Origin of the sequence: Streptococcus sp. HMSC072D03 (assembly GCF_001812855.1) — a bacterium.
GTDB lineage: Bacteria > Bacillota > Bacilli > Lactobacillales > Streptococcaceae > Streptococcus > Streptococcus salivarius_D.
Window position 1 is genome coordinate 1 of record NZ_KV810674.1, and the last position, 46,792, is coordinate 46,792.

Genomic DNA, 46,792 nt, shown 5'->3' on the forward strand with positions numbered 1-46,792 from the left:
ATCAACTTTAAGAAACGTGTCTTCATCACTCTAAACATAAAAAAAGAGAAGACCTATCAGGTCCTCTCTAGATGTTAGCTTTTCGTCACCCACTACAGTTGACAAAGAGCCATTAATTCAAACAGTTTCTCATAATCGTTTATCGCAATAAAAAACCAGAGCTGATGCCCTGGTTTTCTTTATTAAGCGACTTGAGTCGTTACCTTATTATTTAAGAGTAACTGAAGCTCCAGCTTCTTCAAGTTTAGCTTTAAGTTCTTCAGCTTCAGCTGCAGCAACACCTTCTTTAAGAACTGATGGTGCACCGTCAACGATAGCTTTAGCTTCTTTAAGACCTTCGCCTGTGATTTCACGAACAACTTTGATAACAGCAACTTTCTTGTCGCCTGCAGATGTCAATTCAACGTCGAATGAATCTTTAGCAGCACCAGCGTCAGCAGCACCAGCTGCAGCAGCAGCTACAGGAGCAGCAGCAGTTACGCCAAACTCTTCTTCGATAGCTTTTACAAGGTCGTTCAATTCAAGGATTGAAGCTTCTTTAATTTCAGCAATAATGTTTTCAATGTTCAATGCCATTGTGATTTCCTCCAAATGTGTTTTTTTAATATAATTTTTTAAACGTAGCTTAGGCTACGAGTTGTGAAGATGAGCTTACGCAGCACCGTCTTCTTTGCTTTCTGCAACCGCTTTGACAGCGTATGCAACGTTGCGCACTGGCGCTTGAAGTACAGAAAGGAGCATAGAAAGCATACCTTCTTTGTTTGGAAGTGATGCAAGAGCGTTGATTTCTTCGACTGAAGTGAACGCGCCGTCAACAACACCACCTTTGATTTCAAGAGCTTCTGCGTCTTTAGCAAATTCGCTAATAACTTTCGCTGGTGCGATAACATCTTCGTTTGAGAATGCTACTGCAGATGGACCAACGAAGAGTCCTTTAAGGTCTTCAAGACCTGCTTCTTCAGCTGCACGAGTCAAGATTGAGTTTTTGATAACTTTAAATTCAACGCCTGATTCACGAAGATTACGACGAAGAACTGTATCTTGGTCAACTGTAAGTCCACGAGAGTCAACAACAACGATAGATGCTGCAGCTTTCATTTTCTCAGCGACAATCGCAACCTGTTCAGCTTTCTTAGCAATAATAGCTTCACTCATTAGTAGTTTTACCTCCGTTTTTATTTTTGGGCTAGGCACAAAAAAATCGTACCTAAACCTAGACACGAAAGTACAATACGTTACAAAAAAATAGTTACGTTTTGTGCCTCGGTTGGATGTTTATGAGTTTAACTCCCCAACTGTCTTAGGTCAGTTTTTTCAAACCTCATTTATAATATCACGACCTAAATCAGACGTCAAGAAAAAAATGCAATTTTTTTTGTTTTTTTCTCTATCTTTTTTGAAAAGCATAAAACCTCTCAAAATCCAAAGATTTCAAGAGGTCATGTCTAATCATATCTAAGAGCTTCGATAGGATCGAGTTTCGAAGCTTTATTAGCCGGTAGGAGACCAAAGAGAATCCCTACAGCTGCTGAGAAAGCTATGCTTCCCATGGCTACACCAAGAGAAACCGTCGCTTTAAGATCCATAGCACTTCCAATCGGCCCAACAACTAGGGCAGCAAAACCTAGACCAATCAGACCACCCAAGATGGTCAGAACCATCGATTCAATCAAAAACTGAGTCAAGATTTTACAGCGTGTGGCTCCTAAAGCCTTACGAAGACCAATCTCTCGTGTCCGCTCAGTTACCGAAACTAGCATGATATTCATAACACCGATTCCACCAACTAAGAGTGAAATCCCAGCAATAGCTCCGACAACGGTGGTAATGGTTCCAAAGATTGTGTTCACCTGATCTAAGGTCGAGCTCATATCTGCTGCCTTGTACTCCCCGTTATCATCTTGGGCCAACTGGGTCAAGCGTTTAGCAGCATCCTTAGCAACACTACTACTATTTTTCACATCGGTCACATGGAAAAAAATCTGGCCAATAGCATCAGTGTTATTTTCAGCTGCTAACTGGGTATTGGCCACAAGAGCTGTTCCAATTTCACCATAGGCACCGATTGCTGTGTCTTTATTCTTATAAACACCAATCACACGATAATCATTTTTCCCAATAGTAACCACTTGGTTAAGGGCATCCTCATTCGTCTCAAAGAGTTTTTTAGCCACCATCTGATCAATGACAATGACTCGTGAAAAGTTTTTATAATCATTGTCTTGCAAGGAACGTCCTGTCAACATCTCTAACTTTTTAGCTTTAAAGTAGCCCTGGCTGGCACCTGTGATATTAACATTCTTCACAGTCTTTTTCTGGAGGGAGATAGAGGAAGTTAGGCTGTTGGTCACAAAATAACTATCGATACCAGGCGTCTGCCTAGCCACTTGCTCCAACCAAACTTCTTTAACCGGTTTGGTCGGATGTGACAGGTCCGCATAGGCAGGATCTAGCTCCTCACCCTTGGCTTCATAGTAGACTTGAACGGTATCCTTATCACCTGTCACACTATCGGTAACACTCTGACGCATCCCATTTCCTAGACCCATGATAAGTACTACCGCAGCAACACCAATGATAATCCCCAACATGGTCAGGAAGGACCGCATCTTGTGAGAACGAATAGAACTAAGAGCAAATTTCCAATTTTCCATTCTTACCTCCTAGTCTATCCGAACGCTGTCCGTTGTGTCTTGGGTGATTTCCCCATCACGTATGACAATCTTACGTCGGGCATAATCCGCAATCTCTGGTTCATGGGTAACCATGACAATGGTCTTCCCTTCTCGGTTTAGCTGGGTTAAGAGATCCATAATCTGGGTTCCTGTCTTGGTATCAAGCGCACCCGTAGGTTCATCCGCCAAAATGATTGCCGGATCGTTAGACAGTGCACGCGCAATAGCCACCCTTTGCTTCTGTCCACCAGACAGCTCTGACGGCAAATGATGTCTGCGGTCTGACAAGCCGACTTTTTCCAAGAATTGTTGTGCCCTTTGCTTACGTTCACGTGGAGATTTCCCCGCATAAATCAAGGGAAGCTCTACATTCTTTTGGGCACTTAACTTTGGCAAGAGAAAAAACTGCTGAAAGATAAAGCCAATCTGGTCATTTCTTACCTTGGCCAGGCGGTTTTCAGAGAGATCAGCCACATCCTCGCCCTCGAGTTGATAGGAACCTGTAGTTGGTTGATCAAGAAGTCCAATAATATTCATGAGGGTTGATTTACCTGAACCAGAAGGGCCCATGATTGCCACGAAGTCACCTTCATCAACTGATAAGTCAATCCCCTTAAGGACCTGCAAGGACTCTTGGCCATTTTTGAAAGACTTAGTGATGCCTTTTAAGACCATAAGTGCTGGCTTAGTCACTAGACTTCACCTCTTCTCCACTAGTGTCTTTTGATTTTTTGCTATCGGCATCTGTCACATCCTTTAGGGTCTCACCATTCTTAAAGGATTTTTCAGCCTTAGTAATAACCTTTTGACCTTCTTTAAGTCCTGAGGCAATTTCTTGTTGCTTAGCATCTGCATTGCCAAGTTTGACCTTGACCTGCTTGATTTTTTGACTCTCGTCATCGTAAACCCAGACGTAGTTGTCAGAGCCTTTCTTGGTCACAGCAGTTACTGGAACTAACAGGGCATCGTCATCTTTGGTCACTTCAAGAGATACATTGAAGCCTTGCTTGAGCTTACCAATTGGACTGGTTAATTGAACCTTGTATTCATACTGAGAACCTGACTGACCTGAGTTGCCAGATGTCCCCGTTGACTGGTTGGCATTTTGCTTAGGATAATTGGAAACGTAGCTGACTTTACCTGTCCAAGTTTGGTCTGGGTATACTTTGGAAGTAATTTTGACCTTTTGACCTACTGAAATATTTGGAATGTCATATTCTGTTAAGGTTCCTTGAATCTCAAATTGGCCTTCACTGGTCACATGAACTAGAGTCTGGCTCTCTTTTGAAGCAGGGTCCACAGAGTCCGCAACCTCTACGACTGTTCCATTAGCATCTGAAACAATGACTGTTTGGTTTAGGACGTCTTGTGCCTTTTCTAGCTCTGATGCTGCGTTGGCAACGGCATCATTATAATCTTGCAAGGTTTGGTAATTACTTGCCTCGGTTTGCTGACGCTGTTGAGGGCTAACGGTAGTCGTCGAATCATCCTCATCCGAATCACTATTTGTTTGTGTCGAAGCCGCAGGAGCTGTCCCATACTGTTGGAAATAATTACGGTCACGAACTGCCTTATTATAGGCACGGCTAGCCGTATCATAAGCCGCTTGGGCTGAGGTGCTGTCATATTGGACCAGTTGCTGACCAACGCTAACTTCCTCACCAACAGAGACTGTCACAGTGGCATTGCGTCCAATGGTATTGTCAAAATAAACGTACTGTTCCGACTGAGCCTTCACCATGCCAGTCAGAAGGGTGGACGAGGCCAACTGCCCCTTGGTTACCATACTTGCTGTAGGGGACTCGGAAGCCTTATCATCTTTGCCACCACCTGCAAAAAGGTTAAATCCTAGGACCAAAAGGACAAGGAAGCCAATTCCTCCAATGATCCAAACTCTTTTTTTATTTTTAAATAACTTTGGACTGATTTTCTTTCGCATAAGTCTCTCTTTTCTTTTGTATCATATAAATAAAACAATTGTAATACTTTTAACTTTCAGTGTCAATGGCCTTTGCTTAAATCCATGACACCATAGTGTAGCTTTTGATTGGGACGAATCTGACGTTCAAACCCAAGTTCTTCAAAAACGGTATCTCGAAAATGTGCCTTGATGATAATTTTTTCTCGTGCGACACGCTTAGCCTCATTTAACCATTCTTCTGTCAGACGGCTGCCATTAGCTAGAGGTTTGATAGCTTGTAGATTTTCCGATTCCTTGATAGTCTCTGAAAACATAGGATCTACATAGACGATATCAAAAGAGTGATCAGCCTGAGACTTCAAAAAGGATAAGCTATCGCTCTTAATGGTCTTAATAGACCGCATCGCTTTTTCAAGTTGCTTGTCATCTGTCTGATAAGTGGCCAGACCACGAGAAACCACCTGAAAAATCACTTCTTGACTCTCAAGGGCAGTCACCTTATTTCCCGCTGCCGCCATAACTAGACTATCGGAAGCCAGACCCATAGTCGTGTCTAGAATAGACTTGGTAGACGAACCTAAAAGACTGACTAGAGCATCGTGTGGCGCCTTAATCCGAAGAACTGCCGTATCTGGATGAAAGGACAGCTCACTGCCATCCGCATTGACAAAAGACAGTCTATCCTTATATAGAAGATAAAAAGCTCCAAATCGCTCTAAACATTTTGCCAAGGATAACTTGCGACGAGGCTGGTAGTCAGCTCCTAGCTCGTGAGCTAATTCTTGGGCACGTGCAATCAAGACCTCATTTTCACGTAAAGATGTGGTAATAATCATGTTTCTAGTATAGCAGAATCTTTGGAAACAAAACCATAGTCTTAGCTTTCATTTGCATTTGTTAGCTTACATTTGTGTAAGAAAAAAGCCCCAGCAAAGCTGAGACTCAGAACATAATTAAACTATTTTTAAATATGAAATAGATTTTGCGAACCTAGTAAGCTTATACCGAGACTTTTCGCAGTGATAAAAACGTCTGAAACGATTAGTTTCAGGCGTTCGGAAGTTTTGAGACTTTCGGCTCAAAACTTAGTCATGGAACTTTGCAGAAGGTCGCTGACGTCCGTCATCACTTAAGAAAAGTCTCAAAAGAAAACTTTGTCTTCAATAAAAAAGCCCCAGCAAAGCTGAGACTCTATTTCATGATTAAATAGCTTCTGTTGTAAAGCTACGGCTTTCAAGCACACGCACCATAGCATCTGCTGTATCAAGCGCTGTGAAGAGTGGAATTCCTGCTTCAATAGCTGAGCTACGGATAGCTGCTCCGTCTTCGTCATAAGTACGTTTGTTACCAACCGTATTGATGATAGCTTGCGCTTTACCTGTACGAACGAGGGCTGGAATGTCGTTATCGTCATTTTCCCCCAATTTGTTAACAAGCGTTGCGTGAACCCCGTGTTCATTCAAGAACTTAGCTGTTCCCTCAGTTGCGTAGATACCATAACCGATAGCATCGAAGCGACGTGCCAAATCAAGGGCTTCTTCTTTAGTATCATCATGAATAGTAAAGATAACATTACCAAAGGTTGGCAAGTGAAGATAAGATGCTTCAAAAGCTTTGTAGAGCGCTTTTTCAAGAGTCGCATCTGTCCCCATAACTTCACCAGTTGATTTCATTTCAGGTCCAAGGAGGCTATCTACCTTAGCCAATTTTGTGAATGAGAAGACTGGTGCTTTGACATGGACATGGTTACTTTCTGGGTAAAGACCATCTTTGTAACCTTGCTCAGCCAATGATTTACCTAGAATCAAGTTTGTAGCAACTTGAGCCATTGGGATATCAGTCACCTTAGACAAGAATGGTACGGTACGGCTGGCACGTGGGTTAACCTCGATAACATAGACCGTTTCATCCTTAATAACGAACTGAATGTTCATCATACCGATACAGTTAAGACCAATAGCCAAGCGTTTAGTGTAGTCAGCGATAGTCTCTTGGATTTTCTTAGAAAGGGTTTGTGGTGGGTAAACTGCCATTGAGTCCCCTGAGTGAACCCCTGCACGCTCGATGTGTTCCATAATACCTGGAATCAAGACATCCTTACCATCAGAGATGGCATCCACTTCACACTCACGTCCGATGATATAGCTATCAACAAGGACTGGGTGGTCTGGACTTGCCTTAACGGCTGTACGCATGTAAGAACGAAGGTCATCTTCATTTTCAACGATTTCCATGGCACGTCCACCCAAAACGTATGACGGACGAACAAGAACTGGGAAGCCAATCTTACGAGCTGCTTCAACCGCTTCTTCTTCATTTGTCGCTGTTTGTCCTGGTGGTTGTGGGATATCTAGATCTTTAAGGGCTTGTTCAAAGAGGTCACGGTCTTCGGCACGGTCAAGGTCAGCAACCTGTGTACCCAAGATTTTCACACCAGCTTTAGACAATGGCTCTGCCAAGTTGATGGCTGTTTGTCCACCAAACTGAACCACAACACCCTTAGGTTGTTCCAATTCGATAACGTTCATCACGTCTTCGAAAGTCAATGGTTCGAAGTAAAGTTTATCTGAAACTGAGAAGTCTGTTGAAACTGTCTCAGGGTTAGAGTTCATGATGATAGCTTCGTAACCTGCAGCCTGAATAGCTTTTACAGAGTGAACTGTCGCATAGTCAAACTCAACCCCTTGTCCGATACGGATAGGACCTGAACCAAGAACGATGACAGATTCTTTATCAGATTTGATTGATTCATTTTCCCACTCGTAAGTTGAGTAGAAATATGGTGTTGATGACTCGAACTCAGCCGCACAGGTATCAACCATCTTGTAAACAGGAACAATGTTATTTTCCAAACGTGTCGCACGAACTTGGTCGGCTGTTTGATTCCAAAGATCAGCAATCTTACGATCAGAGAAACCGTTACGTTTAGCTTCTTTCAAAACTTCAACATCGCCTACGTGAGTAGCCAATTCTTGTTCTAATTCAAAGATATGGAGCAATTTGTCAAGGAAGAAGATATCAATCTTAGTCAACTCTGACAATTCTTCAATAGTATATCCACGACGGATGGCTTCAGAAAGGTAGAAGAGACGGTCGTCTTGAGCTTTGACAATCTTTTCAACCAAGGCGTCGTCTGTGACGTCCGCAAGCTCAGACATTTCATTGTGGTAAACACCGATTTCAAGTGAACGGCAGGCTTTAAGAAGTGACTCTTCGATGTTACGACCGATAGCCATAACTTCACCTGTTGCTTTCATCTGAGTACCAAGGCGACGTTCACCGTGTTCAAATTTATCAAATGGGAAACGTGGAATCTTAGCAACCACATAGTCAAGAGCTGGTTCAAACATGGCATAAGTTGTACCAGTGACTGGGTTAATCATTTCATCAAGTGTCAAACCAACAGCGATCTTGGCTGCCAATTTGGCGATTGGGTAACCAGTTGCTTTTGAGGCAAGGGCTGATGAACGTGATACACGAGGGTTTACTTCGATAACATAGTACTTGAAGCTATTAGGGTCAAGAGCCAACTGTACGTTACAGCCACCCTCAATTTTAAGGGCACGGATAATCTTCAAGCTGGCATCACGAAGCATTTGGTTTTCAATATCTGACAAGGTTTGTGTTGGGGCAAATACGATTGAGTCCCCTGTGTGGATACCAACTGGGTCAAAGTTTTCCATGTTACATACCACAAGAGCATTGTCTGCGGCATCACGCATAACTTCATATTCGATTTCCTTGAAACCAGCGATAGAACGCTCAATCAAACATTGTGTTACTGGTGACAATTTCAAGCCATTTTCAGCGATTTCACGAAGTTCTTCTTCGTTGGCACACATACCACCACCAGTACCACCAAGGGTAAAGGCAGGACGCACGATAACTGGGTAACCAATTTCTGACGCAAAGGCAACTGCTTCTTCAACTGTATTGACGATTTCAGATTCTGGAATTGGTTGTTCCAAATCTTCCATCAATTGTTTGAAGAGGTCACGGTCTTCGGCTTGGTCAATGGCAGACAATTTTGTTCCCAAAAGCTCTACTCCAAGCTCTTCAAGAATACCAGCTTTTGACAATTCCATTGCCATGTTCAAACCAGTTTGTCCACCAAGTGTTGGCAAGAGAGCATCAGGACGCTCTTTACGAAGAATACGTGTGACAAATTCAAGCGTAATTGGTTCAATGTAAACCTTGTCTGCGATTTCTTTATCAGTCATGATTGTCGCAGGGTTAGAGTTGACAAGGACAACACTGTAACCTTCTTCTTTCAAGGCCAAGCAGGCTTGCGTACCAGCATAGTCGAACTCAGCAGCCTGACCGATGATGATAGGACCAGACCCGATAACCATAATTTTTTTAATATCAGAACGTTTAGGCATAATTTATGATACAAAGCCCGTTAAGGACCCAGTGAAAATAGGAAACGTGACGACGACGCCCAAGCGTCTAGTCACCGTTTATCTTTTTCACATAGTCCTTAGGGCGTGTTCACTTCCGTGAACCTGTATCTTCTCCTTTCTATTTGACAACTCTCTGGTTGTCATTAAATAAGGTAGTAGACTGGGGCGAACAAGAGTCATCCCCACTATAGTCACTAGACAGTTGCAATTAACGACGTGCTTTTTCAGCTTGGAAAGCATCAATCAATTCCAAAAACTCATCAAAGAGATAGCTAGCATCGTGTGGACCAGGAGCTGCATCTGGGTGGAATTGCACTGAAAATGCTGGGAAGTCACGGTGACGAACACCTTCAACTGACTTATCGTTAATTTCTTCGTGTGTTACCATGAGGCAATCTGGAAGTGACTCACGGTCAATAGCATAACCATGGTTTTGGCTGGTAAAGTCAACACGACCAGTCGCAATTTCACGAACCGCGTGGTTAAATCCACGGTGACCGAACTTCATCTTGTAGGCCTTGGCACCATTAGCCAAACTAAACAACTGGTGACCCATACAAATACCAAAGATTGGAATTTTACCTTGGATGCCACGAATCATATCAAGTGCATACGGTACATCTTCAGGGTTACCTGGACCATTTGACAACATCACACCATCTGGATTAAGGTGGAGAATTTCTTCAGCAGTGATATCATGTGGCACAACAGTCACGTTACAATCACGTTTTGAAAACTCACGCAAGATAGAGTGCTTGAGACCAAAGTCAACCAAAACGATATTTTTACCAACACCTGGTGCTGGGTAGGCTGTCTTAGTTGATACCTGCTCAATATTATTCGTTGGCAAAACAGTCGCACGCAATTGATCTTGCAAGTGCTCGATACTGTCACCAGGGCTGGCCAAAGTGGCTTTCATGGTACCGTGTTGACGGATAATCTTAGTCAAGGCACGTGTATCAATACCAGAGATACCAGGGATGTTTTTCGCCTTCAAAAACTCATCCAAGGTCATTTGGTTACGCCAGTTGCTGGCACGACGGCTAGCCTCTGACACAACGACACCCTTAGTCGTTGGCTTAATTGACTCATAGTCGTCACGGTTAACACCGTAGTTACCAACAAGTGGATAAGTAAAAGTCAAAATTTGACCATTGTAAGACTGGTCTGTGATAGATTCTTGATAACCTGTCATACCAGTATTAAAGACGATTTCACCCGTCACATCCACATCAGCACCGAAGGCCTGACCTTCAAAAATAGTGCCGTCTTCCAAAATAAGTAAACGTTTTGCCATTATAGTAAATTGTTCCTTTCACTAAGATACAAAGGGCGTTAAACATCTGAATGAAAAGCAAATCCAACAGAGAAGCTCCAGCCTCTAGGAAGATTTGTCTCTTTTCAAAGATTTAGCCCATGTTCTTTTTCGTCTGATTCTCTCAGGAATCGGTTAACGTTGTTTACGCTTTGCCATTTAAAATAGCTTCAATAATTGCCATACGGACAAAGACCCCGTTTTGCATCTGAGCAACGATACGAGCCTTAGGTGCTTCAACCAGACTATCAGCAATCTCCACATCACGATTAACCGGAGCAGGGTGCATGATAATCGCCTGATCAGCTAACTTGGCATAACGTTCTTCAGTCAAACCATAGAGAGCATGGTAGTCTTCTTTTGAAAATCCTTTGTCATCCCCATGACGCTCGTGCTGAACACGAAGCAACATGAGAACATCCAAGTCCTCAATGACGTCGTCAATGGCCACATGCTGACCATAAACATCAAACTCATTCGAGTACCACTCTGCAGGACCAGCAAAATAAAGCTGAGCTCCCAAACGCTTGAGAATCTGCATATTTGACTTAGCGACACGCGAATGCGTAATATCACCTGCAATACAAATCTTAAGATTTTCAAAGGTTCCAAACTCTTCGTAAATGGTCATCAAGTCAAGCAAACACTGACTTGGGTGTTGCCCTGAACCATCACCACCATTGACAATAGAGGTCTGAATAGTTCTACTATCAATCAACTGCTTGTAGTAATCGACTTCCGAGTGGCGGACCACACAGATGTCCACGCCCAAAGCAGACATGGTTAAGATCGTATCATAGAGGGTCTCACCCTTGTTCACCGAGCTAGTTCCAGCATCGAACTCAATCACATCTAGGCCAAGTTTTTTCTCAGCCACTTCGAAGGACTTGTGCGTTCGTGTTGAATTTTCAAAAAAGAGATTGGCAGCGAAATACTGTCGATCCAGCTGGAAATCAGCTCTGCCATTTTTAAAATCTCCACCTCGACGAATCAGGCCCAAGACCTCTTCATTCGTGAGGGTTTCCATTGTCACCAAATGTTTCAGTGACACTTTTCCATCTGCAATCGCCATAGTTTTTCCTTTTAAATTGATTGACTAATCTTTGCTACCTTTTTTAGGATCTGGCAAAATTTGGTAGAGCAAGATACCAAGAATGGTTGAGCTTGCCACACCCGTAATTTGAAGACCACCAAGGTCAATCATCAAACCACCGATACCAGAAACCAAGATAACACTAGCAATCAAGAGATTCTTTTTATTATCAAAATCAATCTTATGTTCAACTAAAATTTTCAAACCGCTAGCAGCGATAACCCCAAAGAGGGCAATAGACAAACCGCCCAATACAGGAGTTGGAATAGAATGCAAGAGTGCTGATAGCTTCCCAATAAAGCTCATCAAGACCGCAATCACTGCTGCGCCCGCAATAACGTAAACTGAGTAGACCTTACTGAGGGCCATAACCCCAATATTTTCACCATAAGAAGTTACCGGAGGAGCTCCAAAGAACCCAGCGATAATCTGTGCCAAACCATCACCAGTAAGGGTGCGGTCAAGTCCTGGATCTTTGAAGTAATCACGCTCAGTCAAACTGTTTAGAACCATGACGTGACCAAAGTGTTCAGTCATCGTCACAAAGGCAATCGGAGCCATGGTCAAAATCGCACTTGGGTAGAGCTTAAAGCTATAATCCACAAATGGAATATCAAAGTTTGGAACTTGAATCCAATGTGCCGCCGCTACCTCTGAGAAATTGATAAAACTATGTCCTGTCAGCAAACCAAGAACTGCTGAGAAAATATAGCCCACAACTAAACCAAGCAAAATTGGGATAACACCGACAATCTTCTTGCCATACATGTTAAAGAGGATAACCGCAAAGAGGGTGACCATCGAAATCAATAGAGCATAGATACTATAGCTTTTATTTAAAGTTGTCGCATCATTGACTGCATTGGCTGCAAGGTTCAAACCAATCACCATGATAATGGGACCAACCACGATTGGAGGAAGGACCTTATCAATCCAGTCTTTACCCGCATACTTAACAATCAGAGCCACAAGCAAGTAAACCAAACCACCAGCCATAGCACCTTGAGCCACCGCTGCAATCCCATCCGTCTTCATAAGTGTCTGCATAGCCGCAATATAGGCAAAGCTAGAACCCATGTAAGCTGGAATTTTGTACTTGGTCACCGTCAAGTGAGCCAAAGTTCCCAAACCAGATGAGAAAAGAGCAATAGCGGGATCAATCCCAACCAAAATCGGCACAAGCACCGTCGCACCAAACATGGCAAACAAGTGCTGGAATGACAAACCAACCAATAAACCAGGTTTTGGCATATCATTCACATCATATTTTACGTTATTCACGATATCAAAGGACTCCTTAAAATTAAGATACAAAGCCCGTCTAAAGCCTAAAGCAAAAATAGGAAATATGATGACGGAGCGCCAGCTCCTAAGAATATTTATCTTTTTTGCACAAGGCTTAGGGCGTGTTCAATTAATAAGATACAAAGGGACGCTTTGGCTTAGCCAAACATTTCTGTAGAAAAATAGGAAGTTGACAACGCACTCCAAAGAGTGCTAGGAGACTTATCTTTTTTCCTAAGAAATGAGTCCCGTGTTCAATTAACAAGATACAAAGGGCGTTTCACCCTATCCGTCAGTCAACTTAGCTTGGATCGATAATGTTGACGCTATCTTTACCATCAACTTCTGCGACCAAAACTTCGATTTCTTCTGACTCACTAGTTGGGATATTTTTACCAACATAGTCCGCACGGATTGGCAATTCACGGTGACCACGGTCAACCAAGACAGCCAAACCAACACGCGCCGGACGTCCATGGCTAACGATATTATCAATAGCTGCACGAATCGTACGACCTGTGTAAAGCACATCATCCACAAGGATAACATCTGTACCATCAATTTCAATAGGGAAAACAGATGTGTCTTGCTCAGCCTTAACATCATCACGGAAAGCCTTAGTGTCAAGCTCAATCAATGGCACATCAAGGTTTTCCAACTGTTTCAAGCGCTCTTGGATACGCTGTGCAATATAAACACCACGTGTCTTAATACCAGCCAAGACAATCTTGTCGAGATTTTTGTTACGCTCAATAATCTCATAAGTGATACGTGTAATGGCACGTTTCATGGTTACGTCATCGACGATCTCTTTTTTCTTCATAAAAAGAACCTTTCTAAATACAAAAAAATCCCCTCGAAAACAAGGAGATACACAAAAATATGAGTACAGTTCACCCGTACACTTCTCATGGCTCCTTGCCTGCCTCTCTGGACAGTGATTAAAGGACTTATTTAATTAGGTAAATTATAGCAAATTTCAGACTCTTTTACAAGAAAAAAACGGACGCCCCTCCCAAGAAAGACTATCCGTTTAATAACTGTTACGCTTCTCTCAACTTCTCCAAGGTTTCCTTGAAAATAGCAGGTTCTTCCGCTGTAAATTCGACCAATTCTCCAGTCGTAGGATGCGTGAACCCAAGGGTCTTAGCATGTAGAAATTGGCCATGGCCCTTGAGTGTCTTGCGTGGCCCATAAAGAGGGTCTCCTGCCACAGGGTGACCAATATAAGCCATGTGCACACGAATCTGGTGCGTACGACCTGTTTCCAGCTGCAACTCTACCAAAGTATAGTTGCCAAAACGTTCAAGAACGGTAAATCGTGTTACTGCAGGTTTTCCTTTAGCTGTGACTGCCTGCTTCTTGCGGTCCTTATCTGAACGCCCAATCGGAGCCTCAATCACGCCTCGATCGTTAGGTAGATTGCCATGCACAATAGCCACATACTTGCGAAGGGACTTCTTATCCTTAAGCTCCGCCGCCAAAGCATTGTGAGCCTTATCATTCTTAGCAATCATAAGGAGACCAGACGTGTCCTTGTCGATACGGTGGACAATCCCTGGACGCACCACACCATTGATAGACGAGAGGTCCTTGACATGATACATTAGGGCATTGACCAAGGTACCAGACGTGTGACCAGCTGATGGATGGACAACCATGCCTTGAGGCTTGTTGACCACTGCCACATCCGCATCTTCGTAGATAATATCCAAAGGAATATCTTCAGCCTTGTATTCCAAGACCTCTTCTTCTGGCAATTCATAGGTGATGACATCACCCTCTTTAACCGCATACTTGGCCTTTGCCGACTTACCATTAACCAAGACCGTTCCAGCCTTAATCGCTTCATTGGCCTGACTACGTGACAATTCTGTCAAATCTGCCAAAGCCTTGTCCAGACGGTTTCCCGCCTCTTTAATGATGACTTCCATTTTCCTCTTTCCATAAGATTAAAATCAAGAGCAGTACGCCCACCGTTAGATAGGAGTCTGCCACGTTAAATATTGCAAAATCAATAAAATCAAGCTGAACCATATCAACCACGTAACCCAAGTGCACACGGTCAATAAAGTTACCAATACCACCTGAGATAATCAAAACCAAAGATAGCACCAACCAAAGACTCTTCTGGTAATTTTTAACCAGATAAACCAGAGTCGCACCAATCACTAGAACCGTCAAAATCACAAAGAAATATTTCTGATCCTGTAAAATCGAAAAGGCAGCACCACGGTTCTGTAGATAGGTCAAGCTGAAAAGTCCAGGGATCGCCTTGATAACTTGGTTAAGGGCAATATTTGCCACAACCCAATGTTTAACCCACTGATCCAAACCAATCAAAGCCAAGATAGTCAAAGGAATCGCAACCTTACGCATAAGTCCTCCTATGGTTTGTATGTATCAAAGTAGTCAAACATAACATTGACAAACTTGAGAGCACAAGATGATAAGTTAATCCCCTTACGACGAACATAAACCATCTTGTTATCCAAATTATCCTCAAGCGGAATAACCGTAATCCCGTTCACACTTTGTGCATCCAAGAAACCAGATCCCGTCGCATAGGCATCTGTACGCTCCAAGATACCGTTCAAAGTTGCACGGTCTGTCACGTTAAACATCAGAGACGAATCTGACGTATCCACAAAGTTTTCAGAATAGTAAAGATACTCGTCCTTCTCCTGAGTGAAACGCACTGTAGGTAAGGCTGCCAAGTCCTCCATAACTAGACTTTCTTTTTTAGCCAGAGGATGCCCCTTACGAAGATAAATATGCGTTTTAAACGGAATCAAATCAATGGCCTCAAGCCCAAGCTTATCCATATTTTGATGGATCCCCTTGCTATTTTGACGGTTCAAATAGATAATTCCAATCTCACTGTGCCCCTTGGCTACCTCATCCAAAATCTGAATAGTCGTAGACTCAAAGATACGGAAATCCTTGTAATCAGGGTAACGCTCTGAAAAAGTCGTAATCAAAGGTGGCAAAAAATCATAGTGCTGACTGGCAATCGAAAACTGATTGCCCTTCTCAGAAGCATTGAGATAGCGATTTTCAAAACTATCAAAACTGCGTACCACCTCAAGTGCACGCTCGTAAAAAGTCATGCCCTGACTGGTCAAGACAGCCCCCGTCGTTGTACGGGTGAAAATTTGGAAATTCAGCTCCTGCTCCAAATCCTTGATAGCCACCGAAAGGCTAGGCTGACTCACAAAGAGCTTGCTGGCTGCCTCACGGAAGGTTCCGCTGTTGGCAATGGCTACGACATAACGTAGTTGTTGTATGTTCATGTGTGACACTTCTTTCTTGAAAAATCAATCACTCCTATTATACCAGATTTTATCCTCTTTTGTTGATACTAAAAAGCTCAGGCACCCCTGAGCTTGAATTAATTAAAAAGTAGTCTTATTCGTCTGATTTGTCTGTCAAGAAGTACTCGTTTTCACGTTTGTCATAGTCGAAGGTCAAACGAACAGTACCTACCTTACCACTTTCTGGATTATAATCACGGTAGCTAAGACTGACTGACTGAGTGAGATCGCCTTGTTCAGTTTGTGTCATTTCATGATAAGTGAAACTAGCCTCTGGGTGTTTTTCAACAACCTCAGAAAGTCGTGTCCCCTTGAGCAAATCAGCTTGTGTACCTACAGACAACTTTTCATAGTCATCTTTTGTCCAGTTGCTATGATAGTCATCGACTTCTTTGACCTTATCATAGTCGAAGGTTGCTGAGGCAGATTTCAAAACATAGACACCGTCTTTTTGCTCGAAAGTCAAACGAACATAGTTGTTTCCATCTGTGTTTTCTTTTCTATAGGTAAGATCTAACAAATCTGGTTTATCTTCCTCGTAAGCATCACTATACTCGGCATCAGTCGCCTTACCGTGAGCATCCAAGACCTCGTCCAATGTCAAAGTACCAACCTTCAACTCCTTAAACTGATCCTCAGTCCAGTCAAACTTATAATTCTCATCGATGTACAGATAAGCTCTATCGTGACCGTCACTTTGGAACTGCTCAGCATGGTTCATGACAAATTTCACTGCTTGATAGCCTGCTCCAGCAAGCGAAGTCATGAAGAAGATGATTGACATGACTAGGGCAATAATAGAAAGTGCCTTGCGTGTCGACTTCAGACTCAAAACCAAAGTCACAATAGCTAGAATGATAAGGAAGAAAGCAAGGAAAGTAAAGACAAAACCGAAAGGAAGCGTCCAAGACAAAATGACGAATAGAATCCCCAAAACTAGGATAATAATCGGCAAAGCAATATTAACAAAAGCATTGTTCTTGGTTACTTTAGGTTTGTAATAAGGATTTTCCAAAGGTATCTGATTTGTCTTTGGAGTTTCTTTTTCTTGCTCTTTCTCCATATTCAACTCAGGCATTGGCTTAGGTGCTTCCTCCTCTAATGCCACCTGAGCCTCGTCTGGTTGCGTATCTGCTACTGAGTCAGCTGTCACCTCTTCAGTAGTTTCAGAGCTATCCACCTGCTGAGCCTCAACCTGCTCAGACACTTGGACACTTGGTTCCTCCGAAGCAATGACAAAGCTCTCTTTCTTAGCTTCCATAAACTCCTCAGGACTTGGTTTACGTCCATTGACGTCCTCAAAGTGACGCACCCATTCTTCTCTAGTTGCCATAGCCGACTCCTTTATCTCTTTTTCTTTATTTTATCATACTTTAATCTGGTCTTATGAAAATAAGGTCGGATATAATAGAGATTTTTTTGAGATTGCCTTAGATGCTTAAGTGACAAGATATCTTATGAAAATGAATGAACGAAGAAAAGAACTGCACCCAAAAGTAAGATTTTTTCGATCACACTTTTTGGGGCAGTTCAATATTAGTAAGACTAGTTTTTTATATTTAAATGTATAGCTAGGGATCTAGTCCTTTTTAATCTCCAAACTAAGCTTATAAAAACTATATAGGCTATAATAAATTGCAATGATTCCCAAGAAACCAAAGTATATATTATCCTTTAAACTCTTCATATAAATTCCAATGATTATAAAGAGAAAGGTGTTTATCAAAATGACTAATTTTTTATTTTCTATCTTGCCTATTTTAAGTACCAATAGTCTAATAATAAGTATCGATGGAGAGAATAAAACGGCAATTATTGTAAGTAAAATTTTTTTCTGCTAATTAAATTAGCTTTAATGTCTTTTTGAGATTCTTTTTCAATATTCATCTCTTTAAATAATAGTTCCAGTGAAACATTATCAGGTTCACTTTTTCCTAATTCCCATTTAGAAATCGTCTGACGAGTAACAAATACTTTATCTGCAAGTTCTTGCTGAGTCATACCTGTTTTAATTCTATATTCTTTAATCAACGTAGCAATGTCCATTTTAATACCCCTAGCTTATTTCTATTCTTTGATAAAAGGCTCTGCTAACAAAATTGCTATTACTATTATATAGAGAGGATGTTTATAAATAAAGTAAGTAGCAACGAGTAATAGAAACAATAACATTCTCGTAACCCACGGATATCTGTTTGATAAACTGACCAATAAATTAACTAAAGGTTTCAGTATCAACCCCATTAATCCAAAAGTAAGCACTTATATAAAATTAGTTTTGTTTTTCTTAATAAATTGTAACATTAAGAATACCTCCTCAGATTTGTTACTTTAAATTTATCAAGACCCATGACTAAAAGCACGCAACGAATAGTAAAATATGCGCAACGTCCTTAGAAACTAGGATGCAACGCTCCAAGTCATTACGCAACGAGGAGAATAGTACCTCTTAAAAGTACGAAATGGTAGTACATTAGAACCTAAAGGCAGTAAAATTTTACAATACTACAAAAGACATGGCAATAGAGAAGAAATAAATAACAATTGAAGTGATAAACAAGCCAATAAATCGTTTCCAGCTCCCTTTTTGATTGAGCTTGTCTACAGTTTCCTTAGTGACAAGAGACTGGCTTTGCTCGAATGTATAATTTAAGAATTTCAATAGCTTTCTCCTTCTATCAAGAAAAAACAGGAAGGTTTCCCCTCCTGTCCCTTAATTAATCCTCATCTGGACCTGATTTATAAGTAAGGTAGAATGTATCTTCACCTTCTTTGGTATCAAATGACAAGTAAACACTCTTGAGTTTGCCATCTTCAGCCTTATAATCACTATAAGAAATAGTCATTTCTTTTGTGAATTCACCTTGACGAGATGTTGAAATCGTGTATTCTGCACTTGAAGCTTTAGGGTGATCCTTAACGACATCTTCAAGTTTCGTACCATTTGATGGATCAGTGTAATCACCCTTATTGAGAGCATCAAACTGTTCTTTTGTCCAATCAGATTTATAAGATTTATCAACTTCTACCTTATCTTGAGGGAATCTACCTGAAGCATATGACAAGATAAATGTACCGTCATATTGTTTCTTAAAGTTTAGGTAGACACTCTCGCCATAGTCTTTACCAGAGTATGTCAACTTCAACTCATCACCTGACACCTCAGCATCTGACGCCTTGCCGTATGTTTTAACGATTGATTTAACAGTGTCTTTACCTGCTTTCAACTTCTTGAACTTAGATTCATTCCAATCAAATTTAGCATTTTTGTCAATGTAGTCGTTGACATCAGTACTATCACCTTTTGAGTCTGATCTTGAATCGCTGTCGTCATCTTTCTTGTCAGCGTCATCGTCGTCTTTATCAGCAACTTTTGATGTCTTGCTTGAGCTTGTGTTGTTGTTGCTAGCATTTTGAGAGATTTGGAAAATCAAACCACCAATAGACACAAAGAGCATGAGACCAGCAACGCCTGTTGCAATGATTGAAAGCAATTTCTTGCTTGATTTAAGGCTAAAAACAAGCGAAACAACTGCTACTGCAACTGCGAGGACTGTCAAGATGATGAAGACCCAAGCAGGACTTACAAACCACGCCAAAATTGCAAAGATTACTGAAAGTGCAATCGCAACGATTGGCAAGATAAGATTGAAAAGAGGGTTATCTGCTGAGCCAGCTTCTGCTGGATTAGGAACTGTTCCAAATCCTTGAGCTGAAGAGATAGGTGCCTTTTCAAACATGCTTGAATCAAATTGTGGTGTTGGTTGTTGCACAGGTGCTTCTGAGAAAGATTCTGCACCAAATGGTGATTCACTACTTGCTTGTTCTGCGACAGCATCTTCAGCTGTTTCAGCCACATCTGCGATATCATCTTGTTCTGTGACTTCTTCAGTAGCAACTGGTTCTGGAGCTACTTCTTCAGCGACAGGTTCATTAGCTGGTGCTTCTACAGATGCTGCTTGAGCAGCCAAAGCACTTGTATCAAAGTCAGCTGCTTTAGCATCCAAAAATTCTTGGGGGCTAGGCTTACGCCCGTGTACCGACTCAAAGAGTTCAGCCCATTCTGCTTTAGTTGACATAAAAATCTCCTTTTTTCAAGAAATCCAAACAAGAGGTCACTTCAGCTTAGCGAAGTTTTCTATAGTTAGGATTTAGACACCTATCTCTGATAAGAGCAAGTAGCATGCGTCCCTTCAAAAGCCAGGCATAGCCTAAGGCAACCTTTTCCCTCTATCTAGTCCCATTGTTCATTTTCTTGTTGATAATCCCATTCTACCATATTTAAAGACCCCTGTTAACCGTTTCCCAAAAGGTTTTTTTCTGCTACAATAGTAGGTATAATGCACCAAAGGAGTTATATATGAAAAACATTAAAAAGTACATTCCATTAATTATTGTACTTGTTATCGCAGGCCTAGGTTTTGCCTTTCGTGAGAACATCGCACGCGCCGTTCGTGGAGATGCTTATGTTGATAATAAGATATTCACTAAACAATTAGAAAAAGCCCAAAAATCTGGAAAAGATGCCTTCCCACAGTTGTCAGATAAGGTCGGTAAGGACGAAGCTGAAGTTATCCTCCATACTTCAAAGGGTGATATCACAGTCAAACTCTTCCCTACACTTGCTCCTAAGGCTTCTGAAAACTTCTTGAAACATGCCAAGGACAAATACTATGATGGACTTACCTTCCACCGTGTCATCAAGGACTTCATGATTCAAAGTGGTGACCCTAAGGGTGACGGTACTGGCGGAGAATCTATCTGGAAGAAAGGTTTCGCTGTTGAGCCTACACCATTCCTCTACAACATCCGTGGCGCACTTGCCATGGCCAATACTGGTGCTAAAAATTCAAACGGCAGCCAATTCTACATTGTTCAAAACAAGGACGATCAAAGCAAGCAATTAGGAAATGCTGGCTATCCAAAACCTATCATTGACGCCTACAAAAAAGGTGGTTACCCAGCTGGTGATACCAAATATACTGTCTTTGGACAAGTCATCAAAGGTATGGATGTTGTTGATACCATTGCTAACCTTGAAGTCGATGACAACAGCAAACCAAAAGAGAATGTAACGGTTAATTCCGTTGAAGTCGTTAAAGACTACAAATTCAAATAAACAAAAATCCGAGAAGTTGATTCTCGGATTTCTTTTTTATTTAACAGCTGTGAGGAGATAGTCACCGGTGTTAACACGAGCTTCTTTAGTCGTTAAGACATCATTAAAGTCAGCTGTATTGGTCACAATGACTGGCGTGATAACTGGTAATTTAGCCTCTCGGATAGTTGCTAGGTCAAATTCTATAAGTTTTTGTCCTGCTTCTACAACTTGACCTGCTTCCACATAGGTCTTGAAGCCTTTACCAGCAAGAGAAACAGTGTCCATACCAATATGGATGAGAAGCTCTGCACCATTTTCAGTTGTCAAACCAATCGCATGACCAGTAGGGAAGACTAAATTAACCGTTGCCTTAGCTGGTGCGACCACTACCCCATCGGTAGGGTCAATAGCGATACCCTTACCCATAGCTCCTGAGGCAAAGACTTGGTCAGGAACTTGGTCAAGTGGGACAATATTCCCGATAAGTGGGCTCGCAATAATTTCTTGTTGAATTTCTTTAGGAACAGGTGCGACTTCTTCAGCTTTTTCCTCAACCTTAGCTGCTCCACCACCGTATAGATTTGGCACTCGTACAAAGAGTTGGATGAGGAAGGCAAGAACACCACCCACAATGGCAATAATAATGGCAAAGATAACTTTAGAAAGGTTACCGTCAGGCCCAATAAGGCTTGGGAAGACAAATACACCCAGACCACCTATTGAATACGTCTTAATATCTAGGGCCATCATGGCAGCCCCCATAAGTCCTGAAACACCACATGAAATGTAGAATGGCGTTTTCATTGGAAGGGTTACCCCATAGATAGCAGGTTCTGTAACCCCAAAAATAGATGAAATGAAGGCTGGCATAGAGATGGTACGGACTTTTTCTTCTTTCGTTTTAAGCATGATAGCTCCCAACACACCTGTTTGCGTGAAACATGGAAGAATAGCCGCCGAAAGAATAATAGAACTTCCGTTTGTTGCCACATCTAGGATAGCAAGGGGAACAAGCGCCCAGTGCATTCCGAACATAACCAAGACTTGCCACGAGATACCGAGTATAAGACCAAAGACAATCGGACTAAAGTTCATGATCGCTTGGAAAAGATTTGTCAATCCATCAGAGAAAGTATTAGCAACTGGTCCTACCACCAAGAATGTTAATGGTACCGTAATGAGCAATGTAAAGAAAGGTACTACAAAGACTTTAATGACATCAGGAGTAATCTTGGTAAAGAATTTTTGAATGTATGAAGCCACCCAAACGGCCAAGATAGAAGGCATTACAGTTGAGAGGTAGCCCCCTGCAGGAAGCGCAAAGGGAATAACTCCTAGAACATGACCCTGACCAGTTTTCTGAAGAGCAGTCACCATCGTAGCAATATCAGGATAAACAAGTGCTCCTGCAATCGCAATAGCTGTAAACTCATTAACCTTGAAACGACGAGCAGATGTCAAGGCAATCAAGATTGGCAAGAACTGGAAGAAACCATCTCCTGCTGCATTCAAGATTACATACATAGGGCTTGTTGCAGCTGACAGGCCACATGCTGCCATGACAGCGACTATTCCTTTGATAATCCCGGCTGCAGCCAAAGGCCCAAGGAAAGGTTGGAAAATACTTGAAACCAAAGATACAAAGCGGTCAAAGAGATTCCCTTTAGGCGCATCACCTTCATCAATATCAAGACTACCACCCGCTGGAAGACTGCCAACCTGGAGAACCTCCGCATAAACATCAGGGACATGGTTACCTATAACCACCTGATATTGACCACCTGCCTTAACAACAGTAACAACACCGTCACGGTTCTTAAGGTAGTCATCATCTGCTTTAGACTCATCTTTCAAATCAAAGCGCAAACGTGTCACACAGTGTTTCAAGCTATTGACATTTTCCTTGCCACCAACGTGTTTGAGAATGTCTTCAGCTAATTCAGTATATTTAGCCATAAGGGCTCCTTTCTTGTCTAGGATCCTAGTTTTCTTTGAGGCTTTTTCAACGAAAAAAACCTAAATAAATACCAAGAACCAATTGGGATGAGCATACACTACTCCCATTAGTTTTTCGTATTTATCTAGGTTTTGCCTGCTGACCAGTAACAATCCTTTTGCTATGGTTCTATCTTATCAGAGTTCAAATATTTTTGCAAGCCCTTACAAAAATATTTTTTTGTTTTTGAAGGTAAAATCTTGACCAAGATTATAAGTCATGATAAACTATTGTTAGTTTATAAACTAACAGAAAGAGAGTTACACGATGAAAACAAGAGCAATTATTGAATTTAAAGACACATACGCTAGTATGGAATGTCACGAGCTTGGTTACCAAACCAAGGAAACTGCCTTGGCTATTATTTCTCCCACTGGACATATTCTATCAAGTACACCGCTTTTCAGAAAGGCATATGGTTCAAACACTGCTCACATCAACCAGCTTCCTTTCAATATAGATGATCTCAGTATCACAGCAAAAGGTCTCAGTAAAAAAGCTAAAGCCAACTTGGAAGATTGGATTGCCCATACTATCATTCTTCCAATGGACTATGATAAGTACTTTACTAAGCATCAAGAACTTTTGCACCTCTTAGCAGAGTCACCAATCGTCGAGTCTGTCCAAGCTTTAACTTATAAGACAGTTAAGATTCATTTTTCCGAAGCCCTCAATGATGAGCATATTCGCCAACTGCAAGGGTTTATTCTTGCTCAGGCAGGTATCTATAGCTATATTGGGACATCTACAGTTTCAGATCGAAATGCCTACCAGGCTCTTGAATGGGCTAAACTTGATGTTAATGGTCGTTCACACAACGATCATAAGCCTGCTATTTTCCATCGTAGCAAGGGCCTCTTAGGTGGCTTCTTTCACCATGGAAACCAAGAAAGTATTGCATAAATAGTTACCGGGACACCTTGTCTCCTTTTTTTGCAACAAAAAACTCACCATAAAGGTGAGCTAAATTGATTTATTTACTGTGTTTCCAGTTACTATAGATACTAAATACGACAATCCAGATGGCTGCCCCAATAGCTCCGACAACTGTTGACTTTTGCAAGAAGAGACAAACAAAGACGAAGATGAAGAAAAGGATTGTCAATGGATTAAGAATCTTATAAGCTGGCATAAGGAATCCATCTGCCATAAACTCTTGAGATTTACGGTACTTGAGATGAGCAAGCATGGTCAAGATATAGATGGCAATATAGACCCCTGATGATGATGCAGTAATCAAAGCGAAGGCATCAGATACACCAGGCAAGACATTGATGAAGGCTGAAACACATACTACAATAGCTGAAACAATGATAGCACATGAAGGAATACCATTACGTGACAAAGTATCTAGCTTCAAAGCTTTCATGACTTTACTATTTGGTGTTTCCTTAGCAATTTGGAAGAGGTGACGACCTGTAGAGTAAAGTGTTGAGTTCAATGATGAAGCCGCTGCTGTCAAGACAACAAAGTTAATGAAGGCTGCTGCCCACTTGATACCAGCCATTTGGAAGACCGTTACGAACGGTGATTCATTAACTGGAAGTTTTTGCCATGGGAAGATAGCCATGATGGCAATGAGGGCACCCACATAGAAGATGACAATACGAATCGGAATCTCCTTGATTGCCTTTGGTAAAACCTTACGTGGATTTGCTGTCTCAGAAGTTGTAATCCCTACAAATTCGATGGCTTGGTAAGCAAAGAAGACCATTTGGAAGGTCATAACAAAGCTTACCCAACCTTTAGGGAACATCTGGAAGCCGTGTGTAATATTGGCAAGGCTAGCATGTCCAGCAGGGGTTTCAAAGTTGGTTGCTACCATAAAGATGCCTGTTGCGATAAGAGCAAGAATGGTGATAATCTTGATCATCCCAAACCAAAACTCAACTTCCCCGAAAATCTTAACCGCAATCAGGTTAACCGAACTCAGGATAATCAGGAAGATAATCTGAATCTGCCAAGCAGGCCAACTTGGGAACCAATATTGCACATAGGTCGAGACGGCCGTAATTTCTGCCATTCCAAGGAAAATCAGTGATACCCAGTAAGACCAACCCGAGAAGAATCCCCAGCCCTTACCAAGGTATTTGGTAATAAAGTTGATAAAGGTGTGCTGGTCAGGATCCATATAGAGCATCTCACCGATCGCTCGCATCATAAGATACATGAAGATACCAGTTAGTATATATACTAAGATGATTGAAGGTCCTGTTAGGGAAAGGGAACGCCCCGCCCCAAGGAAGAGACCTGTACCGATCGTACCAGCGATGGCAATCAGCTGGACGTGACGGTTTTGAAGACCACGTACCATCCCATTTTCAGTCTGGTTGTCGTCGTCTTTATGATGTTGCTTTTGCGACATTTTTTTCACTCCAATTCTATTGAGCACGACTCATTGAATCATGCCATTTTTTAACATAACTTATATTTTACCATTTTTTGCATAATCGGTCAAAAATTTATACAGAATATTCAGAATTTTACACTTCAAAACAAGGGCTTGGAAAGCTCCAAACCCTTGTTAATGGTTATTATGATTCCGGATCATCGAGGCTACGGCCATGCAAGCCTTTTTCACGTTGTACTTGACGTAGTTTTTCAGGTGTCACATCGTTACCTTCTTCGTCAACCACTTTAATTCCTTCGATATGGTGACGAACTGAGCGACGATAGCCCTCAATGTATTCTTCACGAAGTTTTGCTTGCTCCACTTCTTCTTCTGGAGTCAAACCTTCTGTTTTTTTCTTTTTAGCAAGCTCATTGATACGAGCGATTTTTTCAGGTGTCATAATAAGACCTACTTTCTACCTGTCATCAGGTCATTATTTTGTATTCAATTGATTGAAAGCTGCAACAGCGTTAGCTTTAGCTACAAGACCTGCAAGAAGGGCCAAACGGTTGTTTTTAACAGCCTCATCTTCTGCCATAACCATAGTATTGTCAAAGAAAGCATCAATGACTGGGCTAAGAGCAAAGAGTTGAGCCAATTTATCACTAGCTGAACCAGTCAATTCAAGCTCTTCAATCGCTTTAGCAAGGGCTTTTTCTTGATCATTTTCAAAGAGACTAGCATCGACTACTACTGAAGCATCTGCTTTTTCTGCCAAGTTGAAGGCACGTGAGAGTGATTCAACAGCAGACTTATAGCCATCCGCCTTAGCAGCTTCTGAGAGGGCGTCAGCTGCTTCAAGCATATCAGCCACGACAAAGTTTGAACCAGCAAGAACGGCTTCTTTGATATCTTTTGAAGTGCGTCCCATCATCTTGTCCACACGCGCTTTGATGAAGTTGATGACTTCTGCTTGATTATCATATGAAAGACTATCAAATGAAAGTCCGTAAAGGCTGTCAATCAACTCATCCATAGGGATATGCCAACCAAAAGCATCCAAGATACGAACAATCCCTTGTGTTGCACGACGAAGCGCATATGGGTCATTGGAACCTGATGGAATCAAGCCTACTGAGAAGAATGAAAGGAGGGTATCCAATTTATCTGCAAGCGCAAGGATAGCACCAACCTTAGTCTCTGGAAGAGCTCCGTCTGCTGAATCAGGAAGGTAGTGCTCACGGATAGCTGTCGCAACCGCAGCATCTTCACCAGCAAGGAGAGCGTATTTTTCACCCATGATTCCTTGCAATTCATCGAACTCTCCGACCATACCCGTCAAGAGGTCAAATTTGTAGATTTCAGCTGCACGAGCGACGGCTGCCGTTTCTTCAGCAGTCAAACCAGCTTGCTCAGCCAATGACGCTGCAATAACACCAGCACGCGCCATGTGTTCTGAAAGAGAACCAATTTTTTCATGGAAGGTCACGTTGGCCAATTTAGCAACGAGGTCTTCAATCTTAAGTTTTTGGTCTTCACGCCAGAAGAATTCACCATCTTCAAGACGTGCCACCAAGACTTTTTCATTTCCTCGGATAACATTTTCCAAGTGCTCAGCGTTACCATTACGGACTGAGATGAAGTTTGGTTTAAGTTTACCATCAAGGTCACGTACAACAAAGTACCGTTGGTGCGTTTCCATTGATGTCACCAAGACTTCTTCTGGAACGTCCAAATATTTAGTATCAAAGCTTCCCATGAAGGCAGTTGGGTATTCGACCAAGTTCAAGACTTCATTCAAAAGTCCTTCTTCGATTTGAACTTGAACACCTTGTCCTGCTTCGATGGCTTTGATTTGCTCACGAATCATGTTTTCACGTTCTTTGCTATCCGCAATCACGTAAACGGTACGAAGGTCTTCTTCATAGGAATCTGCATTGGTGATTTCCACTTCGTGTCCAAGGAAACGGTGTCCACGACTCACACGACCTGACTTGATATCCAAGAAATCAAGGTCGAGCGCTTCGTCGCCCAAAAGAACTGTCAAGGTGTGAACTGGGCGAATGTATTCAAAGGTGTTGTTGGCCCAGTGCATGCTGACAGGGAAGGTCAACGAAGCAAGCACTTCTGGAACGCCAGTCAAAACTTCTTTAGCTGGTTTTCCAGCTTCGTGCTTCGTGACATAAACGTACTCTTCACCCTTGACTTCACGAAATTCGATATCGTCAACCGTCAAGCCTTTTCCACGGACGAATCCTTGCGCTGCTTTTGAGAAGTTTCCATCTGCATCCAAGGCGATTTTCTTAGAAGGTCCTTTAAAATCTTCAGTCAAATCAGATTGTTGATCTGCTAAACCAATCACACGGACAGCCAAACGGCGTGGTGTTGAGAAGGTTTGAATGCTTTCGTATGAAAGACGGTTGTCATCCAAGAAGGCTGCCATTTTCTCACCGAGTTGTTTTTCACTTGGTGTGACAACGTAGGCTGGCAACTCTTCAAGTCCAAGTTCTACTAATAAGTTTTTTGTCATGTTTTTTCCTTTACAAAATTCTTTTTTTTGATAGGCACCTTAGGTACTGGGGACGTCGCTAACTAACTTTGTGAGGCTGTAGGGAAATCTTCTGTCTCCTTGGCATCGATTTCCAACAGTCTCATCAAAGTGGATTTAGCCAACTGATTTTTGAACCTAACGTTTCAAAAATCCCCATATACCAGTACGGCGGTGCCTATCCCTTTAGCAAGTCTTCGACTTGCCTCTGGGTAGCCATGTGGGCTCACTGTGTTTGCCCATTTTCCATTCTTGTAACTCTTTTTTATTCTTCCTCTTCTGCTAGGAGTTTTGCGCGTGTGGCTTCGTCAAGAAGTGGGTAACCGAGTTTCTTGCGTTCTGCGACGAAGGTTTTGGCTACTACACGGGCCAAGTTACGGATGCGGGCAATGTAGCCGGCACGTTCTGTAACAGAAACAGCACCACGAGCGTCAAGCAAGTTGAAGGTGTGTGAACATTTCAAAACGTAGTCATAGGCTGGGTGAACAAGGCCCAATTCCAAAGCACGTCCTGCTTCTTTTTCAAATTTTTCGAAGTTTTCAAGAAGCATATCTTGGTCAGAAACTTCAAAGCTGTATTTTGAGTGTTCATATTCTGGTTGAAGGAAGATTTCTCCGTATTTAACGCCTGGAGCCCACTCAATATCGTAAACAGAATCTACCTCTTGGATGTAAGAAGCCAAACGTTCCAATCCGTAAGTGACCTCAGAAGTTACCGGACCAGTTGCCAAACCACCAACTTGTTGGAAGTAGGTGAACTGAGTGATTTCCATACCGTCAAGCCAAACTTCCCAACCAAGACCAGCTGAACCAGTTGATGGGTTTTCCCAGTTATCTTCAACGAAACGAATATCGTGTTCCAAAGGATTGATGCCCAATTTTTCCAATGACTCAAGGTAGAGTTCTTGGATGTTTGATGGTGATGGTTTCATAACCACTTGGAATTGGTGGTGTTGGTAAAGACGGTTTGGGTTTTCCCCGTAACGTCCATCAGCTGGACGACGTGATGGCTCTACATAAGCCGCATTCCATGGCTCAGGACCAATGGCACGAAGGAAAGTGTAAGGGCTCATTGTTCCCGCACCTTTTTCATTATCATAAGCCTGCATGAGCATACAACCCTGGTCATTCCAGTATTGTTGCAAAGTCAAAATAATTTCTTGAAATGTTAATTTCTTAGACATTAAATACTCCTTGATTTAAATGATTTCTTGCGACACGAGTCTGCCTCGTCGATTATACGAGGCAAGACGAGTTAGTACTGCGTCTAGCTCAGGCACCCTAGTGCTGAGCGTGGGGCAGTCCGACTATAAGGAAGTATCTGCCACTGACGCAGTGGAAAGTCAATTTTTTAGACATTATTTACTCCTTATTCATAAAGTTTCTTGTGACTCAGGATACAAAAAGAACCGTGTCTCTGCTCCTAAGTCATTTGACCTAGGGGCGTCAGAAACGCGGTTCCACCCTAATTTATTACTTCATTTTATCTATTTGTCTTCAGCTCTTTGCTGAGAGAAAGCGCCACTTGCCTACTTTGCTCTACTTGGCTCTCACTGTCCCAAGCTCGCTAGAAAAACGCCATAAGCCCTTCTTTCTTGTCAGTATTATAGCAGAATTAGGGAAACTTGTAAAATAAAATTCTAATCCTTCTTACTGATTCCCATTTCCTGACGAACATGTGCATGAGAGTCTTCATGGAGAATATCATTATCAATAATTGAGGCATCTCGAAGTTCCTCGGCCTTTTTCTTGTCCTGATGGGTTAAGTCTTGATCTGGATCATACGCTTTCTCAACGATAGACAAGAGATGATTTCGAATTTCCTTCTCCTTACGAATTTTAGCTTTTTTGCGGTAGCTAGCCACAACCAGCACAACCAGCATCAGCATTCCCAAATAACCGATAATAGGATACATAACTGCTACCAGTTGACGGAAGCCCATGAAGGAAATAGCGAAACCAGCAAGGGCAAATGCAGCCACAAAGAACTTGAAGCGCTTCTCACTACCTGCTGAGAAGCGTTTCCCAAGGGCATAGTAGAGACTAAAGACGGTATTAAAAATCAAACCAAAGATGACTAAGGCGTAGAGTGTCGCAAAGATAGGGTTCACTTCCTTAGCAATAGCCAACATAGGAACATCTGAGCTAGCAATTTTATCACTGTTAGCAAAGAGAATCAAGGTCGTGACGAAGAAAATCACACCAACCACGAATCCTCCCCAGGCCCCACTCTTTTCAGCTTCATTGATTTTGAGAATAGAGCCACCCATGACAAAGGCCATGGCTATGGCTGACATGACACAAACGGCAAAATAGTTAACCACAGACAGCCAAATACTCGGAAAGGGCGATTGAATGGTTTGCGACACCTTATCCATCTCAGCAAAATCCCAATGACGACCTAAAACATTGGTCACGAATATCATGGCAATCATAACCAAAATCATAGGGGTAAAAACTCCAATAACACCGATGATTTTTTTGAAATCTAGAAAACTCACAAAGATAGTCAGAGCTGTACACAGGAAAGCACCTACCCAAATCGGAAAGCCGAACTGTTGATTTAGGTTAGCCCCTGCACCTGCCGTCATCACAAAACCAAACAGGAAACAAGTGATAATCAAAGCAATATCCAAAATACGGTAAATCACAGGATGACTGATTTCTGCCAGGACTACCGAATGATCATCTGAGCGGTAATAACTTCCCAGAGCAATCATGAGTCGCCCAAAGCCAACATGCAGAATTCCTAGGACAATGACACCCATCAATCCCCAAGCTCCAAAACTAACAAAATACTGTAAGAGGTCCTGTCCTGAAGATACTCCTGCACCAATCATTACACCGACATAGGCCAGAGCAATGCTCCAAATACGTTTTGACATATTACCTCCTGTAAAATACAAAGTATTTCTATTTTACACTACTCTAACACCTTTGTAAAAATCAACTAAAAATAGCACCTTCAACAGAAAGTGCTACTTATACTCTTATTTTTTCCAACCTTTTCGTCCATCAATATAGGTTGCTTGTAAGTCCAAGGAGTCATCTAAGACGATAAAATCAGCTGGTAGACCTGCTTTTAGGCTTCCGCAAATCTTTTCAAGCCCAACCGATTTAGCTGGAACACTAGTTGCCATCTGCAGAGCTTGAGCAACCGTCACAAGTCCCCAGTCAACCACATGTTTAACACCGTCTTTAAGTTGTAGGATAGATCCAGCTAGGTTACCACCTTCTTTGAGGCGGGCAGTACCATTTTCGACGATGACAGGAAGTTCACCCAGTATATAGTCGCCATCCGGACGTCCTCCCGCTGACATACAGTCCGTAATAAGGGCAACTCCTTGAGGTGTCTTTTGCTTGATAAGAACCTTACAAGCTGCAGGGACCGCGTGATGCCCATCTGCGATCAACTCACCAATCGTTTCTGGACTATCGAAGGCTGCTCCAACCATACCAGGCTCACGATGTGTAAAACCACGCATTCCGTTGTAGACGTGAACCCAAACGGATGCCCCGGCTTCCACTGCTGCCATGGCTTCTTCATATGTGGCATTGGAATGACCTAGAGCAATAGTTACGCCTTGCTTGGTTGCTTCCTGGATAAATTCAGATACTCCCTCACGTTCAGGGGCAAGAGCCAATTTAATCAATTTTCCTTGAGCTGCCTCCTGCCATGCCTTCAATTGTTCCACACTTGGATTGCCCATGTATTTAGGATTTTGAGCCCCCTTATAGGTTTCAGTGAAATAAGGTCCCTCAAAGAAGAGCCCTTGAATTTTGGCACCATTTTCCTTACCAACCGTACTAGCTGTTGTTTGGCAAATAGCCTTTAACTCTTCAAATGGCGCTGTTAGGGCTGTCGGTAAGAAAGAGGTCACACCTGCTGAAAGCAAGGCTTGACTCATGCCTAGAAGACTTTCCTCAGAATTATCCATGACATCATAACCCGCAAATCCATGAATATGAGTATCTACAAGACCCGGAGCAATCTGATAATCACTGTAATCCAGCACCTCTGCACCTTCTGGTACATTTTCCGACCAATCGCCGAAACGACCATCCACAATCGCTAGGTAGCCACCTTCCTTGATTTTATTTTCAAAGTAAAAACGTTTGGCTGAAATATAATAGGTCATAGGACCACCTCTCATCATTTTTCTATATTCTTAATACGCTTTCATTATATCAAAAAAGCCGAGAAATTTTCTCGACTTTCTCTATTAAATCACACCTTCTGTAACCTTTTCAACAAGATTAATCGCATGGTCTGCGATACGTGTGTAATGTGAGAGGTAATCAACATAGTTGATACCTGCTTGTGCAGTACATTCACCATTGTTAAGACGTTTGGTATGTGTTTTACGCAATTGTTTTTCAAGTTTTTCCAACTCTTCATGACGAAGGATGACTTGACCTGCAAGTACCTTGTCATCATCTACAACCACACGAATACTATCAAGGGCGATGCGGTGAGTACGGTTGTAAACATCCGCAAGCTCAGCCTTGGCAGTATCAGAAAATTCAATTCCCTTATTATGAATGTGTTGTGAAAGGTTTGCACTTGCAACTGCAAGGTCACCAATGCGCTCCAAGTCACGAACAGAGTCAAGCACACTTGCCAACACTTCATTTTCAGAAACGCTTAGAGATTCGTTAGAGATGTCAATCAAGTAAGTTGTCAACTCTTCGTCAATACTATTAACTGCTGTTTCATACTTCTCAACCTTATCGAAGTATTTCTCATCTCCCTTAGCAAAGAAAGCATAGGAAGCTTCCAAAGACTGGATGGCGTATGACGCCAAGTGTACCAATTCTTTCTTAGCATTACCAAGGGCAATAGCTGGTGCTTGTGTAATAAGCAAACGGTCCAAGTAGAGTGCTTCGTACTTGTTAATCTCATCTTCACCAGGAATAATCTTAGTTACAAGGTAAGCTAGAACTCCGATGAATGGGAATTGAACGATAGTATTTGCAATGTTAAAAGTACCGTGAGCAAAGGCGATAGTCATCTCTGGTGTCAAACCAAGCACAGATTTAAACCATTGAATCAAGGCTGTGAATGGTACCAAGAGAATCAAACACAAGACCGTCCCAATAACATTGAACAGGACGTGAGCCCCTGCCACACGTTTAGCTGCAATGTTTGAACCAAGGGCCGCAAGAACCGCTGTGATAGTTGTCCCGATATTATCCCCAAAGAGGATCGGAAGGGCACCTTGTAGGTCAAGCAAACCACCTGAATAGAGACTCTGAAGAATACCGATGGTCGCTGCTGATGACTGAATCAACATAGTCAAACCAGAACCAATGATAACTCCCATGATTGGGCGATTACCAAGTGTCGCCAAGTAGTCCTTAAAGGCTGTAACTGACTTCAAAGGCTCAACCGCATCTCCCATGAGGTTAAGGGCAAAGAAAATCCCCCCTACACCAAACAAGATACGACCTAGGTTATTGAGCTTCTTATTGCTTGTAAAGAAGAGAAGCGCAGCCCCCAGGAAAATCACTGGAAGGGCATAGTCACCAAGCTTGAAACCAATCATGAAGGAAGTTACGGTTGTACCGATGTTTGCCCCCATGACAATCCCAATAGCCTGACGAAGACTCAAAAGCCCTGCCGAAACCAGACCAACGACAATAACGGTAACCCCTGAACTCGACTGAATCAAGGCCGTCATGACAATACCAATCAAAACTCCTAAAAACGGGTTGCTGGTATACTTATCGATGTAAAAGCGCAACTTATCTCCGGCTGCTTGTTGAAGACCATCTCCCATGTACTTGATACTAAAGAGGAAAAGCCCCAAACCACCGAGGAAAGAAAACGCAATATCTTGCCAATTTACTGACACATTTTTGTCCTCATTATTTAAAAATTTTCGGTAAAACCGACCTTTCTATTGTATCGATTTATTAGGGAATAGACAAGACTTTTTCCACAAAATAATAGAAAGATCAGAAGAAAATCTGACCTTTCTAGATGTCTCATTAATCCACTTGAACATAACGACGAACACCACTATAGCTGATGTAAGAAATCCAACTATGACCGTCTTGAGTAACCTTCATATCAAAGTTAATCTTATCGCCTGCTTCTAAGTAAAATTCAACTGGAGCCGTATCACTAGGAGTATTTTTGACGGCTGTACGTTTGGCAAGCGTGTAGCTGCCAGATTCTGCAATACCACCATCAATTGGAAGTTGATTGTCAGTAACCGTCACATCTTTAGGTAATGTCACAATGTCTGATTCTTTAAAGTAGACCTTTGTTCCACCAGTACTAGTTACTTGAATGGTATCTTGTTCGTAGCTGGGACCAGAAATAGCTGCCTTTTTAGAGACAAAACTAATATCGCCAACAATACCAGAAGTGTCCCCTCTATCTCTTGAGAGGGTGGCATCATACTTACCTGAGCCCTCTTGATAATTATCTTTCGGGTGCACATAATTGTGAACTGTCGCTTGACCTTGGGCAGTGATATCTCCTACTAGGCTAGTGTTGTTAAAGACCAGACGACTGCCATCACTGGACTTCCAAGTACCAGCAATACTATCAAACTGACCACGCGCTACAGCACTCACATCCATATCCACGGTGGTTACTTGCGTATCCGTTTTAGATTGAGCTTGACTGCTAGATTGACTACTTGAAGCTTGGCTATCACTTGAGCTCTTTGGCGCTTGGGATTGACTGGCTGAAGACTGGCTCTCGTTTGAAGATTTAGGAGCTTGGGACTGGCTGCTTGAGGGAACTGATGAACTCTTTGAAGATGATGACTGAGACTGACTACTACTTGAACTTGGGGCAGAAGCCTTTTGACTACTTTGCGTACTTGAAGATTCCGTCTTTGAACCCGAAGACTCCTTGACCTTAGCACTAGAATTGCTAGTCTTACCGCTATCTTTACTAGATGTTTTAGCCTTACTTGATGAGGTCACCTGGCTGCTCTTAGGCGTCTTATCTGCTGAACTCGATTCCTTATGGCTGGAACAGGCCGTCAGCAAAGCCACTGAGGAAAGGGTAACCATGGAAAGCACGATTGCTTGGGAAAATTTGTTTTTCATAATCATTTCCTCATTTCTAGTCTTTCGTAAAAAGTAAAGATAGGACCTATGTTACAAGGAAACATCAGGTTCTCTCTACTTTTAAAGGAACAATCTCTTTTACACTTTTATTATATCATTTTCTAATGTAAACGCTAACATATTAGCGCTGTAAATCCTAAAAAAGAGATGAAAATATCTTGAATCCTTGTGATATAATGGAGACAAAAATTGAAAGTTATACCATGACAATCTATCTTCTAGCACAAGTATTCTCAGCCATAGGTGCCCTATGTGTCGCCATATCTTCTTTTGCAAAATCAAAAAATAAGATGCTGGTCTGGCAAATTACCGACTACATTTTTACTGCTATTGCGAACCTGCTTCTAGGGGGGTATACCGGTGCTTTAACCATTAGTATTTCCATTATACGTAATAGCTTGATGGTCAAAAAGAAGATGACCAAGGCTATCTTGACCATCCTCATCATTATTCAAATCATCGTAGGATCCTATCTCAATCAGCTTGGACTTATTGGCTATCTGCCAATCATCTCTTCAGTCTCTTATAGTTTAGCCATTGCCATCACACGAAACCTTCAGTGGCTTCGCTGGGTCATCATTGAGAATATGTTACTTTGGCTCATTTACGATTTGACCATTAAGGCCTACCCCGCTGCCATCACTGACGTCACTATCACACTAACTACCCTCATTGCCATTATTCGAAATCGAAAAAACTTTAGCAGATAGAAGCTAAAGGTCTTTTTCTTATAAAGCCCAAGTACGAATAGCGTGGGCTACGCCTGCCTCGTCATTTGTCAAGGTCACATACTTACACAACTCTTTAATATCGTCACTAGCATTACCCATGGCAACACTTTGACCGACGAATTGAAGCATTTCAAGGTCATTAGCAGCATCACCCAGAGCCATGATTTGATCTGGAGCAATTCCAAGTTTTTCCGCTAAATGCTTAAGTCCACTGGCCTTAGTTGCCCCCTGTGGCATGATTTCAAAGATATAGTCTTGGCTACGAACTGTGCTATAGCTTTGACTAAGTCTATCTTGCACTGCGTTTTGGAAGGCGTCCAAAGGTTCAGAATCAGCCATATACATGGCTTGGAAAATCACTTGCCCTTCCGCAAAGATTTCTTCCAAACTTCTAGCCTTCGCTTCTGTGAAAACAGTGCTAGCATCATAAGCTACTAGCTCAGGCACTTCATCGCCCACAACATAGTAAGTCTTCTCACCAGTCAAGGTTAGAGCCACCTCTGGAAAGTCTTCGCAAGCCTGCAAGAGTTCTTCCATCTCAGAGCGAGATAAACTTTCATATTGAAGCAACTTCCAATTTTTTGTCTCATAAGTTGAACAGCCATTATTCATGATAATGTACTCTTCTTCACTCAGTCCTAATTTCTCAAAATGCGGAAGAATACCTGAACGTGGGCGTCCTGTACAAAGGACAATTTTGATACCTGCCGCAGCTGCTTCTTGAATAGCTTTAATATTCTCTGCAGGAATCTCTTTTTGGCTATCTAAGAGTGTTCCGTCCATATCTATTGCAATCAATTTAATCATACTATCTAACCATTTCTCTTTCAAGGGAGTGCAAAAAAAACATCGAGGTGTGCATCTCAAATCCTAATATAACTACTTCTATTATAACACAGAAAAATCAAAAAAGACGTGCCGAATTGACACGCCCTTGTCTTCTATAAACCAATCCGTAGGGACCAATTGATATTATAAATACAAGCCCTTTTCTACACTTTTCTGAACCAACTCTTCAGTCAACTTCCATAACTCTTCAGACTCATCTTTTATAAATTTTTTCTTCTCTAATACCATCTCTGAACTAATATGATCTGGATTATAATTTAATTCTGACACTTCCAAGTGGTTTATCAGTGGTACCAATGCGTCAATCACTCTTGCATATCTTGCCTCAGCACTCTGCCCTTTTTCAAACTCCAACCAAGAATTTTTCATATTCAAATATTTTTCTTCTGGAAGGATGCTCATTGTTTTTTCTATAGATTCTAGCTCTCTATCATGAGAATGAAGCTTTTTTTCATCATCAAATACCCAAGTATCTCCAGCATAAATCTCACCTAAATCATGAATCAGTAACATAGACATTACCTTTTCCATATTCAATCTTTCAGGATAATAATCTTGAAGAACCATAGCAGCTATCGCACCCTGCCAAGAATGCTCAGCACTATTTTCAAACCTTCCATCAAGGGTTCTATTAAATCTTGTTACTGATTTTAATTTCTCTATTTCTGTAATAAAATCAACTGTTTTATTCAAATTACTCATCGCTGCTCGAACCTCTCTAATAAGTGTCATAAATGGTTAACTGGTATTGTTCAATGATGCTGTTTAGTTTGTCTCCATAGGTTGTATCTGTTGCGTAGACCCCTGTTAGGGCAGCTGTCGCATCCTTATAATTCTTAGTATTGGAACGGTGCACCCCTACATAGTAGCTCCCCTCAAGGAAATCCACATAGTCCTGTAAAGAATTTTCCACAGAACCATAAGAACGAAAAGCCGCATCAATATAGTAAGGATTGCCCTTACCATCATCCTCCCAGGTCGGTAGGGTCACACTTTGACCATTGTAGTCCCCCTTAATCCCAAAGAAGTTATAGGACGGCTTCTGACTCAAAGTAGATTGTCCAGAGTCGGATTCCAAGATGGCCTGAGCAATCATGACAGATGCATAAAGATCGTTTCTAGCTGCCAAATAGCGGGACGTCTCGCCAATCTCGGCAATAAAAGCAACCGTCCTCTCATCTGTAGATGTCATGTTTTTTTCCATAGTCAACTTTGGAAAATTCAAACTAGCTAGGAGTCCCAATAAGGCAAATAGGCCAATAAAAATCAGACTCCACTTTTGGAAAAATTTAGGAAAGAGCAAGAAAGACTTCTGTTTCTTTTTAGTTTTCTTAGGTCTAGCTTTAGACTTACCTTTCTTTTTTCCTTTTGCCAATCGGTCACCCCCTCAATCATACTAACTCCTCTAAGTATATCAAAATTCACTAAAAAAGACCCAAACCAACCGGTTTAAGCCTTCATTATATTAAATGGCGTCTCCACCACGTTCGCCTGTACGAATACGGATAACATCATCAATAGGAACAATAAAAATCTTCCCATCACCAACTTCTCCTGTCGCCACGGCGCTCCGAATGGCATCAACAACTTCGTCAACCGCCATATCCTTAACTACAATTTCAACCTTAACCTTAGCTAATAAGGTAGGAACAATGCGCTGTCCACGAACAAACTCTGCAAAGCCACGTTGATTACCATAACCTAGAACTTGACTTACAGTCATCCCCTTAGCCAAGCCACTACCAGTCAAGGCATTTTTCAAATCTTCCAATTTATCCGAACGAATAATCGCTTCTACTTTTTTCATCTGTATTCTCCTACGAATCTAAGCCCATAAAGGTTGGATAGGCTGTCTCTTTGTGTTCACAGTCATCAAGACCAATAGCTTCATCACGGTCACTAACACGCAAAGGCATATAATGAGCAATTACTTTAATAATACCATAGGTCACAAGAGCAGACCAAATAGCTGTAAAGATAATAGCTAAAATGGTCACAATAAAGAGATGGGCCTTTCCATAAATCAAGCCAATATTGGCCTTATCTAGGGCTAAATCCGGTGTCGTAAAAATCGCGGTAGCCAAACCACCAAAGATTCCTCCAACGCCGTGGCAACCAAAAGCATCCAAAGCATCATCATAGGCAAAACGTTTCTTCAAGACAGAAATAGCATAGAAACAAATCGGACTAACCATAAGACCAATTAGAATAGCGCTCCAAATTGAAACAAAACCTGCTCCAGGTGTGATTGCAACCAGTCCTGCCACCAAACCGGTTGAACCACCAACCAAGGATGGATGTCCTGTGACATGTTTTTCAATTGCCAACCATGAAAACATGGCTGCAGCAGCTGAAACATGGGTGGTTACTAGCGCGTGCACTGCCAAGCCATTAGCAGCCAAGGCTGATCCTGCATTAAAGCCAAACCAGCCAAACCATAAGAGACCCGCTCCCAATAGGACAAAAGGAACATTATGAGGACGGTGTTCTAAAATGCCAAAATCACGACGTTTACCAACAACGATTGCCAAAACCAAGGCCGATACCCCCGAGGTAATATGAACCACATCACCACCTGCGAAGTCAATTGTCCCCCATTTAGCAAGGAGCCCTTCGTCCCAAACCATATGTGCAAATGGATAGTAGACAAGAAGTAACCAAAAGACAACAAAGATGGCTAAAGGTGTAAAGCGCATCCTTCCTACTACTGAACCCGTCAAAATCGCCACACAGATAATCGAAAACATCATCTGAAAAGCAGCAAACAGCATATCAGGAATGGTTAGACCACGACTTGAGGCAGTTTCAGACACGCCATTTAAAAAAAGGTGACTGAAATTACCGAAGATATTCCCATGACCGCCAAAAGAAAGCGAGTAGCCAGCAACAATCCACAAGAGGGAAGCTATAGCTAAGGGAAGAACAGACATCATCATGGTATTGATAACATTCTTACGACGTCCAAGCCCACCATAGAAGAAGGCCAAGGCCGGTGTCATCAAACAAACCATGGCTGAACAAATCAATATAAAGGCACTGCTACCTGTATCCATGAAACCACTCCAATTCACAAATTATTCTATGTCAGATAATATAACACAAAAATATGAGATAAACAAGCGTATTTACGGAATTTTTTGATAATTCTTTCTTTTCTGACATCTTATGTCGCCACAAAAAAAGAGCCTCTTAAACCCCATGGAAAAGGTTATAAAGCTCTTGTCTGTTTATTTTTCGCTCTTTAGCAACGGTTTTTATAGCCTGATTAGGTTTCATGCCAGAAGCAATTAAAGCTTCAACAGCCTCTACTGGCGTAACATCTGATGTTAGATTTTCTTCCCTATTATTTTCAGAAGCTCCAGCCACAATCAGTAAACATTCTCCCTTGAGAGGATTACTAGCAATATAATCTAAAATTTCTGAAATTGACCCTCGCTGGTACTCTTCATAAAGCTTGGTTAATTCTCGAACTAGCGTTACTTGACGATTGCCATAGACCTCATGCATATTTTCAAGGGTATCCGCCACACGGTATGGTGACTCGTAAAAAATCTGTGTCTCAGGATAAGATACTTTTTCCTTGAAGAAATCAATCTGCTGTCCCTTTTTACGAGGCAGGAAGCCATAAAAAATATGAGGTTGGGGTGCTAAACCACTAGCAATCAAGGCTGTAATACCAGCTGATGCTCCCGGTAAGGCCACCACAGGAATATTCTCAGCAATGGCGGCTTTGACCAAATCATGCCCAGGATCCGAAATGGAAGGCATACCAGCATCAGAAACCTGAGCCAAAGAAAGACCTGATTTCAAGCGCTCCAGTAAATCTGGAATTTTCTCATAGGCATTGTGCTCATGGAAAGAATACTGCTTGGTTTCAATCTCAAAATGCTTGAGCAAGAGACCCGTATTGCGCGTGTCCTCCGCACAAATAAGATCCACCTCTTTCAGGATTTGCACACTACGAAAAGTCATATCCTGCAAATTTCCAATAGGAGTAGGAACCAGATAGAGGGTACCGTAACTAGATTGCCCCTTAAAACTCTTTTGAACCTGCATGTTTAGTCTCCGTACAACAATTCTGCACAGAAGCCGCAAGCTTCATTATTGTCACGACGTTGGCCGTAGAAATCTGGACAAATATGGAATCCATCATCGTAAATAGCCTCGAGGTTCACCTTACCATGAGACATTTTAGTTCCTGTCTCCTCTTGAACCACTTGACTCAAGTGCTCACGCAACTTGTCATTTTCCAACTTGAGGGCCGTATTTTCATCAAGAATCCCTGAGAAGTTCGCCTTAATTGCTTCCACTTCTGCCAACATCGACATCAAATTTTGTGATAATTCCTCGAATTTATCATACAATTCACGCTTTTCCATTTAGCTGAACTTCCTCCACTCCATAAGTTAGGGGCGCACGCCCTTTTTCAAATAAAACCTTAATGGTCCCTGCAATCACATCAATGGCAACGACCTGACCCGTGCCATCCTTGGTTTCAATTTCATCACCCAAGTCAGGATAACTCGCCTTGCTATCTCGGTAAAAGTCATCTTCATAACTGAGACAACACATAAGTCGACCACAGACCCCATTCATCTTACCAGAATTCAAAGATAAACTCTGATTTTTAGCCATCTTAATCGATACTGGTGGGAATTCACCCAAAAAACTAGAACAACAAAGTGCTCGGCCACAAGGTCCTAAGCCACCATAGATTTTTGATTCCTCACGACTTGAAATTTGACGCAACTCAATACGTGTCTTAAAGTAAGAAGCCAGATCTTTGAGCAACTGACGAAAATCTACCCGTTTTTCAGCTACAAAACTGATTAACACATAAGAGTTATTTAGTGGAAAGACAATATCAACCACCTTCATATCTAGCTGATTTTGAGCAATTAAATCAGCCACTACTCCCATACTCTTTTCAGCTTTCAAAAGATTTTCATCATATCTAGCAAAATCTTTCTCCCCTGCCAATCCTTCAACCCGATTCAAATCCGCAGGCAAACTAACCTCAGGAAAATCTGTGTTTTCCATGACAACCTGGGCTAGGCGCTTATCTTTTTTCTCCAAAACGACTACAAAGTCATCTTTGGCGTAATTTTTATCAGGAACAACGTATTCTACTGCTCCAGTTTCTTCAAATTTTATTCCAATGACTTCTGTCATGATAATACCATATACTCTATTGCATTTTGAAAGCTGACATTAGCTAGCCACATTTTTCGTGCCTCATAAACTAAGTCTAGCCATCGCCTTGCTTGTGGATTTTGTATATCCTTCCCCATTTGATAAGTTAAAAAAGCCCAGACCATCTCTTGTTCCGACTTTTCACTACACTGGACAGCCAGTTTTGCAACGTCCAAATAAAGCAGGTCCTGATTAGATAGCAGGGACTGTGTGAAACGCTCTACTGTATTAATCAGATCAAGAATCTTATTATCTTTAGCTAAGTCTAAAGCCTGAACATCATCTTTAGCAAAGTCCGCCAACACTTTGGCTTGTGTCAGCAACAAGCCTTCCTTCTGCAGCAATTCTTCCAGATATGCCCGATTCTTTGGAAAATAAAAGAGTTGAGCTCGGCTTTTAATCGTAGGTAACATACGACTATCATCAGCTGTCAAAAGAAAAATATAAATCTGACTTTGAGGCTCTTCAATAAAATTTAATAGACTATTAGCAGCATTGATATGCATCTTATCTGCATCACGAATGATAAAAACCTGAGCCTGCCCCTCAAAACTTGATTGACTAAACTCTCTGGTCAACTGACGAATCGTGTCCGTCTTAATAATCTGTCCTTGTGGCTCTACTAATTTAACATCAGAAAAGTCCCCCTGTGCAATCAAGCGACAGGAACGACAGTGGCCACAAGGTAGACCATCCTCAGGAGTTAGGCAAAACCGACTCTGTGCTAGCCAAATAGCCATGTCGAGACTTCCAAAATCACCCGAAAACAAATAAGCATGACTCAAACGATTTTCCCTGATAATTTGTGAAAACTCTTCAAATAGTTTGCTTTGACTTTCAGCTAACTTCATCTTGCTCCTTATAAATAGCCTTTAATTACTTCCCAAGCTTGCTCTACAACATCCTCAAAAGCCTGTGAGGCATCGATTAACTTGATACGTTCTGGTTCAGCCTGTGCTAAATCTAAATAACCTTGACGTACACGCTGATGTAGGTCAAGCTTCTCTAAATCCAACCGATTGACTTCACGTTCGCCGCTGGCTGCAATGCGGGCCAAACCAGTCTCAGAATCCACATCAAACAATAGGGTCACATCAGGTTTATACCCATCAGTCGCATAGGCATTTAACCAGGCAATCTCATCCTGGTCCAAGCCACGACCAGTCCCTTGATAGGCAACTGATGAATCAATAAAACGATCCATGATGACCATATTGCCTTTTTCAAGCTCTGGCAAAACCTTCTCAACTAGATGTTGACGGCGAGCCGCAATATAGAGTAAGAGCTCTGTCTTAGCATCCATAGCCGTATTATCTACATCCAGAATAACCTCACGGATTTGCTCTGCAATAGCTACTCCACCTGGTTCACGTGTCGTCACGACTTGAGCTGGATAAACTTCTCTTAAACGTGGCAAAAGCGCCTCCAAAACTGTAGTCTTTCCAGCACCATCTGGCCCTTCGATTGAGATTAATAATCCTTTTGACATGATACTTCCTTTTTGATTTCTTTACTTTCTATTTTATCAAATTTTAGCTCAAATGAACAATCAAGGACAAAAGAAAACAGAGGTTTCTAAAAACCCCTTTTTTCTATCTGAGTACTTCTGACCATGCCGATTGCAGGTTTCGAACCTGTGACCTACGCGTTACGAGTGCGTTGCTCTACCAACTGAGCTAAATCGGCTAACACAGTTATTCTAACACTATGCCCTAAAAAGTCAAGTTCTGTATGAAATTTACAAAAAAGAACTTGGACTAGCCAAGCTCTTTCTTTTCTTACAATGATTTGTAAAGTTGACTTGCATTTTCAACAGTGAAACCATATTCTTTAAAGATACGGTCACCAGGTGCTGAGGCACCCCAAGTATCAATAGTAAGTGTTTTACCTGCAAGACCAACGTATTTGCCCCAACCAAAGCTAGTTCCAGCTTCGATAGCCAAACGTTTTGTCACAGCTGCTGGAAGAACTTCTTCTTTATATGCAGCATCTTGTTCATCAAAGAGATTTTGTGATGACATTGAAACAACACGGACATGCACGCCTTCAGCTTCAAGAGCCGCTTGAGTATCAAGAGCCAATTTCACTTCAGAACCAGTCGCAATGATGATACCATCAAGATCACCTTTAGCTTCTGAGATAATGTAAGCCCCTTTATTGACACCAGCTTCAGCATTTTCAGCTGTACCATCAAGGACTGGCAAGTTTTGACGTGTCAAAACTAGCATTGTTGGACGTTCAGTCTCAGCCAAGGCACGTTTCCAAGCAGCATTAGTTTCATTACCATCTGCAGGACGGATAACGTTAAGGTTAGGCATTGAACGCACACTTGCCAATTGTTCGATTGGTTCGTGAGTAGGTCCATCTTCACCAACTGCTACTGAGTCGTGAGTCATAACATAAGTTACTGGCAAGTTTTGAAGTGCTGCCATACGTACTGCTGGAAGCAAGTAGTTTGAGAAGACGAAGAAAGTACCACCATAAACGCGAGTACCACCATGAAGAGCAATACCATTCATCGCTGCAGCCATAGCAAACTCACGTACACCGAACCAAATATTACGTCCAGCATAGTTGTCTGGTTGGAAATCAGACTCAGCCTTAACCATAGTATTGTTAGAAGCTGAAAGGTCTGCTGAACCTCCCCAGAATGAAGGAACTTGTTCAGAAATCTGTTGGATTGCTTGTTGGCTTGACACACGGCTAGCTACTGCTGAACCCACTTCATGAGTATTCAAGTCAACGTGTGCAGGTTCATTCGCAAAGGCAGCCTTGTATTCCGCAGCCAATTCTGGGTAAGCAGCTTCATATTCTGCAAATTTAGTTTGCCAAGCATTTTCAGCAGCTTCACCACGGAATTTAATACCAACTTCGAAACGACGTGCGACTTCATCTGGAACTGTAAATGCTGGTGCATCGTAACCGTAAACACCTTTTGCGTGATCAATGCCGTCTTGACCAATTGGAGCACCGTGGACAGCTGATGTTCCTTGTCCTTCAGCTCCGTAACCAATGATTGTCTTAACTTCGATAATAGATGGTTTATCTGTCTCAGCTTTAGCTTCTTCGATTGCTTTAGCAATAGCTTCCAAATCATTACCATCTTTGACAAGAATGTGTTGCCAACCATAAGCTTCAAACTTAGCCTTAACATCTTCAGTGAAAGCCATTGAAGTTGGCCCATCAAGTGAGATATCATTTGAATCGTAAAGAAGTACCAACTTACCAAGTTTAAGGTGACCAGCAAGACTAGCAGCTTCTTGAGAAACACCTTCCATCAAACATCCATCGCCATGGAGGGCATAAGTATAATGGTCAACAATATCAAAACCAGGTTTGTTAAATTTAGCTGCCAAGTGTGCTTCAGCCATTGCCATACCTACAGCATTAGCAATTCCTTGACCAAGAGGACCTGATGTTGCTTCAATACCATCTGTATGGTTAACTTCAGGGTGACCTGGAGTCTTAGATCCCCATTGACGGAAGTTCTTCAAGTCGTCCATTGTCACGTCGTAGCCAGAAAGGTGCAAGAGACTATAAAGTAAGGCAGAACCATGACCTGCAGAAAGAACAAAACGGTCACGGTTTGTCCAGTTACGGCTTGTCTTTGGATTAACATTCATCACATGGTTCCAAAGCACATAAGCCATTGGCGCTGCACCCATAGGAAGACCTGGGTGCCCAGAATTCGCGGCTTGAATTGCCTCGATCGAAAGCGAACGAATAGTGCTGACCGCCATTTGGTCAATTGCATCAAAAGTCATGATTCTAACTCTCCTTTTTTGGAAAAAATGCGGAGCATACAGACTATTAGCATCTGAGCTCTAGTTATACTACTTTCATTATAGCATATTATCTGTCTCTTTGGGCAATCCAATTCTATTTGTCAAACCCTAAACCCATAAAATATAGGGCCTAAAGCGTTCGTTTATACAAACCCACACTATTTGTCTTATCCCAAGCGATTTATTTGTAAAACTATTCATCAAAAAATAAAAAAGCCGAGAGAAACCTCGACTTTATCTAAAATTATTTAACGAAGTCAAGCAATGCCAAGAAGCTTTCAGCTTCAAGTGATGCACCACCTACAAGAGCTCCGTCAACGTCTGGACAAGCCATGTATTCAGCAACGTTTTCAGGTTTAACTGATCCACCGTATTGAACACGTACTTTATCAGCAACTTCTTGACCAAAGTCAGCAGCTACAACGTCACGAACAACTTTACACATTTTTTGTGCGTCGTCTTGTGAAGCTGATTTACCAGTACCGATAGCCCAGATTGGTTCGTAGGCGATTACTGTTGAAGCGACTTGTTCTGCAGTCAATCCAGCAAGAGCAGCTGAGACTTGAGCACCTACGAATTCTGCTGCTTTACCAGCTTCGTAAGTTTCAAGCGATTCACCACAACAGATGATTGGAAGCATACCATTAGCAAAGATTGCTTTTGCTTTTTTGTTGATGTCTTCATCAGTTTCGTGGAAGTAGTCACGACGTTCTGAGTGACCGATAACAACGTAGTCAGTACCGATTTCTTTCAAAACTTGTGGGCTAGTTTCACCAGTGAAGGCACCAGCATTTTCAAAGTAAGTGTTTTGTGCAGCAACTTTAAGGTTTGAACCTTTAGCAGCAGCAAGTACAGCTGTCAAGTCAACTGCAGGAGCTGCGATACCAGCTTCAACAAGATCTGATGAAGGAAGTTTTGATGCTACAGCTTCAACGAATGCTTTTGCTTCTTCTGGATTTTTGTTCATTTTCCAGTTACCAGCGATAAATGGTTTACGTGACATTTTACATACCTCTTCTTTTATTTATTTACTCGTTTATTTTATCACAAATCCCTTACTATTACTAGGATTTTAGGAAAATTCCGAAAACTCAACCTGCTTTATGCCTATTTACTACCATCAAAACTTAGATTAAGCATCTTGAATTGTCAAATTAAGTGCAT

General features: G+C 41.9%; 42 protein-coding genes, 1 tRNA gene and 1 other annotated feature. Of the genes, 3 read left to right on the forward strand and 40 right to left on the reverse strand.

What is annotated here, in order from left to right; all coding sequences use genetic code 11:
- Positions 1 to 207: 207 nt before the first annotated feature.
- From rplL to HMPREF2877_RS06505, 18 genes are all read right to left on the reverse strand, one after another.
- Positions 208 to 576, reverse strand: a complete 369-nt coding sequence (rplL, locus tag HMPREF2877_RS06425) for a 50S ribosomal protein L7/L12 (RefSeq protein WP_037613517.1) — start codon at positions 574 to 576, stop codon at positions 208 to 210.
- A 75-nt stretch (positions 577 to 651) separates the two neighbouring features.
- Positions 652 to 1,155 (reverse strand): 50S ribosomal protein L10, encoded by a 504-nt coding sequence (gene rplJ / locus HMPREF2877_RS06430; protein ID WP_004183007.1) that lies wholly within the window; start codon positions 1,153 to 1,155, stop codon positions 652 to 654.
- 31 nt (positions 1,156 to 1,186) lie between these two features.
- Positions 1,187 to 1,323 (reverse strand) — a sequence feature (ribosomal protein L10 leader region).
- Positions 1,324 to 1,445: 122 nt separating this feature from the next.
- Complete coding sequence (locus tag HMPREF2877_RS06435; protein WP_070579242.1) at positions 1,446 to 2,654, reverse strand: ABC transporter permease; 1,209 nt, start codon at positions 2,652 to 2,654, stop codon at positions 1,446 to 1,448.
- Between the two features lie 9 nt (positions 2,655 to 2,663).
- On the reverse strand, positions 2,664 to 3,350 hold the full coding sequence (locus HMPREF2877_RS06440) for an ABC transporter ATP-binding protein (protein WP_229052037.1): 687 nt from the start codon (positions 3,348 to 3,350) through the stop codon (positions 2,664 to 2,666).
- A gap of 10 nt (positions 3,351 to 3,360) precedes the next feature.
- The gene (locus tag HMPREF2877_RS06445; RefSeq protein ID WP_070579248.1) at positions 3,361 to 4,614 is read right to left on the reverse strand and encodes an efflux RND transporter periplasmic adaptor subunit; all 1,254 of its coding nucleotides are present in this window, start codon (positions 4,612 to 4,614) and stop codon (positions 3,361 to 3,363) included.
- Positions 4,615 to 4,676: 62 nt separating this feature from the next.
- The gene (locus HMPREF2877_RS06450; RefSeq protein WP_070579251.1) at positions 4,677 to 5,432 is read right to left on the reverse strand and encodes a class I SAM-dependent methyltransferase; all 756 of its coding nucleotides are present in this window, start codon (positions 5,430 to 5,432) and stop codon (positions 4,677 to 4,679) included.
- A 366-nt stretch (positions 5,433 to 5,798) separates the two neighbouring features.
- The gene (gene carB / locus HMPREF2877_RS06455; RefSeq protein WP_070579254.1) at positions 5,799 to 8,978 is read right to left on the reverse strand and encodes a carbamoyl-phosphate synthase large subunit; all 3,180 of its coding nucleotides are present in this window, start codon (positions 8,976 to 8,978) and stop codon (positions 5,799 to 5,801) included.
- A gap of 229 nt (positions 8,979 to 9,207) precedes the next feature.
- Positions 9,208 to 10,296: a carbamoyl phosphate synthase small subunit gene (locus tag HMPREF2877_RS06460; protein ID WP_002885900.1), complete on the reverse strand. Its 1,089-nt coding sequence runs from the start codon at positions 10,294 to 10,296 to the stop codon at positions 9,208 to 9,210.
- A 163-nt stretch (positions 10,297 to 10,459) separates the two neighbouring features.
- Positions 10,460 to 11,386, reverse strand: coding sequence for an aspartate carbamoyltransferase catalytic subunit (locus tag HMPREF2877_RS06465; protein WP_002890256.1), 927 nt, complete (start codon positions 11,384 to 11,386; stop codon positions 10,460 to 10,462).
- A gap of 24 nt (positions 11,387 to 11,410) precedes the next feature.
- On the reverse strand, positions 11,411 to 12,688 hold the full coding sequence (locus HMPREF2877_RS06470; RefSeq protein WP_002886039.1) for a uracil-xanthine permease family protein: 1,278 nt from the start codon (positions 12,686 to 12,688) through the stop codon (positions 11,411 to 11,413).
- Positions 12,689 to 12,992: 304 nt separating this feature from the next.
- On the reverse strand, positions 12,993 to 13,514 hold the full coding sequence (gene pyrR, locus HMPREF2877_RS06475) for a bifunctional pyr operon transcriptional regulator/uracil phosphoribosyltransferase PyrR (protein ID WP_002886175.1): 522 nt from the start codon (positions 13,512 to 13,514) through the stop codon (positions 12,993 to 12,995).
- Between the two features lie 220 nt (positions 13,515 to 13,734).
- Positions 13,735 to 14,625 (reverse strand): RluA family pseudouridine synthase, encoded by an 891-nt coding sequence (locus tag HMPREF2877_RS06480; RefSeq protein ID WP_002886027.1) that lies wholly within the window; start codon positions 14,623 to 14,625, stop codon positions 13,735 to 13,737.
- Positions 14,609 to 15,070, reverse strand: a complete 462-nt coding sequence (lspA, locus tag HMPREF2877_RS06485; RefSeq protein WP_070579257.1) for a signal peptidase II — start codon at positions 15,068 to 15,070, stop codon at positions 14,609 to 14,611. Before lspA ends, HMPREF2877_RS06480 begins: the two co-directional genes overlap by 17 nt.
- An 8-nt stretch (positions 15,071 to 15,078) precedes the next feature.
- Positions 15,079 to 15,984 carry a LysR family transcriptional regulator gene (locus HMPREF2877_RS06490; protein WP_002886225.1) on the reverse strand — a complete coding sequence of 302 codons (906 nt, stop codon included), beginning with the start codon at positions 15,982 to 15,984 and terminating at the stop codon, positions 15,079 to 15,081.
- A gap of 115 nt (positions 15,985 to 16,099) precedes the next feature.
- Entirely contained in the window at positions 16,100 to 17,338 is a 1,239-nt protein-coding gene (locus tag HMPREF2877_RS06495) for a CD20-like domain-containing protein (RefSeq protein WP_070579260.1), read from the reverse strand.
- A 479-nt stretch (positions 17,339 to 17,817) separates the two neighbouring features.
- Positions 17,818 to 18,051, reverse strand: coding sequence for a helix-turn-helix transcriptional regulator (locus HMPREF2877_RS11270; protein ID WP_070579263.1), 234 nt, complete (start codon positions 18,049 to 18,051; stop codon positions 17,818 to 17,820).
- A 451-nt stretch (positions 18,052 to 18,502) separates the two neighbouring features.
- Positions 18,503 to 18,667: a hypothetical protein gene (locus tag HMPREF2877_RS10965; RefSeq protein WP_004183021.1), complete on the reverse strand. Its 165-nt coding sequence runs from the start codon at positions 18,665 to 18,667 to the stop codon at positions 18,503 to 18,505.
- A gap of 55 nt (positions 18,668 to 18,722) precedes the next feature.
- Positions 18,723 to 20,084, reverse strand: a complete 1,362-nt coding sequence (locus HMPREF2877_RS06505; RefSeq protein ID WP_070579266.1) for a hypothetical protein — start codon at positions 20,082 to 20,084, stop codon at positions 18,723 to 18,725.
- Positions 20,085 to 20,365: 281 nt separating this feature from the next.
- Here HMPREF2877_RS06505 and HMPREF2877_RS06510 point away from each other — a divergent pair, with 281 nt between their 5' ends.
- The gene (locus HMPREF2877_RS06510) at positions 20,366 to 21,124 is read left to right on the forward strand and encodes a peptidylprolyl isomerase (RefSeq protein WP_002886160.1); all 759 of its coding nucleotides are present in this window, start codon (positions 20,366 to 20,368) and stop codon (positions 21,122 to 21,124) included.
- 36 nt (positions 21,125 to 21,160) lie between these two features.
- Here the strand turns inward: HMPREF2877_RS06510 and HMPREF2877_RS06515 are convergent, their stop codons facing one another.
- The gene (locus HMPREF2877_RS06515; RefSeq protein ID WP_070579269.1) at positions 21,161 to 23,062 is read right to left on the reverse strand and encodes a beta-glucoside-specific PTS transporter subunit IIABC; all 1,902 of its coding nucleotides are present in this window, start codon (positions 23,060 to 23,062) and stop codon (positions 21,161 to 21,163) included.
- Between the two features lie 307 nt (positions 23,063 to 23,369).
- On the opposite strand from HMPREF2877_RS06515, the gene HMPREF2877_RS06520 reads away from it, so the two are divergent.
- Positions 23,370 to 24,005, forward strand: a complete 636-nt coding sequence (locus HMPREF2877_RS06520) for a hypothetical protein (protein ID WP_045001888.1) — start codon at positions 23,370 to 23,372, stop codon at positions 24,003 to 24,005.
- Positions 24,006 to 24,075: 70 nt separating this feature from the next.
- Here the strand turns inward: HMPREF2877_RS06520 and HMPREF2877_RS06525 are convergent, their stop codons facing one another.
- From HMPREF2877_RS06525 to HMPREF2877_RS06560, 8 genes are all read right to left on the reverse strand, one after another.
- Entirely contained in the window at positions 24,076 to 25,467 is a 1,392-nt protein-coding gene (locus tag HMPREF2877_RS06525) for an amino acid permease (protein WP_070579271.1), read from the reverse strand.
- A 169-nt stretch (positions 25,468 to 25,636) separates the two neighbouring features.
- A complete protein-coding gene (locus tag HMPREF2877_RS06530; RefSeq protein WP_002886085.1) occupies positions 25,637 to 25,894 on the reverse strand; it encodes a DUF896 family protein in 258 nt (85 codons plus the stop codon).
- A 33-nt stretch (positions 25,895 to 25,927) separates the two neighbouring features.
- The gene (glyS, locus tag HMPREF2877_RS06535) at positions 25,928 to 27,964 is read right to left on the reverse strand and encodes a glycine--tRNA ligase subunit beta (protein ID WP_070579274.1); all 2,037 of its coding nucleotides are present in this window, start codon (positions 27,962 to 27,964) and stop codon (positions 25,928 to 25,930) included.
- 283 nt (positions 27,965 to 28,247) lie between these two features.
- Entirely contained in the window at positions 28,248 to 29,165 is a 918-nt protein-coding gene (glyQ, locus tag HMPREF2877_RS06540; RefSeq protein ID WP_002886077.1) for a glycine--tRNA ligase subunit alpha, read from the reverse strand.
- Positions 29,166 to 29,621: 456 nt separating this feature from the next.
- Positions 29,622 to 30,866, reverse strand: a complete 1,245-nt coding sequence (locus tag HMPREF2877_RS06545; RefSeq protein ID WP_070579278.1) for a YkvI family membrane protein — start codon at positions 30,864 to 30,866, stop codon at positions 29,622 to 29,624.
- A gap of 105 nt (positions 30,867 to 30,971) precedes the next feature.
- A complete protein-coding gene (nagA, locus tag HMPREF2877_RS06550) occupies positions 30,972 to 32,120 on the reverse strand; it encodes an N-acetylglucosamine-6-phosphate deacetylase (RefSeq protein ID WP_070579293.1) in 1,149 nt (382 codons plus the stop codon).
- An 84-nt stretch (positions 32,121 to 32,204) separates the two neighbouring features.
- Positions 32,205 to 33,836, reverse strand: coding sequence for a Na/Pi cotransporter family protein (locus tag HMPREF2877_RS06555; RefSeq protein ID WP_070579281.1), 1,632 nt, complete (start codon positions 33,834 to 33,836; stop codon positions 32,205 to 32,207).
- A 136-nt stretch (positions 33,837 to 33,972) separates the two neighbouring features.
- Positions 33,973 to 35,049 carry an SH3 domain-containing protein gene (locus HMPREF2877_RS06560; RefSeq protein WP_070579284.1) on the reverse strand — a complete coding sequence of 359 codons (1,077 nt, stop codon included), beginning with the start codon at positions 35,047 to 35,049 and terminating at the stop codon, positions 33,973 to 33,975.
- A 224-nt stretch (positions 35,050 to 35,273) separates the two neighbouring features.
- On the opposite strand from HMPREF2877_RS06560, the gene HMPREF2877_RS06565 reads away from it, so the two are divergent.
- Positions 35,274 to 35,780: a YgjV family protein gene (locus HMPREF2877_RS06565; RefSeq protein WP_070579296.1), complete on the forward strand. Its 507-nt coding sequence runs from the start codon at positions 35,274 to 35,276 to the stop codon at positions 35,778 to 35,780.
- A gap of 18 nt (positions 35,781 to 35,798) precedes the next feature.
- Here HMPREF2877_RS06565 and HMPREF2877_RS06570 read toward each other — a convergent pair whose 3' ends face one another.
- From HMPREF2877_RS06570 to tpiA, 13 genes are all read right to left on the reverse strand, one after another.
- Entirely contained in the window at positions 35,799 to 36,608 is an 810-nt protein-coding gene (locus HMPREF2877_RS06570; protein ID WP_013990999.1) for a Cof-type HAD-IIB family hydrolase, read from the reverse strand.
- Between the two features lie 165 nt (positions 36,609 to 36,773).
- A complete protein-coding gene (locus tag HMPREF2877_RS06575) occupies positions 36,774 to 37,352 on the reverse strand; it encodes an HD domain-containing protein (protein ID WP_004183046.1) in 579 nt (192 codons plus the stop codon).
- Positions 37,353 to 37,368: 16 nt separating this feature from the next.
- Entirely contained in the window at positions 37,369 to 38,025 is a 657-nt protein-coding gene (locus HMPREF2877_RS06580; protein WP_004183048.1) for a glucosaminidase domain-containing protein, read from the reverse strand.
- 90 nt (positions 38,026 to 38,115) lie between these two features.
- Positions 38,116 to 38,457, reverse strand: coding sequence for a P-II family nitrogen regulator (locus HMPREF2877_RS06585; RefSeq protein WP_002886165.1), 342 nt, complete (start codon positions 38,455 to 38,457; stop codon positions 38,116 to 38,118).
- 10 nt (positions 38,458 to 38,467) lie between these two features.
- Positions 38,468 to 39,703 (reverse strand): ammonium transporter, encoded by a 1,236-nt coding sequence (locus HMPREF2877_RS06590; RefSeq protein ID WP_013991001.1) that lies wholly within the window; start codon positions 39,701 to 39,703, stop codon positions 38,468 to 38,470.
- Between the two features lie 136 nt (positions 39,704 to 39,839).
- The gene (gene rsmI / locus HMPREF2877_RS06595; protein WP_049553887.1) at positions 39,840 to 40,706 is read right to left on the reverse strand and encodes a 16S rRNA (cytidine(1402)-2'-O)-methyltransferase; all 867 of its coding nucleotides are present in this window, start codon (positions 40,704 to 40,706) and stop codon (positions 39,840 to 39,842) included.
- Positions 40,707 to 40,708: 2 nt separating this feature from the next.
- Positions 40,709 to 41,029, reverse strand: coding sequence for a DNA replication initiation control protein YabA (gene yabA, locus HMPREF2877_RS06600; RefSeq protein WP_002887582.1), 321 nt, complete (start codon positions 41,027 to 41,029; stop codon positions 40,709 to 40,711).
- A complete protein-coding gene (gene ricT, locus HMPREF2877_RS06605; protein ID WP_049529414.1) occupies positions 41,016 to 41,822 on the reverse strand; it encodes a regulatory iron-sulfur-containing complex subunit RicT in 807 nt (268 codons plus the stop codon). The genes yabA and ricT overlap by 14 nt, the downstream gene beginning before the upstream one ends.
- Positions 41,819 to 42,694: a DNA polymerase III subunit delta' gene (locus HMPREF2877_RS06610; RefSeq protein ID WP_070579287.1), complete on the reverse strand. Its 876-nt coding sequence runs from the start codon at positions 42,692 to 42,694 to the stop codon at positions 41,819 to 41,821. Before HMPREF2877_RS06610 ends, ricT begins: the two co-directional genes overlap by 4 nt.
- 8 nt (positions 42,695 to 42,702) lie before the next feature.
- The gene (tmk, locus tag HMPREF2877_RS06615; RefSeq protein WP_013991005.1) at positions 42,703 to 43,332 is read right to left on the reverse strand and encodes a dTMP kinase; all 630 of its coding nucleotides are present in this window, start codon (positions 43,330 to 43,332) and stop codon (positions 42,703 to 42,705) included.
- 124 nt (positions 43,333 to 43,456) lie between these two features.
- Positions 43,457 to 43,529, reverse strand: a tRNA-Thr gene (locus HMPREF2877_RS06620).
- A 92-nt stretch (positions 43,530 to 43,621) separates the two neighbouring features.
- Positions 43,622 to 45,607 (reverse strand): transketolase, encoded by a 1,986-nt coding sequence (tkt, locus tag HMPREF2877_RS06625; protein ID WP_070579290.1) that lies wholly within the window; start codon positions 45,605 to 45,607, stop codon positions 43,622 to 43,624.
- Positions 45,608 to 45,872: 265 nt separating this feature from the next.
- Positions 45,873 to 46,631, reverse strand: a complete 759-nt coding sequence (tpiA, locus tag HMPREF2877_RS06630) for a triose-phosphate isomerase (RefSeq protein WP_002890214.1) — start codon at positions 46,629 to 46,631, stop codon at positions 45,873 to 45,875.
- Positions 46,632 to 46,792: the final 161 nt, after the last annotated feature.

Excerpts from the sequence above, each read along its gene's own strand:
- HMPREF2877_RS06545 (WP_070579278.1), bottom strand. The coding sequence starts at position 30,866 with ATGTCAAAACGTATTTGGAGCATTGCTCTGGCCTATGTCGGTGTAATG.
- HMPREF2877_RS06435 (WP_070579242.1), bottom strand. The coding sequence starts at position 2,654 with ATGGAAAATTGGAAATTTGCTCTTAGTTCTATTCGTTCTCACAAGATG.
- HMPREF2877_RS06570 (WP_013990999.1), bottom strand. The coding sequence starts at position 36,608 with ATGATTAAATTGATTGCAATAGATATGGACGGAACACTCTTAGATAGC.
- HMPREF2877_RS06565 (WP_070579296.1), top strand. The coding sequence starts at position 35,274 with ATGACAATCTATCTTCTAGCACAAGTATTCTCAGCCATAGGTGCCCTA.
- tpiA (WP_002890214.1), bottom strand. The coding sequence starts at position 46,631 with ATGTCACGTAAACCATTTATCGCTGGTAACTGGAAAATGAACAAAAAT.
- rsmI (WP_049553887.1), bottom strand. The coding sequence starts at position 40,706 with ATGCAGGTTCAAAAGAGTTTTAAGGGGCAATCTAGTTACGGTACCCTC.
- HMPREF2877_RS06510 (WP_002886160.1), top strand. The coding sequence starts at position 20,366 with ATGAAAAACATTAAAAAGTACATTCCATTAATTATTGTACTTGTTATC.
- tmk (WP_013991005.1), bottom strand. The coding sequence starts at position 43,332 with ATGTCAAAAGGATTATTAATCTCAATCGAAGGGCCAGATGGTGCTGGA.
- ricT (WP_049529414.1), bottom strand. The coding sequence starts at position 41,822 with ATGACAGAAGTCATTGGAATAAAATTTGAAGAAACTGGAGCAGTAGAA.
- HMPREF2877_RS06440 (WP_229052037.1), bottom strand. The coding sequence starts at position 3,350 with ATGGTCTTAAAAGGCATCACTAAGTCTTTCAAAAATGGCCAAGAGTCC.
- HMPREF2877_RS06465 (WP_002890256.1), bottom strand. The coding sequence starts at position 11,386 with ATGGCGATTGCAGATGGAAAAGTGTCACTGAAACATTTGGTGACAATG.
- HMPREF2877_RS06525 (WP_070579271.1), bottom strand. The coding sequence starts at position 25,467 with ATGTCGCAAAAGCAACATCATAAAGACGACGACAACCAGACTGAAAAT.
- glyQ (WP_002886077.1), bottom strand. The coding sequence starts at position 29,165 with ATGTCTAAGAAATTAACATTTCAAGAAATTATTTTGACTTTGCAACAA.
- HMPREF2877_RS11270 (WP_070579263.1), bottom strand. The coding sequence starts at position 18,051 with ATGGACATTGCTACGTTGATTAAAGAATATAGAATTAAAACAGGTATG.
- HMPREF2877_RS06445 (WP_070579248.1), bottom strand. The coding sequence starts at position 4,614 with ATGCGAAAGAAAATCAGTCCAAAGTTATTTAAAAATAAAAAAAGAGTT.
- rplJ (WP_004183007.1), bottom strand. The coding sequence starts at position 1,155 with ATGAGTGAAGCTATTATTGCTAAGAAAGCTGAACAGGTTGCGATTGTC.
- HMPREF2877_RS06490 (WP_002886225.1), bottom strand. The coding sequence starts at position 15,984 with ATGAACATACAACAACTACGTTATGTCGTAGCCATTGCCAACAGCGGA.
- HMPREF2877_RS06590 (WP_013991001.1), bottom strand. The coding sequence starts at position 39,703 with ATGGATACAGGTAGCAGTGCCTTTATATTGATTTGTTCAGCCATGGTT.
- rplL (WP_037613517.1), bottom strand. The coding sequence starts at position 576 with ATGGCATTGAACATTGAAAACATTATTGCTGAAATTAAAGAAGCTTCA.
- HMPREF2877_RS06560 (WP_070579284.1), bottom strand. The coding sequence starts at position 35,049 with ATGAAAAACAAATTTTCCCAAGCAATCGTGCTTTCCATGGTTACCCTT.
- carB (WP_070579254.1), bottom strand. The coding sequence starts at position 8,978 with ATGCCTAAACGTTCTGATATTAAAAAAATTATGGTTATCGGGTCTGGT.
- HMPREF2877_RS06515 (WP_070579269.1), bottom strand. The coding sequence starts at position 23,062 with ATGGCTAAATATACTGAATTAGCTGAAGACATTCTCAAACACGTTGGT.
- HMPREF2877_RS06495 (WP_070579260.1), bottom strand. The coding sequence starts at position 17,338 with ATGGCAACTAGAGAAGAATGGGTGCGTCACTTTGAGGACGTCAATGGA.
- HMPREF2877_RS06610 (WP_070579287.1), bottom strand. The coding sequence starts at position 42,694 with ATGAAGTTAGCTGAAAGTCAAAGCAAACTATTTGAAGAGTTTTCACAA.
- nagA (WP_070579293.1), bottom strand. The coding sequence starts at position 32,120 with ATGACCTATTATATTTCAGCCAAACGTTTTTACTTTGAAAATAAAATC.
- pyrR (WP_002886175.1), bottom strand. The coding sequence starts at position 13,514 with ATGAAGAAAAAAGAGATCGTCGATGACGTAACCATGAAACGTGCCATT.
- glyS (WP_070579274.1), bottom strand. The coding sequence starts at position 27,964 with ATGACAAAAAACTTATTAGTAGAACTTGGACTTGAAGAGTTGCCAGCC.
- HMPREF2877_RS06480 (WP_002886027.1), bottom strand. The coding sequence starts at position 14,625 with ATGGAAGTCATCATTAAAGAGGCGGGAAACCGTCTGGACAAGGCTTTG.
- HMPREF2877_RS06460 (WP_002885900.1), bottom strand. The coding sequence starts at position 10,296 with ATGGCAAAACGTTTACTTATTTTGGAAGACGGCACTATTTTTGAAGGT.
- HMPREF2877_RS06585 (WP_002886165.1), bottom strand. The coding sequence starts at position 38,457 with ATGAAAAAAGTAGAAGCGATTATTCGTTCGGATAAATTGGAAGATTTG.
- HMPREF2877_RS06530 (WP_002886085.1), bottom strand. The coding sequence starts at position 25,894 with ATGACACCTGAAAAAATCGCTCGTATCAATGAGCTTGCTAAAAAGAAA.
- HMPREF2877_RS06505 (WP_070579266.1), bottom strand. The coding sequence starts at position 20,084 with ATGTCAACTAAAGCAGAATGGGCTGAACTCTTTGAGTCGGTACACGGG.
- yabA (WP_002887582.1), bottom strand. The coding sequence starts at position 41,029 with ATGGAAAAGCGTGAATTGTATGATAAATTCGAGGAATTATCACAAAAT.
- HMPREF2877_RS06575 (WP_004183046.1), bottom strand. The coding sequence starts at position 37,352 with ATGAGTAATTTGAATAAAACAGTTGATTTTATTACAGAAATAGAGAAA.
- tkt (WP_070579290.1), bottom strand. The coding sequence starts at position 45,607 with ATGACTTTTGATGCAATTGACCAAATGGCGGTCAGCACTATTCGTTCG.
- lspA (WP_070579257.1), bottom strand. The coding sequence starts at position 15,070 with ATGCGTAAGGTTGCGATTCCTTTGACTATCTTGGCTTTGATTGGTTTG.
- HMPREF2877_RS06520 (WP_045001888.1), top strand. The coding sequence starts at position 23,370 with ATGAAAACAAGAGCAATTATTGAATTTAAAGACACATACGCTAGTATG.
- HMPREF2877_RS06450 (WP_070579251.1), bottom strand. The coding sequence starts at position 5,432 with ATGATTATTACCACATCTTTACGTGAAAATGAGGTCTTGATTGCACGT.